At 62.2% G+C, this 57,671-nt stretch carries 43 protein-coding genes, 2 tRNA genes and 1 pseudogene; 17 read left to right on the top strand and 29 right to left on the bottom strand.

The features are described from left to right. Window positions 1–142: 142 nt before the first annotated feature. The 3 genes from FK527_RS06350 to FK527_RS06340 all read right to left on the bottom strand — a co-directional run bounded on the left by FK527_RS06350 (window position 143) and on the right by FK527_RS06340 (window position 4,215). On the bottom strand, window positions 143–1,555 hold the full coding sequence (locus FK527_RS06350; protein ID WP_246072692.1) for a phospholipase A: 1,413 nt from the start codon (window positions 1,553–1,555) through the stop codon (window positions 143–145). A gap of 165 nt (window positions 1,556–1,720) precedes the next feature. Further along, entirely contained in the window at window positions 1,721–2,089 is a 369-nt protein-coding gene (locus tag FK527_RS06345; protein WP_144731226.1) for a hypothetical protein, read from the bottom strand. Then, a complete protein-coding gene (locus FK527_RS06340; RefSeq protein ID WP_144731223.1) occupies window positions 2,086–4,215 on the bottom strand; it encodes an ATP-dependent helicase in 2,130 nt (709 codons plus the stop codon). The genes FK527_RS06345 and FK527_RS06340 overlap by 4 nt, the downstream gene beginning before the upstream one ends. A 237-nt stretch (window positions 4,216–4,452) precedes the next feature. Between FK527_RS06340 and FK527_RS06335 the strand changes: the two genes are divergently transcribed. Together FK527_RS06335 and FK527_RS06330 are read left to right on the top strand one after the other, a co-directional pair. Then, window positions 4,453–5,547, top strand: coding sequence for an NADH:flavin oxidoreductase/NADH oxidase (locus FK527_RS06335; protein WP_144731220.1), 1,095 nt, complete (start codon window positions 4,453–4,455; stop codon window positions 5,545–5,547). Window positions 5,548–5,675: 128 nt separating this feature from the next. Next, a complete protein-coding gene (locus FK527_RS06330) occupies window positions 5,676–6,632 on the top strand; it encodes an AEC family transporter (RefSeq protein ID WP_144731217.1) in 957 nt (318 codons plus the stop codon). 57 nt (window positions 6,633–6,689) lie between these two features. Here the strand turns inward: FK527_RS06330 and purT are convergent, their stop codons facing one another. Further along, window positions 6,690–7,895 carry a formate-dependent phosphoribosylglycinamide formyltransferase gene (purT, locus tag FK527_RS06325; RefSeq protein WP_144731214.1) on the bottom strand — a complete coding sequence of 402 codons (1,206 nt, stop codon included), beginning with the start codon at window positions 7,893–7,895 and terminating at the stop codon, window positions 6,690–6,692. Window positions 7,896–8,036: 141 nt separating this feature from the next. Here purT and FK527_RS06320 point away from each other — a divergent pair, with 141 nt between their 5' ends. Together FK527_RS06320 and FK527_RS06315 are read left to right on the top strand one after the other, a co-directional pair. Continuing rightward, window positions 8,037–8,864 carry an ABC transporter permease gene (locus FK527_RS06320; RefSeq protein ID WP_144731211.1) on the top strand — a complete coding sequence of 276 codons (828 nt, stop codon included), beginning with the start codon at window positions 8,037–8,039 and terminating at the stop codon, window positions 8,862–8,864. A 239-nt stretch (window positions 8,865–9,103) separates the two neighbouring features. Beyond that, the gene (locus FK527_RS06315) at window positions 9,104–10,306 is read left to right on the top strand and encodes an IS4 family transposase (protein WP_144731208.1); all 1,203 of its coding nucleotides are present in this window, start codon (window positions 9,104–9,106) and stop codon (window positions 10,304–10,306) included. A gap of 100 nt (window positions 10,307–10,406) precedes the next feature. Here the strand turns inward: FK527_RS06315 and FK527_RS06310 are convergent, their stop codons facing one another. Further along, on the bottom strand, window positions 10,407–11,228 hold the full coding sequence (locus FK527_RS06310; RefSeq protein WP_144731205.1) for a hypothetical protein: 822 nt from the start codon (window positions 11,226–11,228) through the stop codon (window positions 10,407–10,409). Window positions 11,229–11,339: 111 nt separating this feature from the next. Here FK527_RS06310 and FK527_RS06305 point away from each other — a divergent pair, with 111 nt between their 5' ends. From FK527_RS06305 to FK527_RS06295, 3 genes are all read left to right on the top strand, one after another. Next, window positions 11,340–11,693 (top strand): ABC transporter permease, encoded by a 354-nt coding sequence (locus tag FK527_RS06305; protein WP_281287819.1) that lies wholly within the window; start codon window positions 11,340–11,342, stop codon window positions 11,691–11,693. A 350-nt stretch (window positions 11,694–12,043) separates the two neighbouring features. Continuing rightward, window positions 12,044–12,286, top strand: a complete 243-nt coding sequence (locus FK527_RS06300) for a FitA-like ribbon-helix-helix domain-containing protein (RefSeq protein ID WP_144731201.1) — start codon at window positions 12,044–12,046, stop codon at window positions 12,284–12,286. After that, window positions 12,283–12,678, top strand: a complete 396-nt coding sequence (locus FK527_RS06295; protein WP_144731198.1) for a type II toxin-antitoxin system VapC family toxin — start codon at window positions 12,283–12,285, stop codon at window positions 12,676–12,678. The genes FK527_RS06300 and FK527_RS06295 overlap by 4 nt, the downstream gene beginning before the upstream one ends. Window positions 12,679–12,795: 117 nt before the next feature. On the opposite strand, the gene hemW is transcribed toward FK527_RS06295, so the two are convergent. The 5 genes from hemW to FK527_RS06270 all read right to left on the bottom strand — a co-directional run bounded on the left by hemW (window position 12,796) and on the right by FK527_RS06270 (window position 17,530). Next, a complete protein-coding gene (gene hemW / locus FK527_RS06290; RefSeq protein WP_144731566.1) occupies window positions 12,796–13,977 on the bottom strand; it encodes a radical SAM family heme chaperone HemW in 1,182 nt (393 codons plus the stop codon). Window positions 13,978–14,083: 106 nt separating this feature from the next. Next, entirely contained in the window at window positions 14,084–14,689 is a 606-nt protein-coding gene (rdgB, locus tag FK527_RS06285) for an RdgB/HAM1 family non-canonical purine NTP pyrophosphatase (RefSeq protein WP_144731195.1), read from the bottom strand. 45 nt (window positions 14,690–14,734) lie between these two features. Further along, the gene (rph, locus tag FK527_RS06280) at window positions 14,735–15,463 is read right to left on the bottom strand and encodes a ribonuclease PH (protein ID WP_144731192.1); all 729 of its coding nucleotides are present in this window, start codon (window positions 15,461–15,463) and stop codon (window positions 14,735–14,737) included. A 157-nt stretch (window positions 15,464–15,620) separates the two neighbouring features. Beyond that, window positions 15,621–16,535: a PP2C family protein-serine/threonine phosphatase gene (locus tag FK527_RS06275; RefSeq protein WP_144731189.1), complete on the bottom strand. Its 915-nt coding sequence runs from the start codon at window positions 16,533–16,535 to the stop codon at window positions 15,621–15,623. Continuing rightward, window positions 16,532–17,530 (bottom strand): serine/threonine protein kinase, encoded by a 999-nt coding sequence (locus FK527_RS06270; protein WP_144731186.1) that lies wholly within the window; start codon window positions 17,528–17,530, stop codon window positions 16,532–16,534. The genes FK527_RS06275 and FK527_RS06270 overlap by 4 nt, the downstream gene beginning before the upstream one ends. A 91-nt stretch (window positions 17,531–17,621) precedes the next feature. On the opposite strand from FK527_RS06270, the gene FK527_RS06265 reads away from it, so the two are divergent. From FK527_RS06265 to FK527_RS06250, 4 genes are all read left to right on the top strand, one after another. After that, a complete protein-coding gene (locus FK527_RS06265; RefSeq protein WP_144731563.1) occupies window positions 17,622–18,524 on the top strand; it encodes a YicC/YloC family endoribonuclease in 903 nt (300 codons plus the stop codon). 50 nt (window positions 18,525–18,574) lie between these two features. Next, window positions 18,575–19,195, top strand: coding sequence for a guanylate kinase (gene gmk / locus FK527_RS06260; protein ID WP_144731183.1), 621 nt, complete (start codon window positions 18,575–18,577; stop codon window positions 19,193–19,195). A gap of 19 nt (window positions 19,196–19,214) precedes the next feature. Beyond that, entirely contained in the window at window positions 19,215–19,418 is a 204-nt protein-coding gene (gene rpoZ, locus FK527_RS06255) for a DNA-directed RNA polymerase subunit omega (RefSeq protein ID WP_114482070.1), read from the top strand. A gap of 123 nt (window positions 19,419–19,541) precedes the next feature. Further along, the gene (locus FK527_RS06250; protein WP_144731180.1) at window positions 19,542–21,806 is read left to right on the top strand and encodes a RelA/SpoT family protein; all 2,265 of its coding nucleotides are present in this window, start codon (window positions 19,542–19,544) and stop codon (window positions 21,804–21,806) included. Between the two features lie 5 nt (window positions 21,807–21,811). Here FK527_RS06250 and greB read toward each other — a convergent pair whose 3' ends face one another. The 4 genes from greB to FK527_RS06230 form a co-directional block, all read right to left on the bottom strand. Continuing rightward, complete coding sequence (gene greB, locus FK527_RS06245) at window positions 21,812–22,393, bottom strand: transcription elongation factor GreB (RefSeq protein WP_144731177.1); 582 nt, start codon at window positions 22,391–22,393, stop codon at window positions 21,812–21,814. Window positions 22,394–22,486: 93 nt separating this feature from the next. Further along, window positions 22,487–22,563: transfer RNA gene (locus FK527_RS06240), tRNA-Arg, on the bottom strand. Window positions 22,564–22,808: 245 nt separating this feature from the next. Further along, on the bottom strand, window positions 22,809–23,639 hold the full coding sequence (locus FK527_RS06235) for an enoyl-CoA hydratase/isomerase family protein (RefSeq protein ID WP_144731174.1): 831 nt from the start codon (window positions 23,637–23,639) through the stop codon (window positions 22,809–22,811). A gap of 154 nt (window positions 23,640–23,793) precedes the next feature. Beyond that, window positions 23,794–23,878 (bottom strand) — tRNA-Leu (locus FK527_RS06230). A 40-nt stretch (window positions 23,879–23,918) separates the two neighbouring features. On the opposite strand from FK527_RS06230, the gene cysM reads away from it, so the two are divergent. Continuing rightward, window positions 23,919–24,830 (top strand): cysteine synthase CysM, encoded by a 912-nt coding sequence (gene cysM, locus FK527_RS06225; RefSeq protein WP_144731171.1) that lies wholly within the window; start codon window positions 23,919–23,921, stop codon window positions 24,828–24,830. Window positions 24,831–25,177: 347 nt separating this feature from the next. Here the strand turns inward: cysM and FK527_RS06220 are convergent, their stop codons facing one another. Together FK527_RS06220 and FK527_RS06215 are read right to left on the bottom strand one after the other, a co-directional pair. Next, on the bottom strand, window positions 25,178–26,902 hold the full coding sequence (locus FK527_RS06220; protein WP_144731168.1) for a hypothetical protein: 1,725 nt from the start codon (window positions 26,900–26,902) through the stop codon (window positions 25,178–25,180). Window positions 26,903–27,184: 282 nt separating this feature from the next. After that, complete coding sequence (locus FK527_RS06215) at window positions 27,185–28,198, bottom strand: COG3904 family protein (protein ID WP_144731165.1); 1,014 nt, start codon at window positions 28,196–28,198, stop codon at window positions 27,185–27,187. Window positions 28,199–28,388: 190 nt separating this feature from the next. On the opposite strand from FK527_RS06215, the gene FK527_RS17740 reads away from it, so the two are divergent. The 3 genes from FK527_RS17740 to FK527_RS06200 all read left to right on the top strand — a co-directional run bounded on the left by FK527_RS17740 (window position 28,389) and on the right by FK527_RS06200 (window position 30,783). Continuing rightward, window positions 28,389–29,126, top strand: coding sequence for a DUF1810 domain-containing protein (locus tag FK527_RS17740; RefSeq protein WP_342778962.1), 738 nt, complete (start codon window positions 28,389–28,391; stop codon window positions 29,124–29,126). A gap of 1 nt (window position 29,127) precedes the next feature. Continuing rightward, complete coding sequence (locus tag FK527_RS06205) at window positions 29,128–30,096, top strand: helix-turn-helix transcriptional regulator (RefSeq protein ID WP_144731161.1); 969 nt, start codon at window positions 29,128–29,130, stop codon at window positions 30,094–30,096. An 84-nt stretch (window positions 30,097–30,180) separates the two neighbouring features. Beyond that, on the top strand, window positions 30,181–30,783 hold the full coding sequence (locus FK527_RS06200; RefSeq protein WP_047349946.1) for an SGNH/GDSL hydrolase family protein: 603 nt from the start codon (window positions 30,181–30,183) through the stop codon (window positions 30,781–30,783). 62 nt (window positions 30,784–30,845) lie between these two features. Here the strand turns inward: FK527_RS06200 and FK527_RS06195 are convergent, their stop codons facing one another. From FK527_RS06195 to FK527_RS06145, 11 genes are all read right to left on the bottom strand, one after another. Continuing rightward, window positions 30,846–32,285 carry an acetate and sugar kinases/Hsc70/actin family protein gene (locus FK527_RS06195; RefSeq protein WP_144731158.1) on the bottom strand — a complete coding sequence of 480 codons (1,440 nt, stop codon included), beginning with the start codon at window positions 32,283–32,285 and terminating at the stop codon, window positions 30,846–30,848. 378 nt (window positions 32,286–32,663) lie between these two features. Beyond that, a complete protein-coding gene (locus tag FK527_RS06190) occupies window positions 32,664–35,789 on the bottom strand; it encodes an SNF2-related protein (protein WP_144731154.1) in 3,126 nt (1,041 codons plus the stop codon). A 33-nt stretch (window positions 35,790–35,822) separates the two neighbouring features. Beyond that, window positions 35,823–36,470, bottom strand: a complete 648-nt coding sequence (locus FK527_RS06185; RefSeq protein WP_052952281.1) for a hypothetical protein — start codon at window positions 36,468–36,470, stop codon at window positions 35,823–35,825. Then, a complete protein-coding gene (locus FK527_RS06180) occupies window positions 36,467–36,967 on the bottom strand; it encodes a hypothetical protein (protein WP_144731151.1) in 501 nt (166 codons plus the stop codon). The genes FK527_RS06185 and FK527_RS06180 overlap by 4 nt, the downstream gene beginning before the upstream one ends. Beyond that, complete coding sequence (locus tag FK527_RS06175; protein ID WP_047351123.1) at window positions 36,964–39,015, bottom strand: DEAD/DEAH box helicase; 2,052 nt, start codon at window positions 39,013–39,015, stop codon at window positions 36,964–36,966. Before FK527_RS06175 ends, FK527_RS06180 begins: the two co-directional genes overlap by 4 nt. After that, a complete protein-coding gene (gene brxD / locus FK527_RS06170) occupies window positions 39,012–40,322 on the bottom strand; it encodes a BREX system ATP-binding protein BrxD (RefSeq protein ID WP_047351122.1) in 1,311 nt (436 codons plus the stop codon). The genes FK527_RS06175 and brxD overlap by 4 nt, the downstream gene beginning before the upstream one ends. After that, window positions 40,319–43,018: a BREX-2 system phosphatase PglZ gene (pglZ, locus tag FK527_RS06165; RefSeq protein WP_144731148.1), complete on the bottom strand. Its 2,700-nt coding sequence runs from the start codon at window positions 43,016–43,018 to the stop codon at window positions 40,319–40,321. The genes brxD and pglZ overlap by 4 nt, the downstream gene beginning before the upstream one ends. Further along, window positions 43,015–46,710 carry a BREX-2 system ATPase PglY family protein gene (locus tag FK527_RS06160; RefSeq protein WP_144731145.1) on the bottom strand — a complete coding sequence of 1,232 codons (3,696 nt, stop codon included), beginning with the start codon at window positions 46,708–46,710 and terminating at the stop codon, window positions 43,015–43,017. The genes pglZ and FK527_RS06160 overlap by 4 nt, the downstream gene beginning before the upstream one ends. A 116-nt stretch (window positions 46,711–46,826) precedes the next feature. Next, on the bottom strand, window positions 46,827–50,432 hold the full coding sequence (gene pglX / locus FK527_RS06155; RefSeq protein WP_144731142.1) for a BREX-2 system adenine-specific DNA-methyltransferase PglX: 3,606 nt from the start codon (window positions 50,430–50,432) through the stop codon (window positions 46,827–46,829). Between the two features lie 11 nt (window positions 50,433–50,443). Then, entirely contained in the window at window positions 50,444–54,721 is a 4,278-nt protein-coding gene (gene pglW, locus FK527_RS06150; RefSeq protein ID WP_144731138.1) for a BREX system serine/threonine kinase PglW, read from the bottom strand. Continuing rightward, window positions 54,718–54,975: a helix-turn-helix domain-containing protein gene (locus FK527_RS06145; protein WP_246072690.1), complete on the bottom strand. Its 258-nt coding sequence runs from the start codon at window positions 54,973–54,975 to the stop codon at window positions 54,718–54,720. Before FK527_RS06145 ends, pglW begins: the two co-directional genes overlap by 4 nt. Before the next feature lie 296 nt (window positions 54,976–55,271). Here FK527_RS06145 and FK527_RS06140 point away from each other — a divergent pair, with 296 nt between their 5' ends. Continuing rightward, window positions 55,272–55,733 (top strand): hypothetical protein, encoded by a 462-nt coding sequence (locus tag FK527_RS06140; RefSeq protein ID WP_144731136.1) that lies wholly within the window; start codon window positions 55,272–55,274, stop codon window positions 55,731–55,733. Next, window positions 55,727–56,437, top strand: coding sequence for a relaxase/mobilization nuclease domain-containing protein (locus FK527_RS06135; RefSeq protein ID WP_144731133.1), 711 nt, complete (start codon window positions 55,727–55,729; stop codon window positions 56,435–56,437). The genes FK527_RS06140 and FK527_RS06135 overlap by 7 nt, the downstream gene beginning before the upstream one ends. 138 nt (window positions 56,438–56,575) lie before the next feature. Here the strand turns inward: FK527_RS06135 and FK527_RS06130 are convergent, their stop codons facing one another. Both FK527_RS06130 and FK527_RS06125 read right to left on the bottom strand, forming a co-directional pair. Beyond that, complete coding sequence (locus tag FK527_RS06130; protein WP_144731130.1) at window positions 56,576–57,148, bottom strand: hypothetical protein; 573 nt, start codon at window positions 57,146–57,148, stop codon at window positions 56,576–56,578. A 323-nt stretch (window positions 57,149–57,471) separates the two neighbouring features. Then, window positions 57,472–57,671, bottom strand: a pseudogene (locus FK527_RS06125) (IS481 family transposase); the annotation flags it as partial.

Raw genomic sequence — 57,671 nt, 5'->3', positions numbered from 1 at the left:
TGCGCGCCTATCCTGGGAATAACGCGGGGAAGCAGGGGTTTTTTGTAACGATTTTCAGCTGGACTTACGCAAACAAGGATGCAGCGAGGCGTTTTGCCATGGAGCGAACGCCTTGCCCAACCCCGATTTGCGTCAGTCGTGTTCAGAAATCGACCAGGCTCACGCCCAGGCTCAGCACCGTGCGCTTGCGGTTGTAGTCCACCAGGCTGTCGCCATAGCCGCTGAAGAGCTGCGTGTGCAGGCGCAGATTGCTTTGCTTTCCGCCCAGCGTGTGCAGCCACTCGAGCCGCGCCGAGCCGCGCCAGGCGCTGCCGAAAGAGTTGCGCAGCGTGGCGATGTAGGTGTTGACCTCGTCGGGGTTCCAGGTGGCCTGCAGCTCGGCGCGGCCCACGTAGTTGCTGATGCCGGGGTTGTCGTCGTCGGTGCCACCTTCCCCGAGGCGCCGCCACAGTCGCGCCGTGACGCTCCAGCGGTCGTTGAGCTCCACGCCGGTCATCAGGTAGATGCGGTTCCAGCTGCGCGACAAGGGCAGGGTCTGGCCGTTCGATTGGTGCACCAGCCCCACGCCGCTGTAGCGCCAGCGCCAGCCCCAGGGCAGCTGCGCGTCGGTGGGATAGACATAGACGACTTCGGGCTCATGGTCGGTGTTGCGAAACGGGCGCGAGATGTCGCCGCTGAAGAGCTGCCAGTACGACTGCTGCGTGTAGCCGAACCACAGCGAATCGAGGCGCTGCGCGGCGCCTTGCGTGAGCAGCCCTTGCGCGAGCTTGGTGCGCACCGACAGCTGCAGGCGCATCTCGGTGCGCCGGTAGTTGATGGGCGCAGCCGTGTGATCCGGTGCCGGGGAACTGGGCTGGTCGTTCACGGTGTCCGCGCCGACCACCGAAACGCTGATGGGCCGGTAGCCGCGAAAGCGGAACACGCCGCAGCTCGAACCTGGTTCGAGCTCCCAAAAGCGCGCGAGCAGGCTGTAGCGCGTGTCGCGGCAGCCATCGACTTGCACGAGGATGGGCTCGGACGCTGGCGGCAGGTCTGCCGGGGTGGGAGTGGTGGTGGCGGTAGTGGCGGTAGTGGCGGTAGTGGCGGTAGTGGCGGTAGTGGCGGTAGTGGCGGTAGTGGCGGTAGTGGCAGTGCCTGCCGTGCCTGTCGCGGCGTTGGTCGGGGGCGATCCTGGGGGCGCCGCAGCGGCCTGCGTGGGTGCGGACTGCCAAGCCTGCTGGCCCGCCCATTGGTCGAAGCAGGCCAGGCGCGCGGCGTCGCCTGGCAAGGTGGTGCAGCGTTGCCAGGCGGTGGCGCCCTGGGCGGCGCGCGGCGCAGCGCTCGAGGGCGGCGCGGCAAGCGCCGGTGCAGGCACGGATGCAGGCGCCCGTGCCGGGGTTGGTGCTTCAGGCGTGTTGGCTGGCGTCTGCGCGAGCGCCGTGCCCGAAGCGAGCGCGCAGGCGCAACTGCCTGAAGCGAGCCAGCCGGCCAGCAGGCGCGCCGCGCTCATTCGGGCGCCATCTTGCGCAAGATGAAAGAAATGCTCGTTGGTGGATCGGTGCTGTCGCTGTTCCATGTGCCGCGTATCTCCTTGCCGCAAGTTCCTTCTAGTGTGCTGCCCCGCAAGTAGCTGCACTTAATGAAATCGATGGATTCGCGTTCAGGGCAAGGCGCAAACCGCAGCGATAGCCGTAGCTATCGCGAGGATTTGCAACGCCGCCCTGGGCGCGAAGGCGCGATTTCATGTGCAGTTATTTGCGGGGCAGCACACCAGCACGGTGCCCAGCCAGTTCGCGCTGATGTGCTTGCCGTCGGTGGACTCTTCGAGCGTGAGCTGGCCTTCATCGACGTCACCGGCGAGCAGCACCGTGGTGCCGTCGCGCTGCAGTGTGCCATGCACGCTCTCGCGCAGTTCGGGGTGTGGCGTGAGCTGTAGCAGCACGGGCGCGCTGCGGCCTTGCAACTCGGCGCGCCAGTGGCCCAGGAGCTGCGCCTGGCTGGTGTCCGCCGCGGCGGGGCACTCTGCCGAGGATTTTGCATCATTTTGGCCTCTAGCGCTTGATGCGCAAGCGCTAGCAGCTATCAATAAAAGAGTTATAGAGGGTTTCATGGGGCTGGTGTGCCGGCGCCCGTAGCGGGTGGGGGTGCGACTTTGGGATCGGCCTGGGCCTGCGCCTTGGCCGCGAATTCGGCGCGCAGTGCCTTGAGCTTGGCGCGCGGGTCTTCGCGCGTGGTGCCGGCCTGCAGCGCCATTTCGGCGATGAAGCGGCTGGGCCGCGCGGGCACTATCTCGCGCCCTTTTTTGCGCCGCTTGCTCCAGCTCACGGCGAGCGTACGCTGGGCGCGCGTGATGCCCACGTACATCAGGCGGCGCTCTTCCTGCAGACGCTGCAGCTCGTCGGCGCTCGGGGTGCGCGTGGCGGCTTCGCTGCCGCCGTCTGGGTCGGCCTGGCCGGGCTGGAATGGCAGCATGCCTTCGGTCACGCCCACGAGCATCACGTGCGGCCACTCCAGCCCCTTGGCCGCGTGCAGCGTGGAGAGCGTGACGCAGTCCTGCTCCTGCTCGCGGTCGGCGATGGTGGAGAGCAGCGCGATGGTCTGCGCGACTTCGAGCAAGCTCTTGGCTTGGGTAGTGACCACGCCGCCCGCAGCGTCGTCGGCCTGACCGCCCGCGCGCTGCGCCATCCAGTCGCAGAATTCGAGCACGTTGCTCCAGCGCGCGGCGGCGACTTTGTCGCTGTCTTCGCTCTCGTAGAGGTGCTTTTCGTAGCCGATCTCCTGCAGCCAGTCGGCCAGAAAGGCGCGCGCCGCCTCGGCGCCCAGGGTGTGGCGCGCGCGGTATTCCAGATCGTTGACGCAGCGCCCGAACTCGTGCAGGCCGTCGAGCGCGCGCCGCGGCACGGCGGCGGGCAGCATGGCGTTGAAGAGTGCGCCAAACAGGCTTTGCTTGTGCTGGCTGGCAAACTGGCCCAGCTGCGCGAGCGTCTGCGGGCCTATGCCGCGCCGCGGGCTCGTGATGGCGCGCAAAAAGGCCGGGTCGTCGTCGTTGTTGCTCCACAGGCGAAACCAGGCGCACAGGTCGCGCACCTCGGCGCGGTCGAAAAAGCCCGTGCCGCCCGAGACTTTGTAGGGGATGTTGGCGCGGCGCAGCGCCTTTTCGAAGGGCTTGGCCTGGTGGTTGGCGCGGTAGAGGATGGCAAAGTCGCGCCAGGCCGGCGGCGGGTTGCTCGCGGCGCGCAGGCTCTGGATGCGCGCGACGGCGCGCTCGGCCTCGTGCTCTTCGTTGTCGGCGTCGATCACGCGCACGGGCTCGCCCTCGCCCAGCTCGGAAAACAGCGTTTTCGGGAACAGCTTGGGGTTGGGCCCGATGACGTTGTTGGCCGCGCGCAGGATGGCGCTGGTCGAGCGGTAGTTCTGCTCGAGTTTGATGACCTTGAGCTGCGGAAAGTCCTGCGGCAGGCGCTTGAGGTTGTCCAGCGTGGCGCCGCGCCAGCCGTAAATGCTCTGGTCGTCGTCGCCCACCGCGGTGAAGTGGCCGCGCGCGCCCACGAGCAGCTTGAGCAGCTCGTACTGCGTGGCGTTGGTGTCCTGGTATTCATCGACGAGCACGTAACCGAGCTGCGTCTGCCACTTGTCGCGCACGTCGGGGTAGTCGCGCAGCAGCTTGAGCGGCAGGCCGATGAGGTCGTCGAAGTCCACGCTCTGGTAGGCCGCCAGGCGCTCCTCGTAGCGCGCCATGATGCGCGCGAGCTGGTGTTCTTCGTCGTTACTGGCCTGGGCCAGCGCCTGCGCGGCGTTCAGGCCCATGTTTTTCCAGCGGCTCAGCGCCCATTGCCACTGGCGCGCCGTGGCCGCGTCGGTGGTGCCGCCTGCGGCGTCCTTGAGGATGCTGAGCACGTCGTCACTGTCGAGGATGCTGAACTGCGGCTTGAGCCCGAGCCGCTGGCCGTCTTGCCGCAGCAGGCGCACGCCCAGCGCGTGGAAGGTGCACAGCAGCAGGTCTTTGGCGCGCCGCCCGATCAGGCCCGCGGCGCGCTCGCGCATCTCGGCCGCGGCCTTGTTGGTGAAGGTGATGGCCGCGATGCGCTGCGGCGCAAGGCCGTGTGCATCGATCAGGTGCGCGATCTTGTGCGTGATCACGCGCGTCTTGCCCGAGCCGGCGCCGGCCAGTACCAGACACGCGCCCTGCGTGTAGTGCACGGCCTGCATCTGGGCAAGGTTCAAACCTTTGGACATGGGAGCGAGAGCGGGGGAAACGAAGCGAGAGAAAACGATGAGGCGCGACGGGCGCGAAAGGAGGGCGGGCCGGGACGCCCGGGCACGCGCAGCGGGTAATGATAACGGCGACCCCCTTGGTCGCGAGGCCTGCGGCACAATGCTCCGAGAACCTTTTTGTTCACACCCTGCGTGTCCGCGTCCGCGCCGTTTTTCCGGTTTTTGCCATCTTCCTTCCCGCGTTCGGAGAGATTCACCATGAGCCTTTTGTTTTCCCCCTACCAGCTGGGCCGGCTGACGCTGCCCAACCGCATCGTCATCGCACCCATGTGCCAATACTCGGCCGAGGACGGCAACGCGAGCGACTGGCATGTGCTGCACTTCGGCCGCATGGCCTTGTCGGGCGCGGGGCTGTTCATCATCGAGGCCGCGGCCGTGGAGCCCGTGGGACGCATCTCGCCGCGCGACATCGGCCTGTGGTCGGACGCGAACGAGGCCGCGCTCGGCCGCGCGCTGCAGGCCGCGCGCGCCTATTCACGCATGCCCATAGGCATCCAGCTCGCGCACGCGGGGCGCAAAGCATCGACCGCGGTGCCCTGGGAGGGCGGGCGCGCGCTCACGCCGCAGCAGGGCGGCTGGCAGGTGGTGGCGCCGTCGCCGCTGCCCTTCGATCCGCAGGATGCAGCGCCCCTGGCGCTCGACGAGGCTGGCATCGAACGCGTGGTGGCAGCGTTTGCGCAGGCCGCGCGGCGCGCCGAACGCCTGGGGCTGGACCTGATCGAGCTGCACGCCGCGCACGGCTACCTGCTGCACGAATTCCTCTCGCCGCTGTCCAACCAGCGCAGCGATGCTTACGGCGGCACGCTTGAAAACCGCATGCGCCTGCTGCTGCGCGTGTTCGACGCGGTGCGCGCGCAGGTGGCGCCGGACTTCCCCGTGGGCGTGCGCATCTCGGCCACCGACTGGGTCGAAGGCGGCTGGAACGTGGCGCAGAGCATCGAGCTCACACGCCGGCTGCACGCGCGCGGCAGCGCCTACGTGCACGTGTCGAGCGCGGGCCTGTCGCCGCAGCAACAAATCCCGGTCGGGCCGGGTTACCAAGTCGCACTTGCGCAGCAAGTGCGCGCGGCTACGGGTGCGCCCACGATCGCCGTGGGTCTGATCACCGAGGCACAGCAGGCCGAGACCATCCTCGCGAGCGGCCAGGCCGACCTCATCGGCGTCGCGCGCGCCATTCTCTACGACCCGCATTGGCCCTGGCACGCCGCCGTCGCGCTCGGCGCGCAGGTGCAGGCCCCGCCGCAATACTGGCGCGCACTGCCGCATGGGGTGAAGAACCTGTTCGTGCAGTAATGCCGTCATGCAGTAACGCCGTGACGTAGTAACGCTGCCGTGCACGGCGGGTGTCCCGCCTTGCCTTGCACAGCCTGGCGTGCCCGCGTTCCTGGCGCCGCGCCGCAGCTCGCGAACATTGCCGCACCATGTGGGACATCCTGCGCATCACCTTCCCCTTTTTCGCGCTCGTGCTGTGCGGCTACCTGGCCACGCGGCGCGGGCTGCTGCCGCTCGCGGCGATCCCGGGGCTCAATGCCTTCGTGCTGTTTTTTGCGCTGCCTTGCATGCTCTACCGCTTTGGCGCGCGCACGCCGATCGGGCAGCTGCTCGATCCGGTCGCGGGCGGCGTGTATTTGCTGTGTGCGCTGCCGCTGGTCGCGGGCGGGGTGCTGGGCCTGCGCGCGCTGCGCTGCAACTGGAACGACGCAGCCTTTGGCGCGCTCGTCGCGGCCATGCCAAATTCGGGCTTCATGGGTGTGCCGCTGCTCGTGGCCCTGCTGGGCGCGCAGGCCGCCGGGCCGGTGATTTTGACCATGCTGGTGGACATGGTGTGCACCACCTCGCTGTGCATTGCGCTGTCGCGCCTCGACGGCGCGGGAGCGCACGGTGCGGCGGTGGCGCTGCGCCAGGCTTTGCGCGGCATGTCAGCCAACCCCATGCCCTGGGCGACCGCGCTGGGCGCGCTGGCCTCGGCGCTGCAGTGGCAGCTACCGGGGCCGCTGGACAAAACCGTGGCCATGCTGGCCGAGGCCGCGTCGCCCGTGGCGTTGTTTGCCATCGGCGCGGTGCTCGCACGTGCACAGATGCAGCAGCACGAGCGCGTGCGCCCTGTCGATTACGTGCCGCTCGCGCTCGCCAAACTGTTCGCGCACCCGCTGCTGGTGTGGCTCGTGGGCCACGCTGCGCAGGCGCTGGGCGTGCCGCTGGCGCCGCAGACGCTGGTCGCGCTGGTGCTCGTGGCGGCATTGCCGAGCGCGAGCAACGTGTCGCTGCTGGCCGAGCGCTTCGGCGCACACACGGGGCGCGTGGCGCATGTCATCCTGGTATCGACCACGCTGGCCTTCGTGAGCTTTTCTGCCGCCGTGGCCTGGCTCGTGGGTTGAGCACGGGGTTGCGCACGGGATTACACACGTGTGAGGCCGCTGGCCCGGTGCGTGCGCTCAGGCCGCCCGCGGGCGCACCTTGCTGGCGGCGAGCTGGGCGCGGCTGCGCGCCGTGGCCACGTCGTCGGCATGCGCGAGCGCCACGCCCATGCGGCGCTTGGCAAAGCTCTCGGGCTTGCCAAACAGGCGCAGGTCGGTGCCGGGCACGGCCAGCGCCGCATCGACGCCATCGAACACGATGCCGCGCGCCTCCACGCCGCCGTAGATCACGGCGCTCGCGCCCGGGTTGCGCAGGCTGGTATCGACGGGCAGACCCAAAATGGCGCGCGCGTGCAGCTCGAATTCGCTCTGCCACTGCGTGACCATGGTCACCATGCCGGTGTCGTGCGGGCGCGGGCTGACTTCGCTGAACCAGACCTGCTCGCCCTTGACGAACAGCTCTACGCCAAAAATCCCCTGGCCGCCGAGGTTGTCGGTCACGGCGCGCGCAATCTGCTGGGCCTTGTCGAGCGCCGCGGGCGGCATGGGGTGGGGCTGCCAGCTCTCGACGTAGTCGCCGGCCACCTGCAGGTGGCCAATGGGCGCGCAAAAGTGGCTGGCGATCTGCCCGCCCGCGGCATCCGGCGCACGCACCGTGAGCAGCGTGATTTCGTAGTCGAAGTCGATGAAGCCCTCGACGATCACGCGCGTCTGGCTCACGCGCCCGCCAGCCATGGCGTAGTCCCAGGCCTTGGCAACATCGGCAGGGCCGTCGATCTTGCTCTGGCCTTTGCCCGAGCTGCTCATCACGGGCTTGACGATGCAGGGGTAGCCGATGCCGCCGTCGATCGCGGCCTGCAGCTCGGCGAGCGAGTCGCAAAAGCGGTAGGGGCTGGTGGGCAGGCCCAGGGTTTCGGCCGCCAGGCGCCGTATGCCTTCGCGGTCCATGGTCAGGCGCGCCGCACGTGCAGTCGGGATCACGCGCACTGCGCCAGCGGCTTCGAGCTCCTGCAGCACGGGCGTGGCAATGGCCTCGATCTCGGGCACGACGAGGTGCGGGCGTTCGGCCTCGATCAGCGCCTTGAGCTGCGCCGCGTCGCTCATCATGATGGTGCGCGCATGGTGCGCCACCTGCTGGCCCGGCGCGTGCTCGTAGCGATCGACCGCAATGGTCTCCACGCCCAGGCGCTGCAGCGCGATCAGCACCTCCTTGCCCAGTTCGCCCGCGCCCAGCAGCATGACTTTGGTGGCGTGAGGGGATAGCGGCGTTCCGAGGGTGGTCATGTGCAGGGCTCCGGGTCAAAACAAAAGCGTGACTGTAATCGAGCCCTCGCCGCGTGAATCAGCGCGCGCGGCGGTGGATTTGGCGGGTGCAAACGATAATTCCCGCCGCACCGTTTCTTCTCCCCACCCCGCGCAGCGCCCATGACCCAAAGTCTCCAAACACCCCCGCCCGCCCCATCGCTGTGGCGCCCGCCCAGCCTGTCGCTGCGCTGGTGGCCGGTGTTCTTGCGCAATCTGCTCGTCTGGCGCAAGCTGGCCGTGCCCAGCCTGCTGGGCAACATCGCCGAGCCGCTGATGTGGCTCGTCGCCTTTGGCTACGGCATGGGGGCACTGGTCGGGCAGATCGACGTGGGCGGCGGACGGCAGGTGCCCTACATCCTGTTCCTTGCGAGCGGCTCGATCTGCATGAGCGCGATGAACGCCGCGAGCTTCGAGGCGCTGTATTCGGCCTTTTCGCGCATGCACGTGCAAAAAACCTGGGAGGGCATCCTGAACGCGCCCCTGCGCCTGGACGACGTGGTGCTGGCCGAGATGCTCTGGGCCGCGTTCAAGTCGATCTTCACGGTCACGGCGATCATGGGCGTGATGCTCGCGCTGGGCATCAGCCACAGCCCCAAGCTGCTCGTGGCCTGGCTGGTGCTGCTGGCCGTGGGGCTGATGTTTTCGAGCCTGGCGCTGATCTTCAATGCGCTCGCCAAGAGCTACGATTTTTTCACCTACTACTTCACGCTGGTGCTCACGCCCATGATGTTCCTCTCGGGCGTGTTCTTCCCGCGCGAACAGCTCCCGCCCCTGGTGCGCACCCTCTCGGCGGCGCTGCCGCTGACGAACGCGGTCGAACTCGTGCGCCCCCTGTTCATGGATCAATGGCCCGCCCAACCCCTGCGCCCCGCGCTGGTGCTCGCGCTCACCACCCTCGGCGCCTTCTGGCTCGCGCTCGCGCTCACGCGGCGGCGTTTTCGGGGGTGACGCTCTGGTAAAAGGAGCTGCTTGCGCGCGTTGGTTCTGCGTGGAAGGGGGTTTTTGAGTATGGGCGTCGTCGGGCGCAACACGCCCTCTGTTCTATCGCAAGCGCCCGAAAATTGGAGTCTGACCCTGAGGTATCCCCACAAATTTGTGTTTAAATTCAAGCAGTTAGATGCCATTTAGCCTGCGAGACATGGATTGATTCTTCATCCCGACGCACAAACGCCGATGGAGGGCTTCGAATGCACACGAACCTGCTCGTAGACCAAATGCTGGGAAAATGCCTGTCGCGTTTGCATGCCAAGCTAGCCCAAGCAGTCAAGGCGGCGGTATCCAGTGCTTTGCGGGGAGCCCACCTGAGCCTGAGCCAGCTGGCCCGCGCTCTGGAGCCGAGCACGGCGATGCGCCATCGCATCAAACGAATCGACCGTCTGCTGGGCAACGATGCGCTGCATGGCGCCCGCCAGGACATCTATCGGCAAGTGGCGGCGCAATGGTTGACACAGGTCGGACAACTGCTGGTGGTGATCGACTGGTCAGACGTCACGCCCGATCAGCGTTGGCACTTGCTGCGCGCCAGCGTTGCCGTAGAGGGGCGCAGCGTCACACTGTATGAAGAAATCCACCCGCAGCACAAGTACGGCAACCTCGAGGTGCACCGCCATTTCCTGCAGCGCCTGGCCAGCATGCTGCCAGCAGGCCATGCGCCCACCATCATGACGGATGCTGGCTTTCGCTCCACCTGGTTCGAGTTGGTGGCGCAACACCGCTGGCACTGGGTAGGGCGCATTCGCGGCAAAGACATGGTGCGCATTGGCACGGGGCACTGGCAGCGCTGCACACAGCTGTACCCTGCAGCCACTTCGGATGCCCAAGCGTTTGCCGATGCGTATTACGTGCGCAGCCACCCCGTGGCCTGTCGGCTGATTCTGCTGCAGCGCGTGCCCAAGGGGCGCACGCGGCGCACGCACAAGGGGCAGCGCTCGCGTTGTCGCAGCTCGCTCAAGGCCGCCCGCAGAGGCCGTGAGCCGTGGCTGCTGGCGTGCTCGCCAAGCCTTGCGCATTTGAGTGCGCAAGCGATTGCGGGGCTGTATGCGCAGAGGATGCGTATCGAGCAATCTTTCCGCGACCTCAAGAATGAGCGCTTGGGGCTGGGCCTGAGCGCCACACGCTCACGCTCGAGCAGGCGGCTGGAGATACTGCTGCTGATCGGACATCTGGCGGGGTGGTTGCTGCGTCTGATCGGTGAGTGTGCGCAACAGCGCCAGATGCAGCGGTATTTCCAGAGCGTTGGCCGTCACAAGCGCGAGCACAAGGAAATTTCCACGTTGACCTTGGCTCGTCGGATCATCGATGCGGGGGAGTCATGGCTGCGCAAACTTCGGCTCGAACAAGCTTTGGAATTGCTTCGCCGCCAGGCCCAGCAAGCGTGTTTTGTAGAGTGAATTTGTGGGGAAACCTCAGAGTCTGACCCCAATTTTTACTTTTTAGGCATAACGCCTGAATTAAGCCGAACCGCGAAGCGGTTTCCGCTTGAATGAATTGTTAGCCATGACGCTTTGGCGCTTTATGTTTGACATCAATACCCTCGGCAATTGCATTCGCGCCGGCCACAGCCTGATGCGCCTCGATAGAGTGCGTTCCAGGAAGATCGTGATAAGCGCCTGGCTCGATCGCGCTGTCAATAAACAGGTGATAAGCAATACCCAGAGAGGCGCCTTGCGAAGTGGCCCTAACGTACTGATCCTTGTGCGTAGCAATAGCGTCCCATATGGGATCGTGCGTTTCTGGCAAGTACGAATGGGCAATCCCGATAAACGACGCTGAGGCCAATAAGAAAGTTTCGATTGCCGCGCCAGAGAGAATCGAATGAGTGAATATTGATCGGTGCGCATCGATGCCTGCAATCAGATCGAGGTCGGGAACTCCGCCATCACCGTCTACGCCACCAGATGCAGCCAAAAAAGCGAGGGTTGAAACTACAAGGGCGGGTGCGTTCTGCTTTGGATTTGAGCGAACAGCTTGCTGCAAAATCTTTACGGATGTCGTGACATTAGAGATGGTGGATACGATGGATTCTTTAGCGGTTGTAACGCGGCTCGATGCGTGCTCTTTAAGATTACCTTGTTTATGTGCCTTATATGCGCCAGTTGCTTCATCAACTGTGCCTCGACTCAGGCGACTGATCAACTTGCCAAGGTTTTTTGCGCGGCGCCAACTAACCTTACCGAACAAAACTCCTGAGTCGGCACCCCACTGGGTGAGTTGCTCTCGTGGGATCAGGCGAAGGGCATGCAGTAGCTCCTCCGTCATACGGGCTTGCCTTGACCGAGAAAGGATGACGACGGATGGCAGTGCTGTTGTCATGGCTAACGTTCAGTATACGCCGCAAGCGGCGTATACTCATTCAAAAATTCGGCGTATAACGCAATTTTTCCACAGAGAGGCCCACTTGTAGCACACCTCTGCGGCCAGTATATGCCAGCAAACACCACGCCACAGCCCAAGCTGCGCAGCGATAACTGGACTCTGACCCCAATTCCAGTGCTCTCGCCCATGATGTTCCTCTCGGGCGTGTTCTTCCCGCGCGAACAGCTCCCGCCCCTGGTGCGCACCCTCTCGGCGGCGCTGCCGCTGACCAACGCGGTCGAACTCGTGCGCCCCCTGTTCATGGACCAATGGCCCGCCCAACCCCTGCGCCCCGCGCTGGTGCTCGCGTTCACCACCCTCGGCGCCTTCTGGCTCGCGCTCGCGCTCACGCGGCGGCGTTTTCGGGGGGGGGGTGCTCTTGTAATCGTAGCTTGCTACGCCCGTCATTTCTGCCTGAAATAGGGTGAAGATTTCACTTCCTGCTGGTCGATGAGGCATCCCAGAAGCTGGGCGACGCGGTTGCCGGCCGCGCCTAGGAGCCTGTCGGACTTTGGGCGTCGAAAGCGAAGATGCGGCCCAGCGAGGCCAGTTTTTGCCGGATTCGCCGCCCCATAGTGGTGCTATGGGGCAAGAAACCGGTGAAAAATGGGCCGCTGCGGCGCATCTGCAGCCGACGATTCCAAAGTCCGACAGGCTCCTAGGAGCCTGGACTTCCATCCAAAAGCGCAGGCAACGTCAGCCCGCAAATCGGCAAGCCAGCGAGCAGTCTGTAAAATGCAACCGTTTTGGTTCCATGATGCTTGGTGAATGCCGTGCCTACAACGCTGACATTGAAAAACATTCCGGACGACGTATACGAGCAGCTGAAGGTCGCGGCAGAAATGCACCGTCGCAGCCTGAACAGTGAAGCCATTGTGTGCCTTGAGACTGTGCTTATGCCGACCAAGATAAGCCCGACTGAACGACTTGCCCGTGCGCGCCAACTGCGGGCGGGACTAAACACGAAGTTTCGCGCCCGCGACATTGACGCCTTGAAGAAGCAAGGGCGTCCATGAGGGTCGTGGATTCAAACGTGTTGGCGTATCTGTACCTGCCAGGAGAATATACGGCGGCAGCAGAGGCGCTGATGGAGCACGACCCTGATTGGGCCGCGCCTGTGCTTTGGCGCAGCGAATTTCGCAACATTCTGGCCGGATATCTGAGGCGCGGAAAGCTGACGTTCGAGCAGGCGCATGCGCTCCAAAGCGAGGCCGAGGATTTGCTCTCGGGCGCCGAATACGAGGTCGACTCGCGTAGCGTCCTCGAACTGGTGCGCGACAGTGAATGCTCCGCATACGATTGCGAGTTCGTTGCGCTCGCGAAGACGCTCGGAACGAAGCTCGTGACCATGGATGGCAAAGTGCTACGGTCGTTCCCAGACATCGCGGTCGCGCTCTCTGCGGACTAACGGTGTCAAAAAACTCCTAAAAAAGAAGCTGTTTGCGCGCGCTGGTTCTGCGTCAGCGGCCATTTTTGCTTAAAGCGGCAAATAGCCCAACCCGCGCCCGTATCAAGGTCAGCCCGCTCACTCCGGCAAAAACAACTCCAGCAAGTCGTTCAAAAAATCAAACCCCCGCGCCGTCGGGCGCACGTGGCCCAGGTCGCGGGTGATCAGGCCCTGGCGTTCGGCCTGCTCCAGTGCCGGGGCGATGGTCGAAAGCGGCAGGCCCGTGCGGTCGCAATAGTCTTGCAGCGCAAAGCCTTCGCGCAGGCGCAGCGCGTTGAGCATGAATTCGAAGGGCAGGTCGGCGCGGCGCACCTCGTCGTCCTGGGCCACGGCCTGGCCCGCGAGCGCCTGCGTGATGTAGCGCTGCGGGTCGCGAAAGCGCACCTGGCGCACGATGCGGTGCGCGAAGCTCAGCTTGCTGTGCGCGCCCGCGCCCAGGCCCAGGTAGTCGCCAAACTGCCAGTAATTGCCGTTGTGTACGCAGGCGTGGCCGGGGCGCGCGTAGGCCGAGACTTCGTAGCGCTGCAGCCCCGCGGCCTGCGTGAGCGCGGTGATGCGGTCGAGCATGGCGTAGGCCAGGTCGTCTTCGGGCAGCGCGGGCGGCGGGTGCTTGGCAAAGTAGGTGTTGGGCTCGATGGTGAGCTGGTAGATGGAGAGGTGCGGCGGCGCAAAGGCAAGCGCGGTGTGCACGTCCTGCTCCAGTTCTGCGAGCGTCTGGCCCGGCAGGGCGTACATCAGGTCTAGGTTGAAGTGGTCGAACGCCTGCGCGGCCTCGTGCATGGCGGCCAGGGCCTGCGCGCGGTCGTGCACGCGGCCCAGGGCTTGCAAGTGGCGGTCGGAAAAGCTCTGCACGCCCACCGACAAGCGCGTGACGCCCGCGGCGCGAAAGGCGTGAAAGCGCGCGCGCTCGAAGCTGCCGGGGTTGGCTTCGAGCGTGATTTCGCAGCCCGGCAGCAGCGGCAGCCGCGCGCGGATCGCGCCCAGCAGCGCTTCGATGCGCTCGGGCGCGAACAGGCTGGGCGTGCCGCCGCCGAGAAAGACGCTCAAGACCTTGCGCCCCCACACGAGCGGCAGCGCGGCTTCGAGGTCGGCGACGAGCGCGTCGATGTAGCGCGACTGCAGCGCCTCGGCCTCGGCCCCGCTGGCCGTCAGCGCGTGCGAGTTGAAGTCGCAGTACGGACATTTTTGCAGGCACCAGGGCAGGTGCACGTAGAGCGCGAGCGGCGGCAGGCTGGGCAAGTGCAGCACGCCCGGGCGCATGGACTGCTGCAGGTCGCGCGGCGGGGGCGGCGTGGGTTCGGCGGGATGGGCGCTGTGCCTTTCGTCGGGCACAGCCGGGCGGATGGGGATGGTGGGCATGGGGATTTCAGCCCGCGAGCCAGCGCTCACGCAGCAGCTGCATCATCTGCCGCGCGGCCTGGCCGCGGTGGCTGTGCGCGTTTTTGGCTTCGGGCGGCAGCTCGGCAAAGGTTTTGCCGAGTTCGGGCAGGTACATCACGGGGTCGAAGCCGAAGCCGTGGCTGCCGCGCGGCGCTTCGGTGATCTCGCCCGCGGCGCGGCCCACGGCGATCAGCGGCTCGGGGTCTTGCGGGCTGCGCACGGCCACGAGCGTGCTCACGAGCGCGGCGCGGCGGTTGCTGATGCCGCGCATTTGTTCGAGCAGCGCGCGCACGTTGTTTGCATCGCCCTTTGCGTAGCCGAATTGCGTGGCGTAGTAGGCGGTTTGCACGCCCGGCAGGCCGCCGAAGGCGTCCACACACAGCCCCGCGTCGTCGGCGAGCGCGGGCAGGCCCGTGTGCTGCGCGGCAAAGCGCGCCTTGGCGAGCGCGTTTTCGACGAAGGTGCAGTACGGCTCCTCGGCCTCGCCCACGCCGAGCCCGCCCTGGGGCAGCAGCTCCACGCCCAGCGGCGCGAGCATGGCTTGCAGTTCGGCGAGCTTGCCGGGGTTGTTCGATGCCAGCACGATTTTCATGGTCAAATTGGCCTCTAGCCCTTATGTATCAAGCGCAAGCAGCTATTACTCGTAGAGCGCTTTTTGTTGCAGCGTGAGCAGCTCGCGGATGCCTTTTTCGGCCAGCGTGAGCATCTGGTCGAGCTGCGCGCGCGTGAACGCCGCGCCCTCGGCCGTGCCCTGCAGTTCGACGAAGGCACCCGCGGTGGTCATGACGACGTTCATGTCGGTGTCGCAGCGCTGGTCCTCCTCGTATTCGAGGTCCAGCAGCGGCGTGCCCTGCAGCATGCCCACCGAGACGGCGGCCACGGCTTCGCGGATGGGCGACTGGCTGAGTTTGCCGCTGGCGAGCAGCTGGTGCACGGCGTCCTGCGCGGCCACCCAGGCGCCGGTGATCGCCGCAGTGCGCGTGCCGCCGTCGGCCTGGATCACGTCGCAGTCCAGCGTGATGGTGCGCTCGCCCAGCAGCCGCAGGTCGAACACGGCGCGCAGCGAGCGCCCGATCAGGCGTTGAATCTCCTGCGTGCGTCCGCTTTGCTTGCCGCGCGCGGCCTCGCGGTCGTTGCGCTGGTGCGTGGCGCGCGGCAGCATGCCGTATTCGGCCGTGACCCAGCCCGCGCCGCTGCCGCGCTGGTGCGGCGGCACCTTGTCTTCGACCGAGGCCGTGCACAGCACGCGCGTGTTGCCAAGTTCGATCAGCACCGAGCCTTCGGCGTGCATGGTGTAGTTGCGCGTGATGCGCACGGGGCGCATGGCGTCGGCGGGGCGTTGATTGCTACGAAAAATGGTGCTCATGGCTAATTTTCAGAAAGAGGGGTGAAGCAGTGTGGGGCGAAAGGCGCCCTGCCAGCCCACCGAGGCGGCGGCGCTGGCCGGCCCGGCGTTCGTTCACTTGGGGGCGGAGCGCGGGCCGTGCAAGATGCGGCACCGGGGCAATGGCTTCAGCGGTGCTTCAACGGCGGCGCTCGGCGGAGCGGCGGATGGCCTCGTTGATTTCGGCGATCGAGCGCTCGATCATGGCTTCGTCGAGCTCGCCCAGCAAGGCGTCTTCGAGGGCATCGGGGGGCTCGGCCTGGATGGTGGAGGCAAAGGCGCCTTCGCCTATGCTGTCGGTGGAAATGCCCATGGAAGACGGGAAGTCGTCGGGCATTTCCCATTCGAGCGCGAGCGCAGTGACGTTGTCGCTGGCCGCGCCCGCCTTGCGCAGCGCGTCTTCGACGAGGTCGGGCACGGCATGTTCCACGGTTTGCTGGCCCAGGCGCTGCGCGATGGTGTCGTCGTCGAGCGCACTCCACAAGCCGTCCGAGCACAGCAGGATGCGGTCGCCCTGCGCCAATGTCACCGGACCGCCGAGGTCGAAGACCGGCTTGAGCGGCGAGCCCAGGCAGGTGAACAGCAGGTTGCGGTTCGCATACTTGGACTGCGCGGGCGGGCCGTCGAGCAGCGCGTGGTAGGAATGATCGTGCGTGCGCGCTGCGATCGCGCCGCCGCGCACCAGGTACAGGCGCGAGTCGCCGCAGTGGATCCAGAAGGCTGCGCCCCCCTGCAGCACGGCAGCGACCAGCGTGGTGCGCGGCGCGTCGGGTAGGAGCTTGTCGTTGGCATAGCGCAGGACTTGATGGTGCGCAGCCAGCAGCGCAGAAGACAAAAACGTCGGCACGTCCGGGAGCTGCGGCGTGGCCTGGTTCTGGAACAGGTGGGCGATGGTTTGCAGCGCAATCTGTGCCGCTACCTCGCCTTCGGGGTGGCCGCCCATGCCGTCGGCGAGCAGAAAGAGGCTGGACTCCCGCGTGTAGCAGTAGCCCATGCGGTCTTCGTTCTTGGCGCGGCCGCCGCGACGGCTGACCTGGAATACCGAAAATTTCATTGCGGTTTGGCGCCAGCGGGGGCTTGCGCAGCGGGTTTTTTGGCATCCGACTTCATGAGCTGCAGGCGCATTTTTTCGGAGACTGACAGCTTGGTGTAGCGCCGCTCGCCCTCGCGGCTCAGGGCTTTTTGCAGCGCAAACACGGACTGCGGGCGCGACAGCGGGTCCAGCGCCATGCACCACTCGACGATTTCGATCAGGCTGTCCGAATACACGCCGCGCAATTTGGTCAGCGCTTGCGCAATGCGGTCTTTGTCGGTGCGCTGCGGCGCCTCGCTCGGGGGGTAGCCCTGCATGCAGGCGTAGATGCAGGCGCCGATGGCGTAAATATCCGTCCACGGCCCCATGCTGCTGTCGCGCCGGTACATCTCGGGCGCGGCGAAGCCGGGGGTATACATCGGGCGGATGAAGTTGCCTTCTTTGGACAGCACCTCGCGCGCCGCGCCAAAGTCGATCAGTACCTCCTTGTCGTCGTCGGTAATGAAAATGTTGGCCGGCTTGATGTCCAGGTGCAGCATCTTGTGCTGGTGCACGATACGCAGGCCGCGCAGCACTTCGTCGAACAGCGAGCGTATGGTCGATTCGCGGAACACCTTGGGTTGCTTGAGCTCGCGCGCGGTGACGATGAAGTCCTGCAAGGTCGCGCCTTCCAGGTAGTTCATCACCATGTAAACCGTTTCGTTCTCACGAAAGAAGTTGAGCACGCTGACCACCGCGGGGTGCGCAATCTGCGCCAGCGAGCGCCCCTCCTCGAAAAAGCTCTTGAGTCCCAGCCGGTACAGCGAGAGTTTTTCGGGCGGCACCTGGGGCAGCAACTCGCCCGGCGCGCGCGTGACCAGCGAAGAGGGCAGATACTCCTTGATCGCCACCTGCTGGCCTTCGGCGTCCTGGGCCAGATACACCACGCCGAAGCCCCCTGAGGACAAATGGCGCAGCAGGCGGTAGCCGCCTAGGGTGCTGCCAGACGGTAAGGGAGCCGGCTTGATTTTGGACATGGTGCGCGCAAAGGTTCGGGATCGGGGCGTGGAACCAGGATAATCGCCCGATCACCAAGCAAGCCATCAAAGTCTCATGCCAGTTTACAGTATGACCGGATACGCCAGTGTGCAGCATCGCCCTGGCGCCACGGAGGGCGAAACCGAGCCTGCGGCTTTGCCCAAGCGCGGGTTGGGGCTGGAGATTCGCGCCGTCAACAGCCGCTTTCTCGACCTGAGTTTTCGCCTGCCCGACGAGTTGCGCGCCGCCGAGCCGGCGTTGCGTAACCTGCTTACCGCGCAGCTCAAACGCGGCAAGATCGAAGTGCGCGCCGCGCTCGAAAGCAGCGACGGCGTGGACTTGCCAGACCTTTCGCCGCGCCTGCTGCAGCGCCTCAGCGTGTTGCAAGATGGCATACGCGCCTGGCTGCCGCAGGCCGCGCCTTTGAGCGTGGCCGAGGCCATGCGCCTGAGCGCCAGCGCCGGCACACAGGCGCAAGACTGGGGCTCCATCGTGTCCGAGCTCGCGCAGCAGGCGCTCGACGCCCTGCGCGCGGCGCGTGCGCGCGAGGGCGAGCGCCTGGCCGCCATGCTGCGCGACCGGCTCGTGCAGTTGCGCGCGCTCGCGCTGCAGGCGCAACCGCTCGTGCCCCAGCTCGTGCAACAGCAGCGCCAGCGCTTTCTCGAGCGCTGGCAAGAGGCCATGGCTGCCGTCGAAGGCAGCGTCCCGCCCGAAGCGGCGCGCGAGCGCGCGCTGACCGAGGCAACGGCCTTTGCGCTGCGCATCGACGTGGCCGAGGAGCTCTCGCGCCTGAACGCGCATCTCGACGAGATCGAGCGCCTGCTGGACAAAGGCGGCGAAATCGGCAAACGCCTCGAATTTCTGATCCAGGAGCTGCACCGGGAAGCCAACACGCTGGGCTCCAAGTCGGCCGCGCTCGAACTCACGCGCATCAGCGTGGACATGAAGGTGCTGATCGAGCAGATGCGCGAGCAGGTGCAAAACCTCGAGTGACGGCCGCCGCTTGATGCTATGTATAAAATAGCTATCGGTGTAGATAAATCATGGACTATCCAGGCAATATTATTGTAGTTTCGGCGCCCAGTGGGGCCGGCAAGTCCAGCCTCGTGAAAGCCTTGCTCGAGCTCGACTCGCATGTGCGGCCTTCGGTTTCACACACCACGCGGGCGCCGCGCGGGCAGGAAAAGCATGGGCGCGAATACTATTTCGTCAGCCCGCAAGAGTTCGACGCCATGGTGCAGGCGCAGGCTTTCGTCGAATGGGCCAATGTGCACGGCAACCGCTACGGCACGTCCAAAAAAGCCATCGAGGAGCGCATTGCGCAAGGCGGCGACGTGGTGCTCGAAATCGACTTCCAGGGGGCCATGCAAATCCGCCAGGCATTTGCGCAGGCCGTGCTCATCTTCATCCTGCCGCCCAGCTGGGAAGAATTGCGCGCCCGCCTGGAGCGCCGTGGCGAAGACGCGCCCGAGATCATAGAAATGCGCCTGAAAAACGCCGCCCAGGAGATGGCGCAGGCGCACAAATTTGACTACGTTATAATCAACGAACTCTTTGAGCGTGCGCTTTTCGATCTGAAAACCATAGTGCACGCCCAGCGCCTCAAGTACGCCGCCCAGTTGCGCGCCCGTGCCGAGACCTTCCAAGCGCTGCACATCATCTGAACACCCCCGGAGAACGCCGATGGCACGCATCACCGTAGAAGACTGCCTGGAAAAAATCCCCAACCGCTTCCAACTCGTGCTCGCCGCCGCGTACCGCGCGCGCATGCTCAGCCAAGGCCATGCGCCGCGCATCGAAAGCCGCAACAAACCCGCAGTCACGGCGCTACGGGAAATCGCCGCGGGCAAGGTCGGCCTCGAAATGCTGAAAAAAGTGCCCGGCTGAGCGTTTTCCTGAGGGAAAGCGCTGGCACTTTTTTGTCATGCAACTATCATAAAAAGCACCGCAATGCGGTGCTTTTTATTTGCAGGCTGCGCCTGCCCCTCTTTGCGCGCTACATTTGACGGCATGAACGTGGCACTCCATCCTCTTGCGGCAAACCCCGCGCCTGCGGGGGGGGCGGTTGCGGCCACGAATGCCGCGGCCAATGCCGCTGCGGCGAGCTTTGCCGCGCTCGTGGACAGCCTCGACTATCTCGACGCCGCAAGCATTGAGCAGGTGCGTAAGGCCTACCGCTTTGCCGACGCGGCGCACCTGGGCCAGCTGCGCAATAGCGGCGAACCCTACATCACCCATCCGATCGCTGTGGCGGCGCTGTGCGCGAGCTGGAAGCTCGACGCGCCCGCGCTCATGGCGGCGCTGCTGCACGATGCCATGGAGGACTGCGGCGTCACCAAGGCAGACCTGATCGAGCGCTTCGGCGTCACGGTGGCCGAACTCGTCGATGGCCTGACCAAGCTCGACAAGCTGCAATTCCACACGCGCGAGGAAAATCAGGCCGAGTCGTTTCGCAAGATGCTGCTGGCCATGGCGCGTGACGTGCGCGTGATCCTTATTAAGCTCGCCGATCGTACGCACAATATGCGCACGCTTGCCGACATGCCGCGCAGCAAGTGGCAGCGCATTGCGAGCGAAACGCTCGAAATCTACGCACCGATCGCGCACCGGCTCGGGCTCAACCAGACCTACCGTGAGTTGCAAGACCTGGCCTTTCGCTACCTGCACCCCTGGCGCTATGCCACGCTGGCCAAGGCCGTCAACAAGTCGCGCAACCGCCGCCGCGACCTCATCAAAAAAGTGCAGGCCGAGGTCGATGCGGCTTTTTCGCGCATAGGCATGAAGGTGCGCCTGGCCGGCCGCGAGAAAACGCTGTATGCGATCTACCAGAAGATGCAGCTCAAGCATCTGAGCTTCGCGCAGGTGACGGACATCTATGGCTTTCGCGTGATCGTGCCCACCGTGACGGACTGCTACACCGCCTTGGGCGTGTTGCACCAGATGTACAAGCCCGTGCCGGGCAAGTTCAAGGACCATATCGCGATCGCCAAGCTCAACGGCTACCAGTCGCTGCACACCACCGTGGTGGGGCCGGCGAACCTGAGCATCGAGTTTCAGATCCGCACCGAAGAAATGCACGTGGTCGCCGAGGCGGGCGTGGCCGCGCACTGGCTTTACAAGGCGCAAAACGCCGATGGCACGGCGGCCGAGCGCCTGGGCACCAAGTGGCTGCAGTCGCTGCTGGACATCCAGAACGAAACCCGTGACGCCGCGGAGTTCTGGGATCACGTCAAGGTGGACCTGTTCCCGGATGCCGTCTATGTATTCACGCCCAAGAGCCAGATCATGGCTTTGCCGCGTGGCGCGACGGTGGTCGATTTTGCCTACGCCATCCATAGCAACGTGGGCGACCATGCGACCGCGGCCAAGATCAACGGCGAGCTCGTGCCTTTGCGCACCGAGCTCACCAACGGCGACGTGGTCGAGATCATCACGGCGCCGGTGTCCACACCGAATCCGGCCTGGCTCGGCTTCGTGCGCACGGGGCGCGCGCGCTCGAAAATCCGCCACTACCTCAAAACCCTTGCGCAAACCGAGTCTGAAGGACTGGGCGAAAAGCTGCTGAGCCAGGCATTGCGTGCCGAGGGCTTGGCGCAGTTGCCGCCGCTCAATGCCGAAACGCAGCCGATCTGGGACAAGCTGCTGCGCTTTACCGGCAACCGCACGCGCAGTGAGCTCATGACCGACATCGGCCTGGGCAAGCGTATCGCGAGCATCGTCGCCAAGCGGCTGGTGGCGCTGCTGGGTGAAATCGGCCATCGCCCCGACGCCCTGCTCATGAGCCGCGAGCGCTATACCGCGCACGAAACCCTCTCGCAAGGCGCGATCATGCTCGACGGCAGCGAGAGCGCCTCGGTGCAATACGCGAGCTGCTGCCGCCCCGTGCCGGGCGACGCCATCGTGGGCTACCTAGGGCGCGGTGAAGGCCTGGTGGTGCACAATGCCCACTGCAGCGTGGCCAAGCGCCTGCAGGACAAAGACAGCGAGCGTTTCATCGCCGTCGATTGGTCGGACGAACCCGCCCGCTTGTTCGAGACGGGCATCGTCGTCACCGTGACCAACGGCAAGGGCGTGCTCGCGCGCGTGGCGGCTGCGCTGGCCGACGCGGAGGTGGATATCATCCACGTGGACATGCCCGACGAAGCCGCGCTCGAAACCACTGAACTGCGCTTCCTCATCGCCGTGCGCGATCAGGCGCACCTCGAGGCGGCCCTGCGCAACCTCCGGCGCACACCCGCGGTACTGCGTGCCGTGCGCATGACGCCGCAGGGCTGAATGCTTCAGGCTTTGGGCGCAGGGGTGGTTGCGGCGGGGTTTTCGGGATAGTGCAGCTGCAAAATCTCCAGCGTGCGCACGCCGCCCGGCGTGGGCAGTTGCACTTCGTCGCCCACACGCGCGCGCAAGAGGGCCCGGGCGACGGGTGAAATCCAGCTCACCTGCCCCTGGCTGCTGTCGGCCTCGTCGATGCCAAGGATGGTCACCGTGCGCTCGTCTCCCAGGTCATCGACGTAGGTCACCGTGGCGCCAAAGAACACCTGGTCGCTGCCCGCGTGCAGCGAGGGATCGACCACCTCGGAGATTTCGAGGCGCTTGGTCAGAAAGCGGATGCGCCGGTCGATCTCGCGCAGGCGCTTCTTGCCGTAGAGGTAGTCGCCGTTTTCCGAGCGGTCGCCGTTGCTCGCGGCCCAGTGCACCACCTCGACGATTTTGGGGCGCTCGTGATCGATCAAGTCGAGCAGTTCGGCGCGCAGGCGCGCGTAGCCTTGCGGCGTGATGTAATTTTTGCCGCCTGCAGGCAGCGGCGGCAGTGCCAGCTCTTCATCTTCTGGCGCGTCGGCTTCCTTGGTGAAGGCTTTGCTCATGGCGCAAAAAACGGAAAATCTAGGGCGGAAAATCGGGATCAAAAAAAGGAAAAGCCCCGCAATCGATGGTGATTGCAGGGCTTACCTGAATGGTGGTGCGGCTGGCAGGAATCGAACCCACGACCCCTTGGTTCGTAGCCAAGTACTCTATCCAGCTGAGCTACAGCCGCGAAGCCTCGTATTGTAGCAGCGAATTCACGATGGCGGTGAAATTTCCTACTTTCGTCGCTGGTTTTAGTTCTCGCGGCCCCTAGGAGCTTGTCGGACTTTGGAATCGTCGGCTGCGAATGCGCCGCAGCGGCCCATTTTTTACCGGCTTCTTGCCCCATGGCACCACTATGGAGCGGCGAATCCGGCAAAAACTGGCCTCGCTGGGGCGCATCTTCGCTTTCGACGCCCAAAGTCCGACAGGCTCCTAGCTTTGCACCGGCGCGACCCCTGCGGATCCCGTAGGCGCTTTCTTTTGCACAAAGGACTGCACTGCAGCGTCGAAGTCTTGCGTCATCAGCCCGAGCACCTGCGCGTGGTTTTCGAGTTCGAGCGCGGCTGCCAGACTGGGCGCGTCGATGTTTTGCCACATGAGCCGCTTGGTGTGCGCGGTGGAGTAGGGCGGATTGGCGACGATCTGCTGTGCGCACTCGAGCGCGCGCGCCAGCAACTGCTCGGGCGGCACAAGGCCGCTGAGCAGGCCCGCTTGCAATGCCTCGTCGGCGGGCATGGGGCGGCCTGTGAGCATGAGCTCGAACGCGCGCCCCGCGCCGATCAGGCGTGGCAGGTGGTAGCTGATGCCGCATTCGCCCGCGGTCAGGCCGATGCGCACGGCGCCGATGTGAAATTGCGTGCGTGCGGTGCCAAAGCGCACGTCGGCTGCGAGCGTCAGCGCCATGCCCGCACCCACGGCCACGCCATCGACGGCGGCGATCACGGCCGCGTCGCTCGCGCGCAAACGCTGGACCAGACCTGCGAAAGTCTGCTGCAGGCGCATGGCTTGCAGCACTTGCGCTTTATCGAAGTCTTTACCTTCGACCCATGCTTTGAGGTCTAGCCCGGCGCAAAAGTGCCCGCCTTCGCCGTACAGCACCAGTGCGCGCAGCGACGCGTCGGCCAGAATCTGGTCGAAGAGGCGGTGCAGGTCATGCACCAATGCCAGATGCAGCGCATTGCGCCGCGTGGGTCGTTGCAGGCGCAAAACGCCAAGCCCCGGTGCAGGTGTGCTGTAGTCGAATTCGCGTGAGGCTTGCTCCATGGCCTGTCTCCTTCGTTTCTCGTTGCCGACGAAGGACCATCTTACGCCATGGTTTTTCGGCTTGCAGACGGCTTTTTTCTCGCCAGGAAAAGCAAAAAACCGCACGTCCCAAAAAGGCGGTGCGGCTCTGTTTTGTGCGCTTGGCGCGATGCGCTGGTGCCCGGGGCCGGACTCGAACCGGCACGCCTCGCGGCGGGGGATTTTGAGTCCCCTGCGTCTACCAATTTCACCACCCGGGCGGCATGCAATGAAGCCGGCAATTATGGCACAGTTGAGCTTATGCAACACCCTCCGTACCCGACCATAGAAGACACCGTGGGCCGCACGCCGCTCGTGGCCCTGCAGCGCATAGGCGCGCAGGAAAGCGCCGCGCGCGGCAATGTGATTCTGGCCAAGCTCGAGGGCAACAACCCCGCGGGCTCGGTGAAAGACCGGCCCGCGCTCTCGATGATCCGCCGCGCCGAGGAGCGCGGCGAGATCCGCCCCGGCGACACGTTGATCGAGGCCACTTCGGGCAACACCGGCATCGCGCTGGCCATGGCCGCGGCCATCAAGGGCTACCGCATGGTGCTCGTGATGCCCGAAGACCTCTCGATCGAGCGCGCGCAGACCATGAAGGCGTTTGGCGCCGAGCTCGTGCTAACGCCCAAGAGCGGCGGCATGGAATACGCGCGCGACCTCGCCGAAGCCATGCAAAAGCGCGGCGAGGGCAAGGTGCTCGACCAGTTCGCCAACCCCGACAACCCGCGCAGCCATTACGAGACCACGGGGCCCGAGCTGTGGGAGCAGACGGGCGGGCGCATCACGCATTTCGTGAGCGCCATGGGCACCACGGGCACCATCACGGGCGTGGCGCGTTTTCTCAAGGAAAAAAACCCCGCGATCCAAATCATCGGCGCGCAGCCGCAGGAGGGCGCGCGCATTCCTGGCATACGCAAGTGGCCCGAGGAATATCTGCCCCAAATTTACGACCCCAGCCTGGTCGATGAACTGATCTACGTCGGCCAGGACGACGCCGAGGACATGTGCCGGCGCCTCGCGCGCGAAGAGGGCATTTTTGCAGGCATTTCGGCGGCCGGGGCGTGCTGGGCGGCGCAGCAGATCGGCGCGCGCGTGCAGCAGGCGACGGTGGTGTTCGTGGTCTGCGACCGCGGCGACCGCTACCTTTCCACGGGCGTGTTCCCGGTTTGAGGGACGGTGCTTTTTGACGATGAAGCCACGCAACGACTTTTCTGCTCCGCCCACGGGGGACACTGCACTGGAAAAAAGCCACACGCCGATGATGCAGCAGTACATGGGCGTGATTTCTAAGCCCTTGTCGCGTTTGATTTTTCTTTAAAGCCCATTCCATCGGTCCCCCGGAATACCCCACCACGCGTGGTGACAAATGAAGGCAAATGACGGTGACCTCGTGATCGGCCCCACTGCGAGGCACGATCTTCGAGTCTGCTGCTTACCCCATCGAGTGAGACGCTGTGCTGTTCACATTCAGAGGTTCGGAAAATCTTGTCACACCGCCGTAAAGAGGGCTTGGTGGTTCAGAGATTAGGTCGAACTTGACGAACGTAAGTGGCTTTATCGATGCCCACATGGTGCAGGAACGTCTTGAAGACGCCCGGGCTCACCGGGTCGCGCGTGGGAAGAATGAAGGCACGTTGATCCGGCCCCGTCCACTTCTGGTGACCGCCTTTGCCGCCCGACGCGTCCAGGCTGTGGTGGAAGCGTTTTAGCGCCCGCTCAAGCTCGCGGCGAGGCGGCACGTTGAACGTGGACGGGTGGCTCTGAAGACGGTCAGCAATGACCCCGGAGCCCACGAAACGCAAAGGGATGTCGGCGTGCTGGAAGTCGTACGGCAGCGGGCCGGTCAGGGCGCTTTCAAGCGGCAAGCCGATGCTGGTGGAGTTGATCTTGGGGTTGGCAGTGCTTAACTGGTTGGCAAAGGTGCGCCATGTGGCGGCGTGATGTCCCAGGCGCCATTCCCGATACCCAGGTGGTGCGAGGTCGAGAGCCCCTTCGACGACGCGGTCCAGGCCCTCAATGTTCGACGCCATGCGTGTCACCAATGACCTGATGCTGGGTGCTTTAAACCAGTCCCATGCTGACCAGTTGGCCAGGGCTTCCTCAAGCCAATCGGGCGTTTCGCGCAGCGCCTGGTAGACGCGGTCCTGGTAGCGCAGGTGTCGCGGCTGCTGGGCGTTGATTTCAAGCCACGAGAGTGCGGCCTCCACCCGAGCGTGGAACAGCTCGTGGGCGTAGGTCAGGCCAAAGGCCAGCAGCGCAGCCAGGCTGTGTGATCCATTAACATTCTCCGACTTGAAGTCGTCCAGAAAGCTAAGCGCCAGGTCGTCCAGCTTTCGGGCGTCGAAGTAGATGCCCCACGTTTCCTCGGTCCATACGTGATAAGGCTGGAACCAGGCGATGGCTTCGAAGCCCTGTCCCTTTAAGTCGCTGCGAACGCCGTCAACCCGGTCTCGGTCCCCGATTTGGTCGAGCTGCAGATCGTCTAGCGAATCCTTGAGATCGTTTGCCTCCGGAACAAAGCCCTGGACTTGAACCGAGTCCTCCACCGGCTGAGCGCCAGTGTCGAAGTTGGGACTGCCTATCTGCTCGCTGCGCGGCTTGCGCAGTGCCGCAGGCAAGCGCCTTTGAACGGCCCAGCGGACCTCGGGGTACGAGGGGAGGCCTGAGTGGGGCGCCCATGAAACAAGGCCTTGCGCGCGGTGCCCAGCAGTGCCGGGGAGAATACCGGCGTAGTTGCCATCACGGGAAGGGGGCCAGCCAGATGCGGCGACCGCAGAAATTGCTGAACGAGCCAGCTTCTCCGTGTCGCCCGAAGTAGGCTGTGGGAACTTCACGGCACGCAGCATGAAAGTCCGTAGCCGCTCCGCAGTTACAACCGGGCGCTGAAACTGGCTCTTCATCGCCAACTGCGCTTGGGCGAACCCTTCGAACTTCTTCATGGCACTGTGGCGTCCGTAGAAGTCCTCGTTGTCCTGCCTCTTACGGCTGATCGCATCGTCGAATTCGGCGACCTTGGTCTGATGCTCCAGAAGAAGCGCATCTGCACTGGCTTTGAGGGTAGACGATATCCAGGCATCCGGTACCAACGGCTTCGATCGGCCCACCAGAACGCACAGGGTTTTGTCGTCAGGCAGCAAAAACACACCGCAGCAATACGCGACAACCTTTGTACCGGGGCCAATGCGTGAGTCGGTAGGTTTGAGCTTGGTAGGAGACCAAACCGCTTGTTCCAGTTCTCCCATTAGTCTTAGCCCGGTACCGCTTCGTAGACGGGCTAAAGCTCGCGCTGTGGCCTTAGCTGCGTAGATGGTTACCGCAAGCGAGCCGGTTGATATAAATTCGACAACGTTAGGATCGGTGATCGGCACATCAACACAGAACACGTCAGGTGCAGTCGTCCATGCGAAGCTGGGTGGAATCCAGCTTCGCACACGCGGGGGGCTGTTGCTTGGGCTGTTCATAAGGTCACTCCATTGTGAAGTTGAGCTTGCAACTGATCTTTAGAGCCACAATCCGGCCATCCCTCATTTCATGAATGCCGCTCGGCTGTACTCTTCCGGCCTTTCTGACCACCAGTGCGTTGCGAACTTACCCAGCTTCACCTCGAGGGCGCTCGGCCGCCAGAGGTCGTGGTACTCTGTTTTCATCGCCTCCTGCATGAAGCCCTCCTCAACACCACGCTCGCGGTAGTAGATTGAGGTCATGTAGTCGGAAATTCCCCACGGCGCCCCGCGCGGTAGTCCACAGTAGCCCGCTCGGTGGAAACCAAATCGCGCATCTGGAGTGATGAAGCGTCGCTCACCAGCAAGGAATATGCCCGTGCAGGCACTCACGCAACGGCCTTGCACTAGAGTGTCCAGGCCCTGCTTTCTTACGATCTCGATCATGAGTTCTTCCTCATGAACCAGTCCCCCAGAGGAATCAAGCTGTAGCAGCTTGAGGTGCGGATTGTCTAAGATTGCTCGCTCCAGAGCCTTGGCGCTGCCTTCCCCAATGCTGCCGCTAACCACGATCCGGTTGAGTTCGGGCATAGCCGTGACGGTCCAGGGTTTCGAAATCCATTTGCTTGTACGTTGCTCGCACTCGCTGAGAAAGCGAGCATAGGCGCTGGGTGATTTCCAGTTATACAAAATAACTTCCCTGGCCGTGCCCCACAGCATCCAGATTCCAAAACCAGCCATCAGAAATGTGAGAAAAGCTGCCGCCGTCCTCGACTCGGTCAGGAGGTTCATGGACTTGCGGTAAGTCCCCACGGCCCACCAGAACATGGCGGGTAACAGTGCCGCGGAGCCAAGGCGAAAAATCATGTCTACGGGCTTGCTTTCAGGATGAAAGGCCTGGCTGAGCAGAAAGGCCCCAAAAAGGATCAAAGTGGTCGGCACAAATACCACACAGAGTGCAACCACCAGAGTGCGGAACAGCCCAAGTTCACCCCGCCAGTGCAGACGGAAGAACTGACCCATGCCTGGCCAGCTATTGAACTTGGGAGATAAGCGAGCGCGACCAGCCAGTTTGGGCAAGCGCAGGGTAACGTGCATGTGAGCACCCCCACCTCAATGAGACAGTGATTGCAATAGGGGTAGTATTGGTAGACATGTGGCTCACAGCATGAGCCACTAAACACGATAACCTGAATGCATGCTGAATTCGTTAAGGACGAAGATGGCCAGACCACAGGCTCAACTGCTGGACTTACCCCGAGGACCTCTCTGGTTCAAGGTCACGGGCATGCTGCAACAGAACTGGGCGATGTTGGCCGAGGCCTGCACAGCCGATTCGTCGGCTCACACGGGTGCATCCATCCTGTTCTTCGATGATCACGGTTTAGTGTTCGATGAAGTGGTTTATGCGAATGCAGCTCAGGCCGAGCATGCCCTGGCGTTCAACGGCTTCACGCCGCTCAGTGAACAACCGGGATTTCGGACGGTGGCCGGATCGCCCCAGTTTCCCCTCCGACGGGGGAACCGGTTCGAACGACCGGTCTACTCGTCCGGTGAGTATTGGCAACAGCCGCCGGGTCTTGATCGGGTGACTCAGCGTCGCACAATGACACCCGCAGGTCTAGAGCGCTTTGTGGAGGCCCAGGCGACGGTCATCGACACCGCGATGGAGGAACTTCGGGCCGGTCGCAAGGAAACGCACTGGATGTGGTTTGTGTTTCCGCAGCTTTACGGGCTAGGTCGCTCTAGGAAAGCCCAGAAGTACGGCATCGTGGACTTGCACGAGGCACGGCTGTACCTGGAGCATCCTCTGCTGGGTCACCGGCTGCACGAGTGCTTCCGTCTGGTCCTGCAGCACCCGGACCGTCGGGCGGACGATATTTTCGGGACGGTGGACGCGATGAAGTTTCGCTCTTGCGCGACGCTCTTCGATAGAGCATCGGCCACCCCGAACTCGGTGTTTCATTCGGCTCTGAAACATTTCTACGGCGGCAAGGCGGATCTTGAAACGGTGAGGCTGCTCTGAGATGGACCGTACCGAGCGCTTCTACAAAATCGATGCCCTGCTACAAGGCGGGCGGGCGGTGCCCATCGGCACGATGCTGGAAATGTTGGCGGTCTCCCGGGCCACGTTCAAGCGCGATATCGAGTACATGCGCGACCGGCTGAACTACCCCATCGTCTGGGACCGGGAAACACGAGGTTATCGGTACGAGCAGGACGGAGAAGCAGAAATCCAGAACCTGCCGGGCCTATGGTTCAACGCCCAGGAAGCCTACGCACTCTTGATGATGCAGGCGATGCTGTCCGACCTGCAGCCCACGCTGCTCAAGGCGCAGATTGAACCTCTGAAAGCACGGCTGCGGGCCCTGATTGAATCCGGCCAGCACGCGGCCAACGACGTGGAGAAGCGCTTCCGCCTGCTGGCCACCGGTCACCGTGCGGTGGCGGCTCAGCACTTCGAAGTGGTTGCCACCGCCCTCCTCACCCGCCGCCAGTTGGCGCTGCGGTATTACGTGCGGGCCCGCGACGAGCGCAGCGAGCGGGTGGTCTCTCCCCAGGTCTTGGTGCATTACCGGGGCAACTGGTACCTGGTCGCCTGGTGTCACATGCGAGTCGGCTTGCGCTCGTTTGCGCTGGACTCGATGGAAGAAGTGCACCTACTGGATGTCAAGAGCCAAGAGGTTGATGAGCGAACTCTCGAAGAGTTCGTGGGCCAGGGGTACGGAATATTTTCTGGGAGAAAGGTGCAGTGGGCGCGGCTGCGGTTCTCGGCCGAGCGGGCGCGCTGGGTGTCCCGGGAGATGTGGCATCCCAAGCAGGAAATCACATGGCTGGCCGATGGGCGCATGGAGATGCGGCTGCCTTACACGGATTTGCGGGAGTTGACGCTGGACGTGCTGCGCCATGGAGCGCATGTGGAGGCGCTGGAGCCCAAGGAATTGAGAACCGCCCTCAAGGCGGAACTGGCCCAGGCCATTCGGGCCTATGCATGAATGCATCACAAACTCAAAGCAGGCGCTTCGAGAAACGACAGGCACCCCTTCTTTCTGCCGGCAATCACAAAGGAATGTGAACCCATGACCTCCAACCATCTGGCTCTGCTGGGCGACTCCATATTCGACAACGCCAGCTACGTCGCGCCCTCCGAATCTGTCATAGAGCACCTTCGTCGTACGCTGAAATCCCCACACGCCTGTACACTGCTGGCCGTCGACGGCGATGTGACGCGGCAGGTGCATGCCCAGTTGCAGCGGCTGCCTCCGAGTACAACCCATCTGGTGCTGAGCGTCGGTGGTAACGATGCCCTGTCATGGCTGCCCACCCTAGACCACCCGGTAAGTTCGGTGATGGAAGCCCTAGCGCACCTAAACCACATCCAGACTGACTTCACGAGTCACTACGATTACCTTATGGATCGAGTGTCCGAGCGCCGACTGCCTACCCTAGTCTGTACGATATACGACGCCGTGCCGGGACTGACCCCGGCCCTTGAGACCGCGCTGTCGGTTTTCAATGATGTGGTGACTCGTAGCGCCATGCAACACCGCTTTGACATCCTCGACCTGCGCACGCTTCTGACCGAGGCGGCGGATTTTTCCGAGGTGTCACCAATCGAGCCATCTGGGCAGGCGAGCCAAAAACTTGCACGCGCCATCGCCGACTGGAGCGTGGCGGTTTGACACGGACGACAACGCCTTTCAGTTGCACCCACTGGCAGCTCTCTGTGACAAGTTTGGGCTGGTCACTTCGGATAAAGGTCGTCGCGGTCCGGTCGAGACGACCTGTATGTCGGCACAACTGGACGATCGTCCTCGACCTCCTTGGCCGGGACAATTCGCCCCAGTGTGAAAGCGTCCTGCGCTAAGCCGCAGGCGACAGAGATCCGTTGATATTCGTGCACCCCTCCAGTGAAACCGTCCAAATTCTTGTGCGGTGGAAGCGGCATCAGATGCAGACCTTGAGTTGACGGCACAGGCATCGTCTTCAGCGCCTCTCGATACAAGTCAAACAGCGCCCCGCCTCCTGTAAAGAATGTGCGGATCCCCGTACGCCAAGCATCAGACAGCCTGTAGCGGCGGCTCTTGGTGATATCGAATACGCTTTTGATCACCCTTTGCAGTTCTGCCCTGAACAGTGCGTCTCGGCTTACGACGTGAGCCTCAGCGACACCGGTAGCTCGAGCGAAGACCGGGGCTGCGTCGATTGGGGCCAGTTCGTCAACTGCGCGAGTAAGGCCATCGGCTTCGACACCCAACAGCCTGTTCTGGATGAGCCCATGCGTGCCCAACGCATGAACTTGAGGAACGAGGAATGGAAACGTGTCCTCTTCGTCGACTTGATGCACATTGAACGTCACGACGTCCAAAGTTCCTCCCCCAACATCCACCAGTGCGTGCAGGCCACGCTGCCGTTGAGGTGACTGCATGTAACCAGCCATCTGGGCCACAAACTCTGGCCTAACTTGATGGTCCACGAGATCAGGTAGAGCCTCGCCTTCTTGCCACAACTCGGATGCGCTACCCGCCAATCGCTGTGGGTTTGTCTCCAGACTTCGCCGCCAGCCCGTAGCCGCCAACGCGTGGTAGGCACGTGCCAACTGAGTGCTTTCCAAGCCATTACTGGGGGCCCCGATGTTGAGCTGCCACCGAAGATGTGCACGTCCAAGTTTGTCCCCGTGATGATGGAACACCCAAGCTCGAACGTATCGCAGCACCAAGGCGATGAAGGTGCTGGCAGCACCGATACTCGACCGGGAGACTGCAGGGTTGATGAACGGTAGCTTCAGATCGTTGCGAATCTCATCTGAGCGTGCGTTCGGGTGTTGCCCAATGAACAGCGAGCCATCTCTCAACTCCGTGTACTCACTGGGTAACAAGTAATTCGGCTCGCACTTGGAAACGCCGTCCCAAGTGACGGGGAAGATCTTGTCTCTGAAGCCAACCGCCGCCTTGGTGTATGAGGTACCAAAGTCGAGTCCGATGACTATATCGACCGCTCCGCTGTGCCCCGCTTCGACACATTGCGTCCAGCCTCCTCGAGCAATCCAGCCCTCAGGCTGCCGAAACAAGTCTTGTCGGGTGGGAGCGCCTTTCGGAAGAGGCCGAAACACCGACGGCACAGGCTGCGGCCGCTTGATTGAACTCTGCGCTGGTTGTTGAGGTTTGGACAGAGGCGCTTTCAAAGACCGCTTTGCTGGAACCACCGGCTGCACTTGGATCGATAGCTGCTTCACCGGAGACGATACGGGCGGCGAAGCTGCCCCCCGAGAGCTCCGCGGGAAAGGCTTGCTCGAGATGTCTTTGCCACCGGTACTCTGCGCAGATCGATGAAGCTGGCCCGTACCGGTTCCGTGCCCTTTGTCATTAGGAGGCAACGGCTTTGACTGTCCGTTTAGACGCGACATTCCATCCGTGTTCGGCAGCTTGAGTGGAGTGCCACCCCTCCGAAGCTCCGGTACACGCGCCACCTGACTGCGCGGGGGGCGAGAGGCCGCCTCTGTCTCTGGGCCCTTCAATTGGCTCTTGATGCGCTTGAGTTCGGAAAACCAGTCCGGCATACGTCAGCCCTCCAATCGCAACAACCCTGCACAAACCAGAACATGATCGGGGATTACGCGTTCGCGTTGGAGCACTTGCTCTCGCTTCAGTCCCATGCGCGCCGCCAATTTGTCGATTCGCCCCTGAGTGGCCTTGGCAAGCGAGTGTCTGCCGAGCTCCTCGTGCCGGTTGCGCGTGGCCTGCAGAACACGAAGTCGATTGGCAAGATGTTGCTCGATCCCGTGAAGCTGGAACATCAAGCGGTCAGAATTCTCGTCCTGCTTGCGTTTGCTGGCACGACCATAGGCTTCTGCCAAATGCACTTCAAGTTGATCAAGTCGCTCAGCGATTTCGTCGAGCTGGACTAGGTTCGCCGCCTCCAACCAGTCTGTACCGTGCAATCGCGCAGCATTCACCAAGCCTTCCGCCAGATCGTCTGCAAGAATCTCCTGACTCCTAAGGTCGCACGCTGCGACTTGAAGCCACTCCTCTTCCTTCACACCCTTGAAGGTCCACTTACGGATGGCAAACATGTAATCGCCTGCCGATACGTCCAAACCAAACTTCGATTGCAGCTTGACAGCAACCACTGGGTAAAAGGCTTCATCTAAGCGTGCCAGCTTTTCGCCGATGAACCGAATCAGTGGATGGAACTGATGAATTGGCTCCCACGCGCGGCCTCCCACCGTCGTGACACTGTTCAAAAACTTGCACGTTCGCGGCAGTCCCGAACCAAGCATGGTCTGACCAATCTGGCCTGTTCGGCGACAGAACTCATCAAGCTCCGCCGCCATACCCATCGGAAGTTGAATGGAGTACAGGTTGATATCGTCCAACTGCGCAAACTGATGACCAGGAGCATGGCGAGACAGAAAATCACGGACATAGATAATCAAGTCGGATTCGGTAACTCGACGTGAAAGCTCCTTGGCTGCCGCGATGCGATCCAACACTAACCCACCATGGGCAATCATCTGTGCGGCGTTTTTCTCCAACTCATCCTGACGGAGTCGCACGTTCTCAAGTGCAAGCCTTGCCCGCTCAATCTCCGCTTCCTCTTCTTCTGGTGTGAGCTTCGACGTCAGCAGCTTGGACTCGAGCCTTTGTATAGTCTCGCCGATCACTGGCTCAGGCTCGCCCAGCGCTTCCTCAAACACCTTCAAGCGCGTCAGGAGCCTGCCCAAGATCCTCTCGTCGATCGTCTCCTGGTAAAACAGGTTCCAGATGTAGATTACTTTGGACTTCTGGCCCAGACGGTCGATACGACCGATGCGCTGTTCAACGCGCATTGGGTTCCAAGGCAGGTCGTAATTCACTAGCAGGCGGCAAAACTGCAGGTCGACACCTTCAGCGGCCACCTCGGTAGACACCAGCACACGCAACTCCGGCCGATCCCTGAACTCGTTGATCAAGTCCTGCTTGGATTCACGCATGTTTCCCCACAACAGCATGGACTTCATGCCTGCCGAAGAGAGCCGCTCGGCCAAGTAGTGAGCCGTCGCACGGAAAGAGCTGAAGAGAATGACTTTCTCAACGGGGTTGTCAGCGAAGTAGTCCGACAACACATCCAGGAGCCGCGCGAACTTCGAATCTGATCTTTCGAGTTCAGCAGCGTCCACATCTCTTGGACGGTTGGCGAGCAAGAACTCCTTCAGCGTTGCGCTGATGTCCTCCAACTCGCTCTCGTCTTCGCCTTCCTCCATGTCTTCCAACACGAGTTCAGCCATGTCCTCGACTAAAGTTCTGTCGCCACCGAGCCATGCGCGGGCGAAAGCAGCAGGGCAGCTGCAAACCTGCCGCTGAGGCGTAGCCAGCAGAAAGCCATCAGAGATACCGCGACGCCAGGCGTAATCTCGGGTGACCTCGGTCACATAGGTATAGAACTTTCGTTCCGCCTCGGTCATGGGAACCTTTTCAGGCGTCACTTCCCGACGCGGGCGCTCCAACTGCACATCGCGCTTGCGTGTGCGAGTCACCACATGCCCTAGCAGATTCACTCGCTCCAAACTGGATGCCAGTTCTGCTCGGTACTCGGCAGACTGTAAGCGCTCCTGCGTCGGTGGATCCTCAAGGATTGAGGCCAGCTGCCGCGAATTCGCAAGCAGCTCGCTGGACGCTGCCGCTTTGACATGTTCGATGATCTCCTCTGATCGGGAGTTTCGACGCAGTGCCGCGTCGCGTGCCAACACCAGCGGTCGGTTCGCGGCCAGCATTTCTCTGAAGCTCGAAGGGTACTGAAAGTGATCTGGGTCACACAGGCGCAACAGGTGGTACAAATCCTCGTTCGCAAGATTAATCGGGGTTGCCGACAACAACACCCGGTGGTGCGACACCTCCCGCAGCATCTCACCCAGGGTGTGCGCGGCGCTCTCCGGGTTGCGCATGTAGTGCGCCTCGTCGAATACAACCAGGTCGATCAGTGGATCGTCGGTCGCGTTCTCATCGAGTAGGTTGGCAAGCACTGAACGACCCGACAGTCTCTTACCGGTTGACTCCGCTGTCGGCTTCCAAGACTTCGGTGGTCTGAGCGCCTGATAGCTCGCAATCCAGGCTTTGGACGGACCGAAGCTGCTGCTGTTTCTCAGCTCATCAGCCAAATTAGCTGCATTCACGATGCTGGCGTCGATTCCGAAGCGGTTCTTCAGTTCGCTTCGCCACTTTTCGCGCAGCATTGCCGGACACACGATTAGGAGTCGACGCATATCCTCACGCGCCCGCAACTCAGTCCATATGATGCCCGCCTCGATCGTTTTGCCCAGACCGACTTCGTCAGCGATCAGCAAACCATCGGCGGGCGATTCCAACAGGGTCAGCAAGGGCTTGTATTGGTGTGCGAAGAACTCAGTGTTCGTAACGCCCATCGAGTACACCAAGTTGGCGAGTCGCCCGGACAGGTGCACGTGCGTCAAACTGCGGCGGAGGTCTTCTGCTCGACCAAATCGACCGCTCTCGATCACCCCATAAGGGTCATCGCTCTGAGCCGTGGAGATCAGCTCGAGTTGGTCTTCCGCAACGTAGTCATTTGTCCCGTCACGCCAACGGACCCCGTAGTAGCTGATGGACCCGCGAGCCCGTACTTGCCCTGTCGTAGCACCAAGTTTTCCGGGGTTGTCGATTCGACGAACTTCCGTGCCCTTTTCCCATTGCATGAGATCTCCTTGATGAGGTATCGCGCCTGACACTCAGTCAGCATGCTTCTTGAGCCAGCCTGGAATGTCATCAACGCGCACCTGTTTTGCTTTGCCATCGGCTTCCGGCACCTCTGGGAGTTCCTTCCACACTGTCAAGAAATGGGCACCCGGCACTCCGTCTTCGACGGCAACGTATCCACAACGCAGCTCTTTGCGCCCCCAGGTCGTCTGCCACTGTGCCGAGAACGACCACAGTTCAACTCCATCGGCGTGACCCTTGAGGAAGTCCTGCCACGCTGCGTTGAGGTGGCCAAATGGCAATTCAGGTGCAGCCTTGAGCGGGTCTACGACAACCTCGCGTCTTTCGATCTCCTGCACAGTCAGTCGCTCCAGCAAGTGGTCGCGCTCAACGACGAATTCGCGTTCCTCCGGGGACACGTAGCTTTCCTTCTTTTGAAACAGCTCCTTGGCTTTCATGAAAACGGCCACGGGCCAGACGGCGACCACTGCGATGGCCGCGAGAAGGGGCGCGACAAAGTTGTTGAGGATACGGTATGAAAGCTTCTTGCGATCCGGATTTATGGCTTCGAGCAGATCACGAAGAGATTCAGACTCCTTCCCCTTCGTCATGTGATGAGCGCCGTAGACGACCGCAAGGACCACCACCCCGATACCGAGGTACCAGTAGAGATAGATCACACCGATTCCCCCCCATCCTTGCCGGTCCGAGGGAATACCGTCATGGCGCCGATTTCGTAACCTTCAGGAGCGTTCTCAGACTCGGCCGTCCCGTTGTGACGTTCTCGGGTCGCCACAACCACCCCTCGCTCGACATCCAAGAACAAGTCCCGCTCGAAGGTGCTGCCGTAGCCCATGTGGACATATTCAAGCTGCTTGCCTTGGGGGATACGGATCGTGCCGGAGTACCAGTGGGCAAAAACCCGCTCTGGAAAGTCAGGGAAGATGGTCGCCAATGACGCTTCGGTACCGTCTTCCAGGGTTCCGTTCAGTCCGATCAGGTACAGGCGGTCGTTCACGATTTCCCAGTTGCCAACGTAACCACGCCACAAGGCAGTGCAGTTGGACTCGAATCGTGGGTTGAATCCGCCCATGGCGAAATAATCGCTGAGGGGGTTCGTGCACATGGCAACCTCCTCACCCTTGAATTTCAGTCGCTCTGCAATCTGCGCTGTCATGCCATTCCTCCCTTCGATTGATTGGCCAACGTCGACTCGGTCACAAATAACCGCGCAACAACTATCTGAAGAAGCAAATCTGCGGGCACGCAATCCGCGAATTTGATCCCCTCGGCCAACTGTGAGACCTCGTCTACGGTCAACTGCACATCAGCTTCGCCGCCGTTTTTGGACACCAGCGATGCCGCAGGAGCTTGAACGCTGAGCGCATCAAACTTGACTCGCTTCCCGGCAGATGAAGCGGTACGGGCATAGGTCCGGTTCTGCTTGGTGCCCGCAAAAGTCCAGGTGCGAGCCTGATGGCCTTCGGCCCTAGACACGAAGTCCCCGCCTGGAGAGAGCGCGAGCTCCTCCTGTAACGCTGAAAGCTCAGACTTGCCGCGCAGCGACAGATGCACGCCTGGTGGCGTTCCACTGATGAGGGCAGCACGGATGCCTTGGCAGACCTCACGGCTCAGGCTGCGTGCGCCGCCCATCCATCGAGCTTTGCCGCCCTCTTTCGCCGGCTCCAGCCAGACAATCTTTTTCGACCACTCAATCTCCTTGACCATCCAGCTGCGACCTGCCAAGAGCAAGAGCCGCTGAGGCTCATCACCGGAGAGTACCGTGGGGTCGATGTAGCCCACCTCCGCACTGCCATGCCGGCCAGTCAGGAGTTGCGCCCCACTGAATGACGCCAACAGGTCTCGGTAATGCCCACGGCCGAAGTCGCGCTCAGCCTGGGGACCGATACGCAACAACCCCTCGCTGGCATCCAGGTACCCCTTCTGAACCATGTGAGTCAACATCGACTGAAAGCCGTCTTCAGGCAACTCGGGGAAGCAGCGCGACAAAAGCGCGATGACTTCGCTGGCTGGCCATTCGCCGCGCTCCAGTGTGGACACAAGGATTTGCTGCCCAACTATGGGCCAAGGCTCCTCCGGAGGCCGCGCGGCTTCAACCCAGGCCTGAGACCACAGCTGGGTGACTCCCAAAGCCAACATGAAAGCATCTTCACTCGTCGTAAGGAACAAACAGTTCCTCACACCGCCAGTCCTCCGCCCGGTTCGCCCCATGCGCTGAAGGAAGGACGACACCGTGGACGGCGAATCGATCTGAATCACACGATCCAGATCTCCTACATCGATGCCCAACTCCAGGGTCGATGTCGCCACGATCACGCAGTCTTTTTCTTCAGCAAATGCCGCTTCGGCCTGCTTACGCTCCGCTGCGCTCAGCGACGCATGGCTCACGAAGGTCCGGACATCCTTGGTGCGCAACATGCTGCTGAGCTGCTCAGCGCTGCTGCGAGAGTCGCAAAACACCAGCCTCTTTTCACCTCGGTGGAGGCGCGAGATGACCGTTGCTGCGTTTTCGAGGCTGCCAACGTGATCGATGGTGACATCGGCATCGGTGCTAACGGTGGCGCTTCCAACCACCTGCCGTTCTCCCGACGGAGCGAACCACTGCAAGAGCTCTTGCGGGTTGCTGACCGTTGCAGAAAGACCGATTCGTTGCAGCGGTTGCGGCAGGTAGTGCTCGAGCCGCTGCAGTACCGAACGCATGTGCCATCCGCGATCATCAGCAGCGAAGGCGTGCAGCTCATCGACCACCACGGCCCGCAGATTCCCAAACCATGTTGGACGATCCACGCGCACGGAAATCAGCATCGCCTCAATGGACTCCGGCGTCGTCAGAAGGATGTCGGGTGCCTCCTTCATCGCCTTCAGCTTCCGCGACTGGGAGACGTCGCCGTGCCAAACGGTGACGGTTCGACCGACCAGTCCGGCGTAATGGGTCAACCTCTGCTCAAGGTTGTTGAGCAGCGCCTTGATAGGGCAGATGTACAAGACACTGGTGCCCGACCAGGACTCTCTCAACATTTTGGAAAGGATCGGGATGGCTGCCGCCTCCGTCTTTCCGCCCGCCGTAGGTGCCAGCAACAGGCAGTGTGCTCCGGCATGAATCGGCGCAATGGCCGCCAGCTGGGTGGGGCGCAGGGTACTCCAGCCCAGCGTGTTGACGACGTGGTACTGAAGGGATGGGTGCAGCTGCTCGAATTCGCTCACAGCTCGATGTCATCCACGGAATTTGCGCTGGCCGCTGCACGCTCGGACGCAGACATTTCGCTCTCGGAAAGCGTGAGTGAATAGTGCTTGCGGGGATCAAAGTCGGGATGCAAATCCACTCGATCCAGAACGTCTGCCACCAGCTTCTTCAAGAACAGCCGCGGCGCCACACCGACCTTACCGCCAAGACCACCTGCCACCGCGCGGGCCAAGGTTTCCAGGTAAGCGTCATCGACCACCGACCGTAAGCGGTGCTCGTTTGCCACCCCCTCCGCGTAAATGTCACGCACCCGGCGACCAACGGAGAGCAGGGCTGAATGGTCAAACGGCGACAGTCGGATCTGCACCGCACGGGGATTGTCGAATCGTCGGTCGGTGCCAAAGTCGACATGTAACCTCTGCGCGAGAGGTGCCAACCTCTGTACGCCCTGCGGACCGTCATAGAAGGCTGGGGTGCCTGTGATGACCAGGTAGAGCCCGGGATAGCGACCGGCATCAATCTCATCGATCCATTGCCGCAGAGCATTGAGCCCCTTTTCGCGGGTGTCGGTACGCATACGCTGCAAGGTCTCCACCTCATCGAGGACCAGTACCAACCCAGAGAAGCCGCTGTCACGAAGGATCGTGAGCAGACCGACCAAGAAGTTGCTGGCCCCAAAGTGGTCCAAATCGCCCTTGATACCCGCGGCACGCTTGACGCTGGCCGCGACATTGGGCTGGCCAGCCAGCCAGCTGATCAACCCCTCAGCCAGCATGCCGTCGTTGCTCGCCAGGGCCTGCCGATAGGTTCGAAGCACAGCGGAAAACGCCGGTGCCGTCTTGCTGATGGTGCTCAGGCGCGCCTCCATGAGCGCATCTGTCCGCTTCAGAAGGTCTTGCGCATCGTCCGGGTCTACCGAAGGGTCTGCCAGGACATCCTGCTCCAGGGCGTAAAACCAGCCGTCAATGACGCTTCTGAAAGCACCGCTGGCCATGTCGGCCGTCCCGAGGTGCTCAACCAGTCGCCGATAGACCGTTTCCAGCCGATGCAGAGGTGTCTCGGTTTCGTTGATCTGTACTTCTGTCGCAGCGAACCCCTTTGAGCGAGCCCGCTCCTGCAGCCAGCGTCCAAAAAAGGTCTTGCCCGTGCCGTACTCACCCCGGACTGCCTTGAAGCCGCCTCTGCCTGTCGCGACGACATCCAACTCTTCATTGAGGGTAGACGCAAAAGTCTCAATCCCAACCGCAAGAGCGTCCAAGCCACTGTTGGGCACGGTGCCACGACGCAGCGCGCTGACGATGTCTTCACGTCGAGCCGCGCTGATCATGACAATCCCCCCTGGGTAGGTAACCGGAACTGCTGCCGCAGCAAGGTCATGTTGAGCTCAACTGATCCCGCGGCCTCATCAACGGTGAGCACCGGTGCCTGGTCCACGTTCAGCATCCGTCGCACGGCACTCAGAAGCCCGCCCATGCGAACCTCTGCCAGCGACAGCCGATTTGCCAAGGCCGCCCGAGACAGTTTTCCGCCGCGTTCCGACACGGCCTCGAGTAACAGCCTCATCTTGTCGTCGGGCAACGCGACACGTGCCGCAAGTTGCCGCTGCGAGGCGTAGATCGGACTGGCCAGCAGCAACCCAATCCAGTCCGGAGGGGCGCTATCAGCTGCTGACGGAGGCAGATCGACAGGGGCAAACAGGCCCGGCTGCGCCTCCGCCGACACCGTCTTTTTGCGTGTGGGCTTCGCTTGCGGAGCAGGCGCGGCAACAGCGCTTTTGGGCTGCAGAAATGGCGGTAGCTCCCACCAATCCGGCTGAGTGGGTGGAGCTGGCCTCCAGCCTGGCAGATTCGAGCCCAAGGGAGCAAACAGGCTGAGGGGGACGGTCAACTCCTGGGGCGACAAGCCGCCGTGGTAGCCATTCTTGCGGCCCGCATACCGGCTGCTTTCCCCCCAGAGGCACACCGCGGCATTCGAACCATCGCTGGTAACGACTCGCCCACCGCTGATGGCCAATTCCTGAGGCGACGCTGCGGTGCGACCCAAGCGCCAGCGATCACTCTCCCCACCCGGGATCTGGGTCGTGCCGTCTTCCAAAAGGTGCCCATGATCCGCGGTGATGATCACCACGCGACGGGCTTCACGCGCCTCGCGCAACAAGGGTAACAACAGGCGCAGATCCTCAAGAGCCCATCGCTGGTTCAGTTGATCTGGCCCGCTGAGGTGGTCATCCACCGCGTTGTAGACCACTCCCACAACCTGCTGTTTGGGGTTGGCGATGGCAGCACGAACCTCTGACGCAAGATTCCCGCCATCGGCCAAGTCCCCCTTGTGAAAGAGCTTGGGGGCATATTCCGCTCGGCTGGCAGCTATTAGGGCTGGATGCGATGCGAAGCCAGGTTTCTCCTGCGCCTGGTTACCAGTGGTCAGCCGCCCACACAGCAAGCTGGTTCGACTGACCTCGGTGATCGTCGGGATAGCCGCCATTCCAACGAACGGCATGCCCCGCGCGGTCGGCACCAATTCAGTCCAGCCGTGAGTGGATGCCCGTGCAAACAGTTCGCGGAAGATGCTGTTGCTCAAACCATCCATCACCAGCAGCAACGTGGGCTGAACTGCCGCAATCGGGGCGACCACACGCTCCAAAACCTGCTCGAGCAGGACAACTCGACCGTTGTTAGCAGGAGGCTGAGCGTTCCACTGCACAAGCGCATGGGCAAAGGACTTGGCGAATCCATCCCGCCGCGCAATCGCTGAACGGCGACAGGCGGCATAGGCCTCGGACAATTCGCTGAGTTCATCCCCACCCAACAACCTGAACCGGGCCCAATCGACATAAGCCCCCTCGTCGGCTTGCCACTCCACGGCATCCGGCAACGCCGCCCCGGAAGGTATCGGGCTCATGAGCCAGCGAGCCAGGCGGCGCGCCATTTCGACGCGCTCCTTGCGGGGCAGCTGGCTGTTCATCAGCATGTGCCTCAAGGCACGGTCAGCATGCAACTCCACCTGCTGCAGGTTCGCTTCGGTGGGCTCCGCTGCATGGGTACTCAGCGCCACCGCAAAGTCCGTCAGGCGTTGATCCAACGCCAACGGCAGGACATCGCTCAAATGCGCAAACTCGGAGATCCGAAGATCCTGGAGCAAGGCATCAGCGCGATCCAGTGCCGCACGACAGCCCTCCACACCGAGACTGCGCACGACTCGCTCTGCAGCCTCCGCCCACTCACGGCCTTCCTTGACGCCCACGTGCTGATCGTTGACGAACCGCTCCAGTCGAATGGCCGCCTGACCCAAAGCCGTTTGCCCTTCACCGTCGGGGGCGAAGATGACACCACTGACCAGTCCCAAAGACAATGCATCCCCTGTACGTCCAGCCTGGATACACCCCAACACCATGGCGCCAGCAGCGCCGGATGTCTCCGCAAGCCAGCTCAAGATGGATGCCCGCATCGCAGCCGGCAAAGGCCCCAGTCTGGCCTCGGCCTCGGGCCTCAATGACCAGGTAAGCAAACTCACTGCATCTGGTCGAGCCACCTCGATTCCCAAGAATCGGGCCAAAACCTCACGCCAGGCCGTCTCCAAGTCCAAAAAGCCGTTGGCCACTGGCTGGTAATCACCCTGAGCTGCGCCGTCGATCAGGGCTTGAGGCATCCAGGCAAACCGGCCCAAACGCGCGTCCGTCTCTTTGGCCTGCAACATCACGCGGACGATGTCCCATCCTTCCGGCTGAAACACCCGGGCGCGGGCCAGACGGGCTGCAATATCCTCGGCGACTTCATGTGTAGACAGCGGTGTGATCACCACCATGCCGGAGGTCGGATGCTCATGCTGCTCCAGTTCGCACAGCGCCTCGCGAATCGCCAGAGACGACTCGCACCACCGAATCGAAAACGGCCTTCCCTGCGGACTGATCGATTCCGGCCAGGCCTGTTTTGCCGTCGCTCGGATCGCAACCGCCTGCGCTGCCGGATCGCTGTCCAGCACGCGCTCCAGCTGCGCTTTGATCTGAGGCGTGGACAAACTCATAGCTGAGTGCCCTTACGCTGCAGGCGCCAGCTCAGCGTGAGCTCCAGATCTCGCTCACTGGTCACGCGGGCCTTCAGTTCCTCCAGGGCAGCCACGGCTTCAGCTGCGGTCAGATTCAGCTGCTGCTTTTCGGCCACCACCTCGGGCGCCAGATTGGCAGGCACGGGTGGGATCGTTACCGGCGCCGGAGCCGGTACGGTCATACCAGGCACCGGAGCAGGCACCGCAGCCGGAGCTGGCGCAGGCGCAGCAGCGGCCAGCAAAGCCATGGCATCGCGGTGCAATTCCTCCAGCCGACCCTTGAGCGCGAGCACGTGCTCATCGCTGGTGAGGACTTCGGCCAGCCGCCGCCCGATCACCTGGGCCGCCTCCGCCCGGTTATCACTGAGCTTCAGAACCACATCAAACAACTGCCAGTAGCTCCCCAGCTCAAGCGCATCAGCACAAGCCTTCGCCTGCCCCAAAGCGCGGCCGACGGCAGCCTCGGAAGTCTGCAAATCGGCCCCCGCCAGCACAGCAACAAACTCCGAATCGGCCGCCGATGCCAAAGCGGCCAGAAGCGACTGGGCAGACTCCGCCGTTTGTTGGCGTGCGCCAGCGGCGCCACCCGCGTATCGGCCGGTACGGTCCCGCACCTGCACCACCAGGCGCGTCACCGCATCTCGCTTTTCTCCAACTTTCAGCTTGATTTCGTCGACCAGCTTGCCCACATTGGCTGCGTTGAGCGTCTGACCGAGCGTCAAGCCAAACAGGCTCGATGCGCGCTGCAGCGCAAGCTGCCAGTCGCCGGCAGCGGGCAAGGACTGCTCACGCAACTCCAGCTCATCCGGCATGCTGTCCACTGACGGCTCGTAAGGCCCACCACGCATGGTGAAACGCCGGCTGGTGGATGCCGCGAAGGCCAGGATGATGAGGTTCTGCAATTCCAGCGGCAGACCCATCGGTGCGGGTGTGTCGATCCATTGGCGCAACTTGGCCACCGTGATCGGGCCTCCGCCGTCTCGCGCGTGGGCCTGCGAAAAACGCGACTGCCAGTGCGGCTCAATCAACAGGTGCGTCTCCGCCATCTGCCCCAGCTGGCATGGGTTGACGACGGAGCGAACCAGTTTGCGCAAGCCGGCGTCCTGGACCAGTCCGCGCTGGCCAGGCGATTCGATGGCCTTTTGCACCTCCGGCCAGATCTTGCGGATCACCACCGGCTTGATTTCGGTATCGAATTCAGGGTGAGCCGGATACTGATGAGCGAACAATTGGCCCAACAGACTCTCGAAGGCCGACTTGAAGTCAGCACCGACCGGCGGGCGCGGTGACAAGGTGGGGTCAAGCGAACGGAACTGCTGGTCAGCCGTCAGCGGGTTGCTGATGGCATCGCGGGGCTCGGTACTGATGCCGTAGGCCACTTCCAATTGGGAACGCAATTTGATGCGCAACTGATCCAGCTGGTTGCGGGCCAGCGCCTTCGCCTGCACACGGTCCACGTACGACAGATGACCGGCGTAGGTCTCAAAGCGCTCGCCCTGAAGGATGTAATCCAGCACCACCAGGCGCCCCAAATCCGCCATCGCCTTGTTGCTCAGGAACGAGGGGATCCACACCAGTGTCTTGGTGTCACCGCCGCGATACGCTGCAAGGCGGGCCAGGTCATCGGCAGGGCCAAAGTTGGCCTCATCGAATGGGAAGTCCAGCACCACGGTCCAGATGCCTGCGCGCCCGCGCAGACGGTCGTCCGTCATCTCACGCACGTTCTCGTACAGCAATTCGACTTCTCGCCGCGTGCCGCGCCAGTTGAACTCGTAGGTGCTGAACAGGTCGCCCGTGTCCTCAATCCCGAGCTCCTTGAACAAGGCCTCGCGGATGCGCTTTCGTCGGTTGCCGGGGTTGTCGTTGGCTTCAGCCGCACGCAGGATGGGCTCGATGTCAACGCCCGTCACCTGGATGGAAATGATCGGGTTCTGGTCTTCGGTGATCTTGATTTCGCCGATTTCGCTCGCCCAATCCCTGCACTTGCGCAGTACGTCCTGCGCTTCCCGCCCCGGAATGGGGGATCGGAAAGTGCCGTGGTTGAGGGCCGCCAAACGTTGGGCGGTCAGCGCCTTGAGCGATTCCACCTCGGGCACCAGCGCACCCAGCAACAACGTTTTCAGCAACCGCGCATCATTGCGCAGGTTCTTGGCCGCCGCCGGGTCCGCCTGCCCCAACTTGATAGCTTCCCAGGTCACGCTGTGCTGTCGTTCCAGCATGGGCAGCAGGCGCTGGTTGTAAAGGCGCTTGGCGTTTTCAAAGTGCAGACGCATGCCTTCGCTGAACGGCTCGTCGCCTTCGGCAATCGCGTCGTACAGGTCGCCCACGGGGATCAGCTGCCCCAATTCCAGATCGTCGCGACGATCCACCAGCAACTGCAGCATCAGCTTCAGCGCCGTGCGCTCGCGCTGCAAAGCCGCCGACACAGCAATCAAGGTCTGCACCAGTGCCGGAGAGAACGGGTAGACCTTGCGGAACATGTCCCGGTCTGCCGTGGTGGTCAACAGGGTGTCGAGCACGTCCTTGCGCAACTTCAACAGGTCGTCGAAGGTGCCCTGCAAGGTCTGCCGTGCGGCCTCGTCCACCGGCCGCAGCACACGCTTCTCAGCAATGGCGGGGAGGTTACGGTCCTCCAAGGTGATGCGATGGAAGCGCGCCTCCCAGTGTTTCAGCACGTCACTGAACTGCACCTGCACCGAACCGGCCAAGTTCTCACCCACCAAGTCACGCAAGTCACGCTGCCGAGCCACAAAGCTGATCAGCGGAATGGGCCTGTCAGCGTTGGTGGCCTCCACCAACTTGACCAGCTTGGTGCCTTCGCGGCTGACGAAGTTGACGTCTGCCGCATGGCTGGCCAGCCACAAGACCAGCTCGTCCAGGAACAGAATGACTGCGTCATAGCCCAGCGCCTTGGCATGCCGGCTCATGATGCTCAAGCCGTCGTCCAGCGAAACGTACGATTCACCACTGCCCGCCAGTGTGCGATAGGCCGAGAAGAACTGCGTGATCAAGTCCCCCACCAGGCGTGCGCGCTCCTCACCGTTGGGCGGCTCCAGCATGGCCGCCTCAAAGGAGACGGCATCCCAGCCGCTCTCGAAGGCACCCCATCCACCATCCCCACCGCCACTGGCGCCTTCGTTCAGCTTGGCGAAAAAGGCGTCGTCGCCCATGCGCTCGCGCAGGTCACGGGCGTCCTTGAACATGCCCTCGGCCAAATAAAAGCCCGGCACTGGGGCGTCCGGGTGCTTCTTGCGGACGAACTCGGCGTACTGCCCCAGGATGGCGGACTCCATGTCGCGCGCGCCGATCATGTGATACGGCACCAGCAGGAACTTGCGTCCTTCGGTCCATCCGTGGCGTGCCACCACATCAGCCAGCTCAGGCGTCGCCCGGGCCTGCGCATTGCCAGCCAGAAGCAGGTTCAGCACCGCCATGAAGTGGCTCTTACCCGAGCCGAAACTGCCATGCAGATAGGCGGCCTTGCTGCCCCCGGTCTGCACCGCCTGCTGGATGAAGCCCAGGGCGTTGGCGAACGCGTCCACCAACTGCGGTGTGACAACATAGTCCCGCAGGGTCTGCTCTGGCTCGGTGACACCTTTGGAAAGCTGGAGAACGAAGTCACCCTGGTGCACCCGCTCCGGGATCGAGATGAGATCTTTAATCAGCGGCATTCTTCAGCTCCTCCATTGTTTTTTCAGCGGCCTGCTTCTCTTGGTCTTGACGCCTTGCTTTTGCAGGTCAGTCGGTCCCGTCATCGGTGTGCAGCGTTGATGAATCGTTGTAACTCTCATGCGGCAGCCTTTTTGCGGCCGCGCTTGGCCGCAGTCACTGCAGGCTTCCAGGCCCGCAGGTCGTCCAACGTGAACCCCAAGCCACGCGCCTCCTCGGTCACGAAGCCGCGGTAGTAGTCGCCCATGCGCTCACCGAACACCGGGTCCAGCTCGTTGTGCCACTGCTCCAGCCACGGCACGAGTTCCAACAAGCTGGCCAGCAGGGGTTGCAGGCGCGCGGGCTCCCAGCCTTCGCTGTCCTTCATGTCCATGTAGTACCCGGCCACAGCGGTGGCTTGTTGCAGGTGGTTCCAGCCAGCCCAGGCGATGACCAAGCTGCCGTCTGACCCGCGTTCGCAGCCGGGGTAGCTCACCCAACGCTCTTTGGGTACGTCCAGACCGCCCCGCAGGCGCCAGAAGTCTGCCTTCAGGAAGTCCTTGCTCTGGTACTTGGGAGGCACGGGAATCTTGCCGACGTCTTCACCCGCGTCTTCGCGGCGCTGCAATGCCCAGGTGTCCTCCCACTGCGCACGCTTGCGCAGGCCGGTGTCGGTGTACCGCTGCACGGGCAAGGCAGGCACAGCCTCGCTGCTGACCAACTCAGCCACCAATTGCGACACATCGAAGTCAGCATGACCGGCATACAAAGCAGCGATCTGCATGAAATCGGCATCACGCACCACGGCCTCGGCCAGCCTGCTTGTACTGGTGAGCTGCGCCGGCTGCTCTGCGCCAGCTGGCCAAAGAGCAGGTGCCTCCAGTCGGTCCAGCAGCCAGCTGCGCAGCGCAGTCTGTTCAAGGTCTTCCCAGGCGGGTGTGTTCCATCGACGCTTGTACTCGGGGCGCTCAATCAAACCAATGATCTGATTGTTTTCAATCAGCTCGATTCGACGCGAAACCACGCGACGGTAGCTTTCAGACCAATGCCCGGGCAATTCGGTAACAGGCTTAATGTCGTGGCGTTCAAACCAAGTAGATTGCTCTTCTCCATTTGCCAGTTTACGAGCGAGCACAATTTCAAAGGCACGCTCACCAGGCGCCACTTCCACGGGGTCTCCAAATTCAACCTCGTCATCTCTAACTTCTTCTGGCAAGAGGCCATACAACCGATAACAACACCAGTCCAAGTCCTCTTGGGCTGCAACCATTTGACGGCGCTCCAGAGCGGCTTGGCGACAAGCCTCATCCAAGCTAAAGCGCGTTGGCAACACCCCGTTGCGGAGCAGCGCAGCGGGTTGCAGTTCAGCGATTTTTATCGCTTGATTATCAAGAGCTCTTGAAGCTTTGAGTGGCCGCCCATCGCACAGTGGAAATTCAGCAACCTTTGTTGAAGCAAATTCGTAGGTATCAAAAGCGGAATCACCCGTTGTTCTTGCCCCTTTCGAGTCAGTAGAGTCTCCTTTATTGAATGAAACCTGCTTCAGCCAAAAACATGCCACCGAAGAATTCAGTAGACCCAGTAGACCCAGGTAATCAATCTCAGTGGCAACTTTCGGCAATCTGATGACTGGAGCTGACTGCTTAAATACCTTTCCACCTCGATCAAGAACAAAATGGTTGTGGGTGGCCACGAATGCAAAGGCTATCGCGTAAGGGTAATTGAGCCGACCAAGACTTATTTGATGCCAGGCCCACCAGGGCCGCCCCTCCTCGAGATAGGTCTTGTTTCCAAAAGCCATTCGATTGGCCATTACAGTGCGCGCAGGCCACATCCATCGCAAAGCCGAGGGAATCTCATCAAGAGTCTTTAGACCGCTTTCTGAATAAGGGGTCAGAATCGCATCTCGCTCAGCGATACTCCAATCTCGAATCTGATCACCCTCGACCAACGGATTGATATCGTTAGTAAGACCAGTTCGGAAAAACGCTTCAGCAGGCGCCGTCAAAACATCGTCAGCGCTCGTACGACCAGTTCCGCTAAACACATCGGAAACTTCCGCAAGTCGCCGACTGGAATACTCTTCTATTGCGCGCGTTACTTCTGCAATGCCTCCGCCACCAAGACTCCACGGATGTTTAGAAAAAGTCGACCGAGACGTATCAACCACGCTGACAAAGGCGCTCTCGCTATTGACTCGATCAATTTGACTGACGATAGACGTCCAAACTTGACCCCTGGCTGGTTGGTCTGGAGTGCTCGGCTCACCCTTGATCCCCATGACAGTCCGTACAACCTCATCAATGGGTGTGCGGTGACGTCCGAACAAAATCACGGTTGGCGTACCGTGGCCGGGAATATAGGCTCCAGAGGTGTCGACAACATGGGTCAGGTCCAGTCGAGGAAGTACCTGCTCGATCAGCTTGCTACCGAATTCACGCGTCATGAAGCTGTTAGCTGTTATCAGGCCAACGAAGCCAGCGCTGCGGCCATTTACCCCAGTCACGGCCAACTCAAAGAACCGCTCCGTAAATGGGGCACCCAGCGAATATTGACGATGGCAGCTGACGTACTTTCGGCGGTAAGCCGCATTGAGCGCCGCGTCCTTGACCACGATGTACGGCGGGTTACCCACCACCGCGTGGTACTGGCGGCCCAGGATGCGCTGCACCTCGGCCAAGTCTTCGCTGGCGTACGCGTGCGCTAGACCCGTATCGGCATGACTCTCGGCCTCATCAAACAACTCCTGGCTCTGCGTCAAGCCAAAACGGGTGCCGTGAAGCAGGCTGTCGCCGATAGCCACGTGTACCTTGAAGTCGTGCGCGTTGACCAGACGATGAACACCAGACGCCTGCAAGGCTGCCACGAACAGCCGGAAACGGGAAATCGCCACAGCAAAGGGGTTGAGATCCACCCCTGCGACTGCGTCCAGTGCCTTTTGCGCCACGTCCACTAAGTTACGGCTCGGCTCATTGCGTTGCCATTCGGCCAACATGCGGTGAAAGCCACCCAGCAAGAAGTGGCCAGAGCCGCAGGTGGGGTCGATCATCCGCACCTCGCGGTAGCCGAACTCCCGTATGGCGGGCGTGAGCGTCCGGTCAAGGATGAACTCCTCCACAAACTCAGGCGTCTGCAGCAGGGCGTAGCGCTTGCGCGTAGCTTCCGACAGATCCTGGTAAAGGTCACCCAAGAAACGGGTGTTCCAAGACGGATCGGTGAAGTCGTGCACCAGTAGGCCCGTACTGGGATCCACCTGCTGCCAGAACTGGCGCAGAGCCATGGCGGCGTCACCGCTGATGCCCAAGCGGAAGACCGGGTTGTGGGCCTCGTCAAAGAAGGTGTGCAGGCCGGGAAGCGCCCCAGCCTCACGGAAGGCGGCCAGCAGGTACTCGCGGTCGCTTTCCTGCGGGTAGGCCTGAAAGTAAGCGTGGTGCCGGTCTCGCGCCAGCTCCAGTCGCCCAGACTCGGGTGTCCCCCCCAGCCAAGGCCGGTCGACCAGCTGGTTGTCTTCGATGAAACGCAGGAACACACAGCTCAGCAGCCAGTGCACGCCGGCCTGGGTGATGACCTGGTCAGCCCAGGTTTCGAAGGGTTCGTTGCAACGGTCCGCATCGCGCGCGGCTTGCCATTCGGTCTGCAGGCTGGCTTTCAGCGGCGGTGTCTGCTCGATCCGTTCCAGCAAATCGCCTTCCAGGCGCTTGAGCAGCTTGGTCAGGTCTGAAAGCAGTGGGGTGGCGTTGATCACGTCAGGGTCTTTCAGGAGTCGGACGAACGAACAAGGCTGCTGGCAAGCAGCCCGTTTTTCGCTCTGTGTTTGTTTTCCACCCACGCCTGCGGCAAAGCCAGAGTGCGGGTGTTGTTGATGTTGTTGACCAGTGGCACGGCCACACCGTCGATCACGGGCAGCCCCTGGTGGCTGGTGGGCAGCAGCAGCCACACAGTGGGCGTGTGACCCGGCCGGCCTGCGTTTGACTCCAGCTCAGTGACCAGCGACATCAGGTCGTACCGCGCAAGCAGCCCTGCGCAGACCAGCAGAACGGGTGACGGGCTGTTGAGTAGGGCTGCGCGCAAGGTGGGCAAAGTGCGCTGCACCAGGCGCTGCAGGTTCGTCCAATGGCGGCTGCCTCGGTCGGCGGCGTCCGCCTGGAGTACGACGTTCCAGTCCACCTTCAGGGCTTGGGCCTGTTCGCGCAGTGCCGACAGCAGCAGGGCATCGAAGTTGATCCGCTTAATGGGGTTGGTCGATGGCGTTTCGGATTCACCGAAGCGGCGGAGCAATTCAGCCTCGGCATGCCGCGCGATCCGCGGGTGGACCGTCAAGACCAAAAGCCCGCCCTGATCCAGCGACCGAATCAAGCGTTCTTCGACTGCTGCGGCCTCGGTGGCGTCGCCATCGCCCATCACATGAAGGGTTTGAAGCGTGGCGTGCCTGGAGAATTGGGTGGTAGTACCGGCGGTCTGGGCACTGCCCAGGGTGGCCAATCGGTAAGCACCCCGGCCGCCCGCTGCGGTGATGTCCCAGGTCAACGGTGCGCCGGCCTCTTCCAGCAGTCGATCCAGCGCAGGCCGATCAGGCAGTGGGGAGGCCTCTGGGTAGCGGCCACGCACACGATCCTGAATGTCCTTGACTTTGAGCTCTGGAGCTCCCACCAAGGCACCTAAGGACTGTCGCAGCGCTTGGATGGGCGCCATGCCGCGGGCATACATTTCCTGCCGGCTGGAGACGGCCGCCTTGCGGGATGCGGACGCTGCCAGACGCAGCAGGCGCGTTGGCGTGAGTGGCATGGGGGTGACGCCACCCAACTGGTCCGGGGACGGCATGGCTACGCCTTCCAGCATCTCCAACACCCGGGCTGGCGGCAGCAAGGGGTCTGCCAGCGCACATGCATCGGCCGCGGTACCCAGTTGGCGCGCGTACTCGGCCCAGGGGGCGGCGCTGGCGATCAGCAAATAGGGCTGGTGGTCGAAGGCTTCGAAACGGGGCTGATCGAGATGCGCCTCCGCCTCGATGGCTGCCCGCAGCACAGCCGTGGCCTGGCGCATCCGCTCGGTGTCGTCTTGCGAGGCACAGCCTCGCAAGGCCAGCAGGGCCAAAGCGGCTTCCTGCGCGCTCATCACATGGCCCTGGCTGCGCACCAGAGAGTCCATCTGTTGCCGCAGCTCGGTGAAAGCCGGGGTCTTGAGCCATCGCTCTCGCGCCTTGATCAGGGTGGCGGTCAACGTAGCCCGATCGACTTCGCCGGCCTGAGCAGAATCACCCAAGCTGGGCCAGGTGCCAGCCTTCACGGTGTCGTCCAGCCCAAGGTAGTGCGCGAGGGCAGCCTCTTCGGGCCGGTCATCACCCGCCGGGCGGCGCGGCAACAGTTGGGCGGCCAATTCGTTGACGCTGACTGCGCCTTCGACTTCTTCGTCGGCGTCGTGCGCAACGCTGCGGCCCTGGGTCAGGTCGGGCCGCAGGCGGGCAAGCTCCTTCGCCGTGAGCCGAATCTCTTTGCGAATCTTGTCGCCGACGCCCTTGAGGTATCGAAATCGAACACGATCGACAGCGAGTAACTCGCGCGCGTTGTGAACGCCCATGCGCTCCAGGACATCCTGAGCTTCGAGGCTGTAGCCCAGTTCGGCCATCGTGGTCTGAGGCGTCGCCGTAGGGGCGATGGCGGCCAGGCCAGTTTCCGATGGCGAATCACTCGGGTGAACGGTGCTTCGCGCGGCGAAGATGTCCCGCCAAGCGCGGAGCATCTCCTCAGCGTTGTCGAAACGCTCGCGGAAATCGCGCCGCAGCGCCTTTTCGAAGAACTTCGCAAAGCCTTCACGCGTTACGGGATCGAAGACATCGCGCTCGATGGTGGCTTCGACGTCGAGCATGGCCGGAGACGTTTGTCCGTCACCCCACACAGGCGGCTGGCCCACGGCCATTTCGTACAGCGTGACAGCCAGCGCGAAACGCTCGGCGTAGAGGTCCCAGCGCGGCGGCCGGCGGAGAGACAGGAAGGGATCCAGATATGGGTGGGTGCCGGCAGTGATGTTTTCCGCCGGCGTGCGACACAGGGAGAAGTCGAACAGGACGAGCTGCAGTTTTCGCGTGCGACTCTCAGCGATGCCGATGTTTTCGGGCTTGATGTCCCGGTGCGCCACCCCTTCGGACTCGAGGTAGTTCACCGCTTCGATCAGCTCCTCACCAAACCGCTGCAGCATGTCCAGCGACAGGCGCCCTTCTTCTTTGAGCTTTTCGGCCAACGTCTTGGCACCTGCGCTCTTTAGCAGCAGGGCAGTACGCCCAGAGACGGTGAGGGTCTCTCGGTGGGCCACGATATTCTGGTGGTGCAGGCGGGCAAGGACTTCGCCCTCAGCAACCAGACGGTCGTTGTGAGCGATGTCGCACGCGACCTTGAGGATGGATTCGTCGTCGCTGTCGTCACGGCGGACCAGCAAGACGTCGCTGGATGAGCCCCGCCCCATGCGTTTGATGACCGTGAACCCGCCTTCCAGCCGGTCATTGGTACTGGCGATGCTCGGATCCTTCGTTGTCTCAGGATCAGGCGCGGTCAGCTCATCTTCGACCGCATCCAGATCGTCCAAAAAGCCTTGAATCGTGTCGTACCGAGCCAGCAGGTCCGGTGCAGTGGCGAACTGGATCAGGTCCTGCTGCTTGGCGCCGCAGCCGTCCATGGTGTCGGACAAGCGCAGGCCCTGGCCCACTCGCAGCTTTTCTGACAACTCCAAAGTGGACTCGGCCGGTGGTTGGCCGCTGAAGATGTAGAAAGCGATGCAGCCCAGGGAAAAGACGTCCAGGCTGGCACCCTGCGCGGGGTCGGCCCGTGTGGTTTCGGGAGCCAGATACAGCAAGCCCAGATCCTCGACGTAGTCCTCAACGTGTTGGGTCCCGGTCGTGCGGTGGACGGTGTTGGGAGAGCTGGAGCCGCCAACGTTGCGTGAGGCGGTTTGCCAGTTCATGAGCCGCAGCTGCATGGCGCCGCTGTCCAAGCCATGGACCGTGATGCTTTGCGGCCCGAGGGCACGGTGGTACAGGCGCTTGGAGTGGGCGTACTTCAGGGTCTCTGCGATATCGCGGACCATCTGCAGGCGCTGCGTGATCGTGAGGGTCTTACCTCTCTCCCGCAGCAGGTGGTCCAGCCGAACGGCCTTGGGATCGTGATCAAAGATCAGCGCCGGGCCGAGCTCGGTTTCCTTCAGGTCGTTGACGCGCAGGATGCCGGGGTGGTCTATGCCCTCGAGCACCTCGAATTCGCGACGCGCCTGGCGAAGCCGGGCAGCCCGAGCCTCCGGCGACGACGCAGATGCGACGGTGTAGATGCGCACACGACGCTGTATCGTGTCTACGCTGACGTGACTGGCTTCCCAATCTTGAAAGCCATCGCCCTCGGCCATGAGCTTGGTGAGCTTGTAATCACCGACCTGGCGATGCTTGTTGGAGGGGCGAATGCCGGCCTCAATCACCGCTCGGCCGATGGCGCGAGCCTGGGTGGAGTCAACAGGGGTTGTGGCACGCGAGGTGATGCCATTGCTGAGGGCCCCGACGATGCCTGGGTCGTCCAGCGCCCCTGGCCGCCCCCTCTGGTATGCCGCCGTCTTGGCAAGGCCCTCCAACTGGCAGGCCAGGCTGGACGAGGACAAGAAGATAGCAGGCTCGACAAACGGTAACCTGACCTTGGCCTTCACGATGGCCGGTTGACGGCGCAGCAAACTGGCCAAACGTTTGGCCTTGCGGTTAGCCAGGATCAGGGGGTTGTCGTAGGTAAAGCTGCGGCCGTCCGTGGTCCACGTCCAACTGTGGGCATCACCACGCAGCACCCCCGGGCGGCTCTTGATCTCGACCAGGAAAAGGCCAGCCGGCGAAAGCACCAGTGCATCGACTTCGTTGACTTTGCCTTCGTCGTCGATGAACTCAAAGTTGGTCCAGACATGCCAGGAATCTCGGTCGGGCAGATTGGCCCGCAGCCACTCAAGCGCCTCACGCTCCCAGGCAAAGCTGGATTCCGCGATCACATGCCAGCGGGATGCGCTGAGAGTCATGGTGCACTCCCGTCAGGGTCGGGCACGTGCTCGAAGAGTTCGCCTACGGAGCAACGAAACAGGCTGCACAGAGCATCGATGGCCGCGACATCGATACGTGTCACTGTCTCCTTGTAAAGGGACGTGACCGTGCTGCGGTTCAGGCCGGTCAGGCGCGAAACGTCAGAGATTCGAAGCTTGTCGCGCCCCATAAGGGTCGACAGGTGACAGCGGACCATGGCATATCCCAAAAATGGCGGGGTGTTGCGCAGCATAACAAAACGCTGATTTACGCACAACCCCATGCCCGCATGAGGGGGGCAAGTCGGTCGACCCAATTCATGATCGAAATTCAACGCTGCGGGCGGCCCACGAAGTCTTCAACGCATACCCGCCTCCCGGCGAAGCTGAGCATCGAGTCGGACCACCCCGCTCAGCGCTCATCGACATGCGTGCCACAGATCCGATCTGAACCATGTCATCGGCTCCACCGCAATGGGGCCGCTGAGTCGATGCATGGCAAGATATATAGGATCAAGAATGAACGACAAGAGTCGATCCAAAAAGCGCCATGACTGAACCCAAGACACCCCCAAAAAGAACGGCAAAGGAGTTACCTGGCAGCCCGCAGGGACCTGCATCACCCAGAAAAAGAAGGGTCAGCCAACCCCGTCAAAGGGGGGTGCGAAAGGTCAAACTGAACTTCAACGTTCCAGAGCAGATGCGCAAAAAGCTCGAAATGGCAGCACAGCGCCACGATTCGAGCCTTTCCGATCTCCTGACAGGAGCGGTTCAGAGGTGCCTCAAAGACGACGTCTGGGACCCCAGGGCCCGGAATGCGGTTTCACGAAACAGAACCATCGTTCCACCCGCAGAGCTTGTGGATATCTCCAATCAGCTGTTGGCGCTGGGTTTTCTTCTTGAGCAGTTGATCATGGCACCGACAGACCCCAAACTGATCGAAGAGACGGCACGAATTCATCTGGATGCTCGATTGCACTTGGCCAAATTGCGCGAGGACCACGGGTGCTGATCAAGATCATCAGGTTCAAGCGAAAGTCGCCCAGACGGCCGGCTGATTTGCGTCGGCTGTTCAAGTATCTGTTTACGCCCAAAGCGGATGCAGATGCGGCATCGAATCGACTGCTCGGCCCCCCGCAGCTCGATAACCTTGTCCTCAATCAGATGCCCTGGGGCAATGATGTTGAAGCCGCCGCCGATGACCTGGCCAACCAATTCGATTTCTATATCCGCGAAGCAGGCGTGTGCCAAAAAAGGTGTGCGGGCATTGAGGGGTGTAGAGGCCTTAAAGCATGTGTGGGACGGCCTCGGCCGCGCGACTGGTATGCGCATGTCGTCTTCGCCTTTGCGCCGATCGCATCACCGGAGATTCGAAACCCGGCGGATTACCACCAGTCTCCGCGACGAAACGCATCTTCAGCAGCCAACGCGATCCGCATTGCGCGTGATGCCTTGGATTTTCTGGGGTGGGGCGGGACTCAGCCGGCTGTTTTTGTCGTGCACGGCGATACAGTGCACATCCATGTGCACGCAGTGATTGCGACACCGGTATTTGGTGGCGATGTCTGGGATGTCTTCAGGTTTTCAAGCAGGCAGCTTTTTGACGTGGCAGCAGCTTGTACGAGTGCCTTCAATCTATCCACTGGGACACCAATGCTCGAGAAGTATTACGACCAATGGCGTCGCCGCGCGGACAAACTCGAGAGTTATGAGTGACTCCTCAGACCAAGGGCGGCGTATCAGAACATCAGTACGCCGCCTTTTCAAGGCCCACTATTTTGAGCAAGGCGAGGTTCGCCACCGAAGTTAATTCCGGTGGTATTGACGTCGCACCGGTCATCTCTTTCTGCTTCGTCAGTCAGCGCCGCTATAGCCCGTGGCCTCTTCCCACGCAGACACATCTGCTTCACCGATCGCTCCGCGGTCGTTAGCGACAGTGTATTCAATCGCATCGAGCATTCGGGCGCATTCTTCACGATCGGGGTCCCAATACCAAGCGAGGATGGCTTCCTCAAGGACATCGGCGTCTTCTCGATTACGGACAGCGGCTGAGCCTTGAAGCGCATTCAAAACCGCTTTTTTGGCTTTCTCGTGCATCTCTTCAGTGACGCGGATTTCGTACACATCCACCTCTTCAAACCCCGACATCCCTGCGCGCTCGACTTCGGAGTCGATATCCAAATTTTCCATACCATTTTTGTACACGAGTCGACGGATTTCATCGTCAACCTCAACCGTGTACCCGATGGTCACCGATCCGTCGGCATTCACTTCCCCGTCCGCCTTCAGCTGATCGAAACTAGGGTATTGATCGCGCAGCCAAGCAGGAGAAATCAGACATTCACCACCATCACCCCCAAAGGCAACTTTGGCAGCGTAGTCGTCATTGGCAATAAAACGATGGACCTCAACTTTCACTTCTTGCATGGCTTGATGCTCCTTGACCTATGAAACCGACGGTTGATTCGACTTCTTATCGAACCACGCAGAAATGTTACCAACCGATTTTTCATTTTTTGAGCAACGTGTGCATCTAAGGACTTTTTGTCGACAACTGGCACCTGAAGAAAAACGTCCTTAACTGAAACTTGTGCAGGAGGCCACTGCTTTGTCGATCAAGAATAGTTACAGCTGACCTGGTCCGCCCAACGACGGATCACAGCGATTCTTGGGAGCGTTTCATGAAACGGATCACACAAGCAGATATCGATCAACTGGCTCAGCGCCATGGGTTCGAGGATTTCCAGGACCTAGGTGTCGAGTCCCGGACGATCATAAGGCCGCCGATGGAACAAATGAGGGTGTGAATCGTACCACCCACGTATAGCCTGCATAGGCGTCTTGCTCTGCAGGGCTGATTGGGGCAAGTGGTGGTTGTAGAGCTGCACATACCGCAACAAAGTCTGCTCCAAGTCCTCCCCGCTATGAAAGTGGTGCGTCTTGAGCACAT

Origin of the sequence: Extensimonas perlucida, from assembly GCF_007655255.1 — a bacterium.
Lineage (GTDB): Bacteria > Pseudomonadota > Gammaproteobacteria > Burkholderiales > Burkholderiaceae_C > Extensimonas > Extensimonas perlucida.
This window is presented reverse-complemented; position numbering and strand designations above follow the sequence as displayed.

What these genes read in the sequence shown, in the direction of transcription:
- FK527_RS06350 (WP_246072692.1), bottom strand. Translation starts at nt 1,555, where the DNA reads ATGGAACAGCGACAGCACCGATCCACCAACGAGCATTTCTTTCATCTT.
- FK527_RS06345 (WP_144731226.1), bottom strand. Translation starts at nt 2,089, where the DNA reads ATGAAACCCTCTATAACTCTTTTATTGATAGCTGCTAGCGCTTGCGCA.
- FK527_RS06340 (WP_144731223.1), bottom strand. Translation starts at nt 4,215, where the DNA reads ATGTCCAAAGGTTTGAACCTTGCCCAGATGCAGGCCGTGCACTACACG.
- FK527_RS06335 (WP_144731220.1), top strand. Translation starts at nt 4,453, where the DNA reads ATGAGCCTTTTGTTTTCCCCCTACCAGCTGGGCCGGCTGACGCTGCCC.
- FK527_RS06330 (WP_144731217.1), top strand. Translation starts at nt 5,676, where the DNA reads ATGTGGGACATCCTGCGCATCACCTTCCCCTTTTTCGCGCTCGTGCTG.
- purT (WP_144731214.1), bottom strand. Translation starts at nt 7,895, where the DNA reads ATGACCACCCTCGGAACGCCGCTATCCCCTCACGCCACCAAAGTCATG.
- FK527_RS06320 (WP_144731211.1), top strand. Translation starts at nt 8,037, where the DNA reads ATGACCCAAAGTCTCCAAACACCCCCGCCCGCCCCATCGCTGTGGCGC.
- FK527_RS06315 (WP_144731208.1), top strand. Translation starts at nt 9,104, where the DNA reads ATGCACACGAACCTGCTCGTAGACCAAATGCTGGGAAAATGCCTGTCG.
- FK527_RS06310 (WP_144731205.1), bottom strand. Translation starts at nt 11,228, where the DNA reads ATGACAACAGCACTGCCATCCGTCGTCATCCTTTCTCGGTCAAGGCAA.
- FK527_RS06305 (WP_281287819.1), top strand. Translation starts at nt 11,340, where the DNA reads ATGCCAGCAAACACCACGCCACAGCCCAAGCTGCGCAGCGATAACTGG.
- FK527_RS06295 (WP_144731198.1), top strand. Translation starts at nt 12,283, where the DNA reads ATGAGGGTCGTGGATTCAAACGTGTTGGCGTATCTGTACCTGCCAGGA.
- hemW (WP_144731566.1), bottom strand. Translation starts at nt 13,977, where the DNA reads ATGCGCCCGGGCGTGCTGCACTTGCCCAGCCTGCCGCCGCTCGCGCTC.
- rdgB (WP_144731195.1), bottom strand. Translation starts at nt 14,689, where the DNA reads ATGAAAATCGTGCTGGCATCGAACAACCCCGGCAAGCTCGCCGAACTG.
- rph (WP_144731192.1), bottom strand. Translation starts at nt 15,463, where the DNA reads ATGAGCACCATTTTTCGTAGCAATCAACGCCCCGCCGACGCCATGCGC.
- FK527_RS06275 (WP_144731189.1), bottom strand. Translation starts at nt 16,535, where the DNA reads ATGAAATTTTCGGTATTCCAGGTCAGCCGTCGCGGCGGCCGCGCCAAG.
- FK527_RS06270 (WP_144731186.1), bottom strand. Translation starts at nt 17,530, where the DNA reads ATGTCCAAAATCAAGCCGGCTCCCTTACCGTCTGGCAGCACCCTAGGC.
- FK527_RS06265 (WP_144731563.1), top strand. Translation starts at nt 17,622, where the DNA reads ATGACCGGATACGCCAGTGTGCAGCATCGCCCTGGCGCCACGGAGGGC.
- gmk (WP_144731183.1), top strand. Translation starts at nt 18,575, where the DNA reads ATGGACTATCCAGGCAATATTATTGTAGTTTCGGCGCCCAGTGGGGCC.
- rpoZ (WP_114482070.1), top strand. Translation starts at nt 19,215, where the DNA reads ATGGCACGCATCACCGTAGAAGACTGCCTGGAAAAAATCCCCAACCGC.
- FK527_RS06250 (WP_144731180.1), top strand. Translation starts at nt 19,542, where the DNA reads ATGAACGTGGCACTCCATCCTCTTGCGGCAAACCCCGCGCCTGCGGGG.
- greB (WP_144731177.1), bottom strand. Translation starts at nt 22,393, where the DNA reads ATGAGCAAAGCCTTCACCAAGGAAGCCGACGCGCCAGAAGATGAAGAG.
- FK527_RS06235 (WP_144731174.1), bottom strand. Translation starts at nt 23,639, where the DNA reads ATGGAGCAAGCCTCACGCGAATTCGACTACAGCACACCTGCACCGGGG.
- cysM (WP_144731171.1), top strand. Translation starts at nt 23,919, where the DNA reads ATGCAACACCCTCCGTACCCGACCATAGAAGACACCGTGGGCCGCACG.
- FK527_RS06220 (WP_144731168.1), bottom strand. Translation starts at nt 26,902, where the DNA reads ATGGGAGAACTGGAACAAGCGGTTTGGTCTCCTACCAAGCTCAAACCT.
- FK527_RS06215 (WP_144731165.1), bottom strand. Translation starts at nt 28,198, where the DNA reads ATGCACGTTACCCTGCGCTTGCCCAAACTGGCTGGTCGCGCTCGCTTA.
- FK527_RS17740 (WP_342778962.1), top strand. Translation starts at nt 28,389, where the DNA reads ATGCTGCAACAGAACTGGGCGATGTTGGCCGAGGCCTGCACAGCCGAT.
- FK527_RS06205 (WP_144731161.1), top strand. Translation starts at nt 29,128, where the DNA reads ATGGACCGTACCGAGCGCTTCTACAAAATCGATGCCCTGCTACAAGGC.
- FK527_RS06200 (WP_047349946.1), top strand. Translation starts at nt 30,181, where the DNA reads ATGACCTCCAACCATCTGGCTCTGCTGGGCGACTCCATATTCGACAAC.
- FK527_RS06190 (WP_144731154.1), bottom strand. Translation starts at nt 35,789, where the DNA reads ATGCAATGGGAAAAGGGCACGGAAGTTCGTCGAATCGACAACCCCGGA.
- FK527_RS06180 (WP_144731151.1), bottom strand. Translation starts at nt 36,967, where the DNA reads ATGACAGCGCAGATTGCAGAGCGACTGAAATTCAAGGGTGAGGAGGTT.
- brxD (WP_047351122.1), bottom strand. Translation starts at nt 40,322, where the DNA reads ATGATCAGCGCGGCTCGACGTGAAGACATCGTCAGCGCGCTGCGTCGT.
- pglZ (WP_144731148.1), bottom strand. Translation starts at nt 43,018, where the DNA reads ATGAGTTTGTCCACGCCTCAGATCAAAGCGCAGCTGGAGCGCGTGCTG.
- FK527_RS06160 (WP_144731145.1), bottom strand. Translation starts at nt 46,710, where the DNA reads ATGCCGCTGATTAAAGATCTCATCTCGATCCCGGAGCGGGTGCACCAG.
- pglW (WP_144731138.1), bottom strand. Translation starts at nt 54,721, where the DNA reads ATGACTCTCAGCGCATCCCGCTGGCATGTGATCGCGGAATCCAGCTTT.
- FK527_RS06145 (WP_246072690.1), bottom strand. Translation starts at nt 54,975, where the DNA reads ATGCTGCGCAACACCCCGCCATTTTTGGGATATGCCATGGTCCGCTGT.
- FK527_RS06140 (WP_144731136.1), top strand. Translation starts at nt 55,272, where the DNA reads ATGACTGAACCCAAGACACCCCCAAAAAGAACGGCAAAGGAGTTACCT.
- FK527_RS06130 (WP_144731130.1), bottom strand. Translation starts at nt 57,148, where the DNA reads ATGCAAGAAGTGAAAGTTGAGGTCCATCGTTTTATTGCCAATGACGAC.